This is a genomic window from Zavarzinia marina, from assembly GCF_021568905.1.
Classification (GTDB): domain Bacteria; phylum Pseudomonadota; class Alphaproteobacteria; order Zavarziniales; family Zavarziniaceae; genus Zavarzinia; species Zavarzinia marina.
Window position 1 is genome coordinate 563,720 of record NZ_JAKGSB010000001.1, and the last position, 56,062, is coordinate 619,781.

At 66.2% G+C, this 56,062-nt stretch carries 53 protein-coding genes and 5 tRNA genes (2 of these 58 cut by a window edge); 55 read left to right on the forward strand and 3 right to left on the reverse strand.

Annotated features, from left to right (window positions below; translation table 11 throughout):
- The 14 genes from L2U69_RS02675 to L2U69_RS02740 form a co-directional block, all read left to right on the forward strand.
- Window positions 1-10, forward strand: a tRNA-His gene (locus tag L2U69_RS02675); it begins 67 nt to the left of the window's first position.
- A 111-nt stretch (window positions 11-121) separates the two neighbouring features.
- Complete coding sequence (locus tag L2U69_RS02680) at window positions 122-1,216, forward strand: glycoside hydrolase family 5 protein (protein WP_236104801.1); 1,095 nt, start codon at window positions 122-124, stop codon at window positions 1,214-1,216.
- Between the two features lie 96 nt (window positions 1,217-1,312).
- Window positions 1,313-2,326: a CorA family divalent cation transporter gene (locus L2U69_RS02685; protein WP_236104802.1), complete on the forward strand. Its 1,014-nt coding sequence runs from the start codon at window positions 1,313-1,315 to the stop codon at window positions 2,324-2,326.
- A gap of 11 nt (window positions 2,327-2,337) precedes the next feature.
- Window positions 2,338-2,667 (forward strand): hypothetical protein, encoded by a 330-nt coding sequence (locus L2U69_RS02690; RefSeq protein ID WP_236104803.1) that lies wholly within the window; start codon window positions 2,338-2,340, stop codon window positions 2,665-2,667.
- Window positions 2,664-3,218: a histidine phosphatase family protein gene (locus L2U69_RS02695; RefSeq protein ID WP_236104804.1), complete on the forward strand. Its 555-nt coding sequence runs from the start codon at window positions 2,664-2,666 to the stop codon at window positions 3,216-3,218. Before L2U69_RS02690 ends, L2U69_RS02695 begins: the two co-directional genes overlap by 4 nt.
- Entirely contained in the window at window positions 3,215-4,717 is a 1,503-nt protein-coding gene (locus L2U69_RS02700; protein WP_236104805.1) for an NAD(P)H-hydrate dehydratase, read from the forward strand. The genes L2U69_RS02695 and L2U69_RS02700 overlap by 4 nt, the downstream gene beginning before the upstream one ends.
- A 54-nt stretch (window positions 4,718-4,771) precedes the next feature.
- Window positions 4,772-4,856, forward strand: a tRNA-Leu gene (locus L2U69_RS02705).
- Window positions 4,857-4,879: 23 nt separating this feature from the next.
- Entirely contained in the window at window positions 4,880-6,208 is a 1,329-nt protein-coding gene (gene tig, locus L2U69_RS02710) for a trigger factor (RefSeq protein WP_236104806.1), read from the forward strand.
- Window positions 6,209-6,443: 235 nt separating this feature from the next.
- Complete coding sequence (clpP, locus tag L2U69_RS02715; protein ID WP_236104807.1) at window positions 6,444-7,082, forward strand: ATP-dependent Clp endopeptidase proteolytic subunit ClpP; 639 nt, start codon at window positions 6,444-6,446, stop codon at window positions 7,080-7,082.
- Window positions 7,083-7,450: 368 nt separating this feature from the next.
- Complete coding sequence (gene clpX, locus L2U69_RS02720; RefSeq protein ID WP_236104808.1) at window positions 7,451-8,716, forward strand: ATP-dependent Clp protease ATP-binding subunit ClpX; 1,266 nt, start codon at window positions 7,451-7,453, stop codon at window positions 8,714-8,716.
- Between the two features lie 206 nt (window positions 8,717-8,922).
- Window positions 8,923-11,334: an endopeptidase La gene (gene lon, locus L2U69_RS02725; protein ID WP_236104809.1), complete on the forward strand. Its 2,412-nt coding sequence runs from the start codon at window positions 8,923-8,925 to the stop codon at window positions 11,332-11,334.
- A gap of 182 nt (window positions 11,335-11,516) precedes the next feature.
- Complete coding sequence (locus tag L2U69_RS02730; RefSeq protein WP_236104810.1) at window positions 11,517-11,792, forward strand: HU family DNA-binding protein; 276 nt, start codon at window positions 11,517-11,519, stop codon at window positions 11,790-11,792.
- Between the two features lie 121 nt (window positions 11,793-11,913).
- Window positions 11,914-11,988 (forward strand) — tRNA-Val (locus L2U69_RS02735).
- A gap of 96 nt (window positions 11,989-12,084) precedes the next feature.
- Window positions 12,085-12,161: transfer RNA gene (locus L2U69_RS02740), tRNA-Asp, on the forward strand.
- A 64-nt stretch (window positions 12,162-12,225) separates the two neighbouring features.
- Here the strand turns inward: L2U69_RS02740 and L2U69_RS02745 are convergent.
- On the reverse strand, window positions 12,226-12,717 hold the full coding sequence (locus tag L2U69_RS02745) for a GyrI-like domain-containing protein (protein WP_236104811.1): 492 nt from the start codon (window positions 12,715-12,717) through the stop codon (window positions 12,226-12,228).
- Window positions 12,718-12,851: 134 nt separating this feature from the next.
- Between L2U69_RS02745 and L2U69_RS02750 the strand changes: the two genes are divergently transcribed.
- The 27 genes from L2U69_RS02750 (at window position 12,852) to L2U69_RS02880 (ending at window position 40,770) form a co-directional block, all read left to right on the forward strand.
- Window positions 12,852-12,928: transfer RNA gene (locus L2U69_RS02750), tRNA-Asp, on the forward strand.
- A gap of 162 nt (window positions 12,929-13,090) precedes the next feature.
- Complete coding sequence (locus L2U69_RS02755; protein ID WP_236104812.1) at window positions 13,091-13,888, forward strand: emopamil-binding family protein; 798 nt, start codon at window positions 13,091-13,093, stop codon at window positions 13,886-13,888.
- Window positions 13,889-13,898: 10 nt separating this feature from the next.
- Window positions 13,899-14,474, forward strand: a complete 576-nt coding sequence (locus L2U69_RS02760) for a TetR/AcrR family transcriptional regulator (RefSeq protein WP_236104813.1) — start codon at window positions 13,899-13,901, stop codon at window positions 14,472-14,474.
- 381 nt (window positions 14,475-14,855) lie between these two features.
- Window positions 14,856-15,221 carry an NADH-quinone oxidoreductase subunit A gene (locus tag L2U69_RS02765; RefSeq protein ID WP_236104814.1) on the forward strand — a complete coding sequence of 122 codons (366 nt, stop codon included), beginning with the start codon at window positions 14,856-14,858 and terminating at the stop codon, window positions 15,219-15,221.
- On the forward strand, window positions 15,212-15,745 hold the full coding sequence (locus tag L2U69_RS02770; RefSeq protein WP_236104815.1) for a NuoB/complex I 20 kDa subunit family protein: 534 nt from the start codon (window positions 15,212-15,214) through the stop codon (window positions 15,743-15,745). The genes L2U69_RS02765 and L2U69_RS02770 overlap by 10 nt, the downstream gene beginning before the upstream one ends.
- Window positions 15,746-15,779: 34 nt before the next feature.
- Window positions 15,780-16,406 (forward strand): NADH-quinone oxidoreductase subunit C, encoded by a 627-nt coding sequence (locus L2U69_RS02775; RefSeq protein WP_236105768.1) that lies wholly within the window; start codon window positions 15,780-15,782, stop codon window positions 16,404-16,406.
- Window positions 16,407-16,419: 13 nt separating this feature from the next.
- Window positions 16,420-17,598: an NADH-quinone oxidoreductase subunit D gene (locus L2U69_RS02780; RefSeq protein ID WP_236104816.1), complete on the forward strand. Its 1,179-nt coding sequence runs from the start codon at window positions 16,420-16,422 to the stop codon at window positions 17,596-17,598.
- Entirely contained in the window at window positions 17,595-18,215 is a 621-nt protein-coding gene (nuoE, locus tag L2U69_RS02785; RefSeq protein WP_236104817.1) for an NADH-quinone oxidoreductase subunit NuoE, read from the forward strand. Before L2U69_RS02780 ends, nuoE begins: the two co-directional genes overlap by 4 nt.
- A gap of 4 nt (window positions 18,216-18,219) precedes the next feature.
- Window positions 18,220-19,518: an NADH-quinone oxidoreductase subunit NuoF gene (nuoF, locus tag L2U69_RS02790; RefSeq protein ID WP_236104818.1), complete on the forward strand. Its 1,299-nt coding sequence runs from the start codon at window positions 18,220-18,222 to the stop codon at window positions 19,516-19,518.
- 8 nt (window positions 19,519-19,526) lie between these two features.
- On the forward strand, window positions 19,527-21,584 hold the full coding sequence (gene nuoG / locus L2U69_RS02795; RefSeq protein ID WP_236104819.1) for an NADH-quinone oxidoreductase subunit NuoG: 2,058 nt from the start codon (window positions 19,527-19,529) through the stop codon (window positions 21,582-21,584).
- Window positions 21,577-21,732: a hypothetical protein gene (locus L2U69_RS02800; protein WP_236104820.1), complete on the forward strand. Its 156-nt coding sequence runs from the start codon at window positions 21,577-21,579 to the stop codon at window positions 21,730-21,732. Before nuoG ends, L2U69_RS02800 begins: the two co-directional genes overlap by 8 nt.
- 23 nt (window positions 21,733-21,755) lie before the next feature.
- Window positions 21,756-22,751, forward strand: coding sequence for an NADH-quinone oxidoreductase subunit NuoH (gene nuoH / locus L2U69_RS02805; RefSeq protein ID WP_236104821.1), 996 nt, complete (start codon window positions 21,756-21,758; stop codon window positions 22,749-22,751).
- Window positions 22,752-22,762: 11 nt separating this feature from the next.
- The gene (gene nuoI / locus L2U69_RS02810) at window positions 22,763-23,251 is read left to right on the forward strand and encodes an NADH-quinone oxidoreductase subunit NuoI (RefSeq protein ID WP_236104822.1); all 489 of its coding nucleotides are present in this window, start codon (window positions 22,763-22,765) and stop codon (window positions 23,249-23,251) included.
- Window positions 23,252-23,261: 10 nt separating this feature from the next.
- Window positions 23,262-23,876: an NADH-quinone oxidoreductase subunit J gene (locus L2U69_RS02815; protein WP_236104823.1), complete on the forward strand. Its 615-nt coding sequence runs from the start codon at window positions 23,262-23,264 to the stop codon at window positions 23,874-23,876.
- Window positions 23,877-23,878: 2 nt separating this feature from the next.
- Window positions 23,879-24,187 (forward strand): NADH-quinone oxidoreductase subunit NuoK, encoded by a 309-nt coding sequence (gene nuoK, locus L2U69_RS02820; protein ID WP_268967205.1) that lies wholly within the window; start codon window positions 23,879-23,881, stop codon window positions 24,185-24,187.
- A 4-nt stretch (window positions 24,188-24,191) separates the two neighbouring features.
- The gene (gene nuoL / locus L2U69_RS02825; RefSeq protein WP_236104824.1) at window positions 24,192-26,186 is read left to right on the forward strand and encodes an NADH-quinone oxidoreductase subunit L; all 1,995 of its coding nucleotides are present in this window, start codon (window positions 24,192-24,194) and stop codon (window positions 26,184-26,186) included.
- A complete protein-coding gene (locus tag L2U69_RS02830; RefSeq protein ID WP_236104825.1) occupies window positions 26,183-27,739 on the forward strand; it encodes an NADH-quinone oxidoreductase subunit M in 1,557 nt (518 codons plus the stop codon). Before nuoL ends, L2U69_RS02830 begins: the two co-directional genes overlap by 4 nt.
- Window positions 27,739-29,199, forward strand: a complete 1,461-nt coding sequence (gene nuoN / locus L2U69_RS02835; RefSeq protein ID WP_236104826.1) for an NADH-quinone oxidoreductase subunit NuoN — start codon at window positions 27,739-27,741, stop codon at window positions 29,197-29,199. The genes L2U69_RS02830 and nuoN overlap by 1 nt, the downstream gene beginning before the upstream one ends.
- A gap of 22 nt (window positions 29,200-29,221) precedes the next feature.
- Window positions 29,222-30,016 (forward strand): biotin--[acetyl-CoA-carboxylase] ligase, encoded by a 795-nt coding sequence (locus L2U69_RS02840; protein WP_236104827.1) that lies wholly within the window; start codon window positions 29,222-29,224, stop codon window positions 30,014-30,016.
- Window positions 30,017-30,117: 101 nt separating this feature from the next.
- Entirely contained in the window at window positions 30,118-31,707 is a 1,590-nt protein-coding gene (locus tag L2U69_RS02845; protein WP_236104828.1) for a ribonuclease J, read from the forward strand.
- 76 nt (window positions 31,708-31,783) lie between these two features.
- Window positions 31,784-32,044: a DUF1467 family protein gene (locus L2U69_RS02850; RefSeq protein WP_236104829.1), complete on the forward strand. Its 261-nt coding sequence runs from the start codon at window positions 31,784-31,786 to the stop codon at window positions 32,042-32,044.
- Between the two features lie 607 nt (window positions 32,045-32,651).
- On the forward strand, window positions 32,652-33,974 hold the full coding sequence (gene proS / locus L2U69_RS02855; protein ID WP_236104830.1) for a proline--tRNA ligase: 1,323 nt from the start codon (window positions 32,652-32,654) through the stop codon (window positions 33,972-33,974).
- Between the two features lie 28 nt (window positions 33,975-34,002).
- Window positions 34,003-35,250: a lipoprotein-releasing ABC transporter permease subunit gene (locus L2U69_RS02860; RefSeq protein WP_236104831.1), complete on the forward strand. Its 1,248-nt coding sequence runs from the start codon at window positions 34,003-34,005 to the stop codon at window positions 35,248-35,250.
- A complete protein-coding gene (locus L2U69_RS02865) occupies window positions 35,243-35,923 on the forward strand; it encodes an ABC transporter ATP-binding protein (RefSeq protein WP_236104832.1) in 681 nt (226 codons plus the stop codon). The genes L2U69_RS02860 and L2U69_RS02865 overlap by 8 nt, the downstream gene beginning before the upstream one ends.
- A gap of 200 nt (window positions 35,924-36,123) precedes the next feature.
- Window positions 36,124-39,597 carry a DNA polymerase III subunit alpha gene (gene dnaE / locus L2U69_RS02870; protein ID WP_236104833.1) on the forward strand — a complete coding sequence of 1,158 codons (3,474 nt, stop codon included), beginning with the start codon at window positions 36,124-36,126 and terminating at the stop codon, window positions 39,595-39,597.
- Window positions 39,598-39,606: 9 nt separating this feature from the next.
- Window positions 39,607-40,077, forward strand: coding sequence for a hypothetical protein (locus L2U69_RS02875; protein WP_236104834.1), 471 nt, complete (start codon window positions 39,607-39,609; stop codon window positions 40,075-40,077).
- 69 nt (window positions 40,078-40,146) lie between these two features.
- On the forward strand, window positions 40,147-40,770 hold the full coding sequence (locus tag L2U69_RS02880) for a LysE family translocator (protein WP_236104835.1): 624 nt from the start codon (window positions 40,147-40,149) through the stop codon (window positions 40,768-40,770).
- 4 nt (window positions 40,771-40,774) lie between these two features.
- On the opposite strand, the gene L2U69_RS02885 is transcribed toward L2U69_RS02880, so the two are convergent.
- On the reverse strand, window positions 40,775-41,833 hold the full coding sequence (locus L2U69_RS02885; protein ID WP_236104836.1) for a carbon-nitrogen hydrolase family protein: 1,059 nt from the start codon (window positions 41,831-41,833) through the stop codon (window positions 40,775-40,777).
- A 109-nt stretch (window positions 41,834-41,942) separates the two neighbouring features.
- Here L2U69_RS02885 and L2U69_RS02890 point away from each other — a divergent pair, with 109 nt between their 5' ends.
- Window positions 41,943-42,905 (forward strand): AraC-like ligand-binding domain-containing protein, encoded by a 963-nt coding sequence (locus tag L2U69_RS02890; RefSeq protein ID WP_236104837.1) that lies wholly within the window; start codon window positions 41,943-41,945, stop codon window positions 42,903-42,905.
- Here the strand turns inward: L2U69_RS02890 and L2U69_RS02895 are convergent.
- Window positions 42,895-43,941 (reverse strand): 2-dehydropantoate 2-reductase, encoded by a 1,047-nt coding sequence (locus L2U69_RS02895; RefSeq protein ID WP_236104838.1) that lies wholly within the window; start codon window positions 43,939-43,941, stop codon window positions 42,895-42,897. The genes L2U69_RS02890 and L2U69_RS02895 overlap by 11 nt on opposite strands.
- Before the next feature lie 257 nt (window positions 43,942-44,198).
- Between L2U69_RS02895 and rpsB the strand changes: the two genes are divergently transcribed.
- The 13 genes from rpsB to lpxA form a co-directional block, all read left to right on the forward strand.
- On the forward strand, window positions 44,199-45,032 hold the full coding sequence (gene rpsB, locus L2U69_RS02900; RefSeq protein WP_236104839.1) for a 30S ribosomal protein S2: 834 nt from the start codon (window positions 44,199-44,201) through the stop codon (window positions 45,030-45,032).
- Window positions 45,033-45,074: 42 nt separating this feature from the next.
- On the forward strand, window positions 45,075-46,001 hold the full coding sequence (gene tsf / locus L2U69_RS02905) for a translation elongation factor Ts (protein ID WP_236104840.1): 927 nt from the start codon (window positions 45,075-45,077) through the stop codon (window positions 45,999-46,001).
- Between the two features lie 217 nt (window positions 46,002-46,218).
- Window positions 46,219-46,938 carry a UMP kinase gene (gene pyrH, locus L2U69_RS02910; protein WP_236104841.1) on the forward strand — a complete coding sequence of 240 codons (720 nt, stop codon included), beginning with the start codon at window positions 46,219-46,221 and terminating at the stop codon, window positions 46,936-46,938.
- A 43-nt stretch (window positions 46,939-46,981) separates the two neighbouring features.
- Entirely contained in the window at window positions 46,982-47,503 is a 522-nt protein-coding gene (frr, locus tag L2U69_RS02915; RefSeq protein WP_329605367.1) for a ribosome recycling factor, read from the forward strand.
- A 36-nt stretch (window positions 47,504-47,539) separates the two neighbouring features.
- Window positions 47,540-48,283, forward strand: a complete 744-nt coding sequence (locus tag L2U69_RS02920) for an isoprenyl transferase (protein ID WP_236104843.1) — start codon at window positions 47,540-47,542, stop codon at window positions 48,281-48,283.
- A gap of 7 nt (window positions 48,284-48,290) precedes the next feature.
- Entirely contained in the window at window positions 48,291-49,109 is an 819-nt protein-coding gene (locus L2U69_RS02925) for a phosphatidate cytidylyltransferase (RefSeq protein WP_236104844.1), read from the forward strand.
- Window positions 49,106-50,272: a 1-deoxy-D-xylulose-5-phosphate reductoisomerase gene (locus L2U69_RS02930; protein WP_236104845.1), complete on the forward strand. Its 1,167-nt coding sequence runs from the start codon at window positions 49,106-49,108 to the stop codon at window positions 50,270-50,272. Before L2U69_RS02925 ends, L2U69_RS02930 begins: the two co-directional genes overlap by 4 nt.
- Window positions 50,273-50,335: 63 nt before the next feature.
- Window positions 50,336-51,487, forward strand: coding sequence for an RIP metalloprotease RseP (gene rseP / locus L2U69_RS02935; RefSeq protein ID WP_236104846.1), 1,152 nt, complete (start codon window positions 50,336-50,338; stop codon window positions 51,485-51,487).
- A gap of 35 nt (window positions 51,488-51,522) precedes the next feature.
- Complete coding sequence (gene bamA, locus L2U69_RS02940; protein WP_236104847.1) at window positions 51,523-53,826, forward strand: outer membrane protein assembly factor BamA; 2,304 nt, start codon at window positions 51,523-51,525, stop codon at window positions 53,824-53,826.
- Window positions 53,826-54,404 (forward strand): OmpH family outer membrane protein, encoded by a 579-nt coding sequence (locus L2U69_RS02945; protein ID WP_236104848.1) that lies wholly within the window; start codon window positions 53,826-53,828, stop codon window positions 54,402-54,404. The genes bamA and L2U69_RS02945 overlap by 1 nt, the downstream gene beginning before the upstream one ends.
- Before the next feature lie 2 nt (window positions 54,405-54,406).
- Window positions 54,407-55,435 (forward strand): UDP-3-O-(3-hydroxymyristoyl)glucosamine N-acyltransferase, encoded by a 1,029-nt coding sequence (lpxD, locus tag L2U69_RS02950; RefSeq protein WP_236104849.1) that lies wholly within the window; start codon window positions 54,407-54,409, stop codon window positions 55,433-55,435.
- Entirely contained in the window at window positions 55,435-55,908 is a 474-nt protein-coding gene (gene fabZ / locus L2U69_RS02955) for a 3-hydroxyacyl-ACP dehydratase FabZ (RefSeq protein ID WP_236104850.1), read from the forward strand. The genes lpxD and fabZ overlap by 1 nt, the downstream gene beginning before the upstream one ends.
- 10 nt (window positions 55,909-55,918) lie before the next feature.
- Window positions 55,919-56,062 carry the 5' portion of an acyl-ACP--UDP-N-acetylglucosamine O-acyltransferase gene (gene lpxA, locus L2U69_RS02960; protein WP_236104851.1) on the forward strand. The gene runs 660 nt beyond the window's last position, so only the first 144 of its 804 coding nucleotides appear in the window; it begins with the start codon at window positions 55,919-55,921; the stop codon falls past the right edge of the window.

The window sequence follows — 56,062 nt, forward strand, 5'->3', positions numbered from 1 at the left end:
ACTCGCCCCATTCCCTTCGACATCCTGCTGTCCGATCCTCTCGCGCGGTCACCGACAAGCGGCTTGGCGCCCGTCGGTGGGGCTTGTAGCCTGCCCCTGGAACAGCGGGCCTGCCTTTCGGATGTATCTCACCACCAGCGGCAATCGGATTCTGGACGCGGACGGGCGTGATTTTCGTCTGGTCTCGGTGTCCTGGTACGGCGCCAACGAGGAAACCTTCGTGCCCCATGGCCTTTGGGCCATGAACTGGAAGGACATTCTCGACTCGATCCGGTCCATGGGCTTCAACAGCCTGCGCCTGCCGCTGTCGGGCATATTGGCCGAGAGCATGCTGCGCTGGCCGAAGCGGGGCGCCGTCGATTTCGGCAAGAATCCGGATCTCGTCGGGCGCAATGCCCATCAGATCCTGCGCAAGATCCTGGACCGCTGCGCCGAGATCGGCCTTCGGGTGATTCTGGACATGCATCAGCGAACCGAATCGTCCGGGATCGACGGCGATCCCCTGGGTGGTGGGCCGATCGGGCGCTGGATCGACCGCTGGCGCCGGCTCGCTTCCGTCTATGGCGGCCATCCGGCCGTGATCGGCGCCGATCTCTATAACGAACCGCATACGCTGGATTGGGAGACCTGGGCCTCCTATGCCGAGACCTGCGGCGACCGGCTGCACGAGGTCGCCCCCCATTGGCTGATCTTCGTTCAGGGCGTCGCGCGCTATCGCGACACCGTCCATTGGTGGGGCGGCAACCTGCGCGGTGTGGAGCGCCGGCCGGTAAAGCTGGCGCGGCCCGGCCGGCTGGTCTATGCGCCCCATGAATACGGCCAGACCTCGGGCTATCAGCCCTGGCTGCGCAGCGTCGTCAATCGGGTGGACGACTATCCGGATAATCTGCCGGCGGTGTTCCGGGCCGCCTGGGGTTTCATCCACGAGGCGGAAATCGCCCCTGTCTGGGTCGGCGAATTCGGCGGCGCCTTCGGTTTCGATGATGCCGACGGCCGCCTCTCGCCGCCGGGCTGGCCCGACTATCTGAACGAGCGGCGCTGGCTGACCGCATTTCTCGACTATTGCGCGCCGGCGGGCGGCCATGCGGGGATTTCCATGGCGCTCTGGTGCTGGAACGGGGGCGGGGGCCAGCCCTATGCCCTGATGGATGCGCAATGGCGGCCGATCGAGGGCAAGCTGGCGCTGCTCCGCCCGCTGCTGGCGCCGGGTCCTTGACATGCGTCGGTTGACCGGCGTCGTGGTTTGTGAGACTGGGGGCGGACGGAGCGGCCGACGGCAAGAGGGGGCCGCTTCCCCGAGGGATCCTGCGCGATGATCGAGCTTGCCCGGAATCCGCTGGTCGAATTGCCGGAGCGGCGCGACGGCATCGTCTTTGCGTTTCACATGATCGACGGCCAGGGCCGGCGCCTGGTCGGCTGGGACGCCGTCATCGATGCCATGGCGAGTCCGGAGGGATTCGTCTGGCTGCATCTCGACCTTTCGGTCCGGCGGACCCGCGAATGGATTGCCCAGGCCGAACGGATCCCCGAGGATCTGCGCCATGAATTGGGCGCCAGCGATGTGCGCACCCGGCTCGAACAGCACAACGGCTTCCTGTTCGGCGTCTTCACCGACATGCTCTACGACATCGATCCGGACCTGACGGAAATCTCCACGGTGCGGATTCTGGGCTCGGACAGGCTGGTGATCAGCGCCCGGCGCCACCCGTCCCGCACCATGGACCGGATGCGCCGCGCGCTCTATGACGGGCTGAAGGTGCGCGGGCCGGCCGATCTGGTCGTCACCATGCTGCACAATCTGGCGGAGACGGTCGAAATGGCCGTGGTCGAACTGATCGTCGGCCTCGACGACATCGAGGATCGTCTGCTCGAAGGCCGGAAATCCAGCGCGCGCGAGGATCTGGGCGCGGTGCGCCGTTTCGCCGTCCGCCTGCATCGCCATCTCGCCCTGAAGCGCCGCGCCGTGTTCCAGGTCTGCGCCCGCCCGCCCGCCTTCTTCGACGACGAGGATGCGGCCGACCTCCGCGATGCGATCGAGCAATTGGGCGCCGTGGTCGACGATCTGGTCTCGGCCCAGGAACGGGCCAAGCTGCTCTATGAGGAAATGGCGGCGCAGCAGGCGGAACAGGCCAACCGCAACCTGCTGATCCTCTCGGTGCTGACGGCGGTGTTCCTGCCCATGACCCTGGTCACCGGCATCTTCGGCATGAATGTCGCCGGACTGCCGGGGCTGGTCAGCCCCCATGCCTTCTGGTGGACCATGCTGGGCATGGGCGCGGTCGGCGTGCTGGCCTTTTTCGGCCTGCGCCGGCTGAACCTGTTCTGAACCGCCCCGCCATGACCGAAATGCTTTCTCACCCCCTGGTCTTCTATTCGCCGCCGCTGCGGGTGGTCGCGGCGGCAGGACCGAAATGGACCTATGAGACCCTGGTGGTCGGGCGAGACGGCAAGGCCCGGCGCCTGCCGAGCCATATGGATTTCCCCGATGCCGAGGGGCGCAAGGCCTGCGCCGCCCATGTCGTCGCGCAGATGCGCGTCGACCGCGAGGCGGCGCGAAAGCGCGGCGCCGCGGCGGTCGGCCTGGTCGCCGTCTTCGACCTCGCGTCCTGGGAGGATCTGTTGCTCGCCCATGGCCTGAGCGAGGCGAAGGAGCCGGCGAGATTATGAGTGCGATCGATTTCATCCTGATCCGTCACGGCCGCCAGAGCGCGGGTTTCCACGTCGATCCCGATCCGGGCCTGGACGAGACCGGCGAAGCCCAGGCCCGCGCCATGGCCGAGCGCCTGACGCCCGACGAGGCCCGCAATCTGGTGACCAGCCCGCTGCGCCGCGCCCGCGCCACCGCCGCCGCCGTCGAGGTGCGCCACGGCGTCATCGCGCGCGTCGAACCGCGCATCGCCGAAGTGCCGACGGCGGGCCTGACCCTCGAACAGCGCGGCGCCTGGCTGCCCGGCTTCCTGCATGGCGCATGGTCGGACCAGCCCGATCATCTGATCGCCTGGCGCCGGTCGATCGGGGATTTCTTCGCGGGGATCGAGACGCCCGGGGTCTTCGTCACCCATTTCGTCGTCGTCAATGCCCTGATCGGCCTTGCCACCGGGGACGACCGGGTCAGCCCGAGCCTGCCCGACCATTGCTCCATCAACCGCTTCCGCCTCGAAGCCGGGCGGGTCCGCCTGATCGAGACGGGCGCCCAGCGCGAGACCATGGTGGGATGAGCGGCATCGGCGATCTCGCCCTGCTGACCGTCGCCCAGATGGGCCGGGCGGACGGCGCGGCAATCGCCGCCGGCACACCGGGCATTACATTGATGGAGAATGCCGGGCGGGCCGTCTTCCTCGCCATCGCCGCGCGCCACCCGGCCCGGCGCTGCGCCGTTCTGTGCGGGCCCGGCAACAATGGCGGCGACGGCTGGGTGGTGGCGCGCCTGCTGCGCGATGCCGGTTTCGACGTCCGCCTGGCCAGCCTGGTGCCGCGCGACGCCCTGAAGGGCGATGCCGCCCTGGCGGCGGCGGCCTGGACCGGGCCGGTCGCCGCTTTCGAGCCCTCGGTGCTCGACGGCTGCGGCCTGATCGTCGACGCGGTCTTCGGCGCCGGGCTGGCGCGGGCGGTCGACGGCGTGGTCGCGGCGATGATCGCGGCCGTACCCGCCGGTGCCAAGGTCGTCGCCGTCGACCTGCCCAGCGGGGTGAACGGCGATACCGGTGCCATTCTGGGCACGGCGTTCGATGCCGCCCTGACCGTGACCTTCTTTCGGGGCAAGCCCGGCCACCACCTGTTTCCCGGCCGGGCGCGCATGGGCGAACTGGTGGTGGCCGACATCGGCATTCCGGCCTCCTGCCTCGACGCGATCGGGCCGGAGCATGCCGTGAACGCGCCGGGCCTCTGGGCGGCATCCTTTCCGCGCCTCGGCATGGACGGTCACAAATACGACCGGGGCCATACAGTGGTGCTGGCGGGCGGGGCGCTGCAGACCGGGGCGGCGCGGCTGGCGGCACGGGCGGCGCTGCGGGCCGGCAGCGGCCTGGTGACCACGGTCGCCCGGCCGGATGCGGCCCTGGTCGTCGCCCACCACCAGACCGCGGCCATGGTCGCGGCGATCGACGGGCCGGCGGATTTCGCCCGTTTTCTCGAAGACGGGCGGCGCAATGCCGTCGTCGTCGGCCCCGGTGCCGGGATCGGACCCGAGACCCTGGAATACGCGAGGATCGCCGCCGCCTCGGGGGCCGGCGTCGTGCTGGACGCGGATGCCCTGACGGTGCTGCGCGGGACCCGCGACACGGTCTTCTCGGCCCGACGGGGGGCTCTGGTGCTGACGCCCCACGACGGCGAATTCGCCCGGGTCTTTCCGGAACTGGCCGGCCTCGAATCACGGGCGGCGCGGGCACGGGCGGCGGCCGGGGCGAGTGGCGCGATCGTCCTCCTGAAGGGGGCGGATACCTGCATCGCGGCGCCGGACGGACGAGTGGCGATCAATGTGAATGCGCCGCCGACCCTGGCGACCGCCGGGTCCGGCGATGTGCTGTCGGGGGTGATCGCGGGCCTGCTGGCCCAGGGCATGCCGGCTTTCGAGGCGGCGGCGGCGGCGGCCTGGCTGCATGGCGCGGCGGCGGCGGGCTTCGGCCGGGGCCTGATCGCCGAGGATATCGTCGAACGATTGCCGATTGCCCTCGAAAAAGCCGAAAACCACTTGCGGGGCATGGGGCAGGCGGGCTAAATCCCGCATCCACCGAGGGTCGCGACGGCAGTTCCGGCGCGACGGAGAAGACATGCGGGCGTGGTGGAATTGGTAGACACGCCAGATTTAGGTTCTGGTGGCGCAAGTCGTGGGGGTTCAAGTCCCTCCGCCCGCACCAGAGAGATCCCGGAAGAAAGAGCGATGAACGTTACCGAGACCGCCGCCGACGGCCTTAAGCGCGAATTTCTGATCACGATCGGTGCCGCCGACATCGACGCCGAGGTGCAGGTCAAGCTGAAGGACCTCTCGACCAAGATCAAGATGCCGGGCTTCCGCCCCGGCAAGGTCCCGGCCAGCCTGATCGCCAAGACCCATGGCGAGGCCGTCCTGGGCGAGGTGCTGCAGCAGAAGGTCAACGAGTCGATCCAGTCGACCCTGACCGAGAAGAACCTGCGCCCCGCGACCGAGCCCAAGGTGGACGTCACCAAGGCCGGCAAGGGCGAGGACCTGGAATTCAAGCTGTCCTTCGAGATCCTGCCGGAATTCGAGCCGGCCGACGTGAAGGAGATCACCCTCGAGAAGCTGGTCGCCCCCGTCTCGGACGAGGAAGTCGACACCATGCTGAAGGGCTTCGCCGACCAGCGTAAGAATTTCGTCGCCGAGGAAGGCCGCACCGCCAAGGAAGGCGACGCCCTGACCATCGACTTCGTCGGCCGCCTGGACGGTGAAGTGTTCGAGGGCGGTTCCGCCGACGGCGTCGACCTGGAGATCGGCTCCGGCCGCTTCATCCCGGGCTTCGAGGAACAGCTCATGGGTGCCAAGGCCGGCGACATCGTGAAGGTGAACGTGACCTTCCCGGCCGACTACGGCGCGAAGGAACTGGCCGGCAAGGATGCCGTGTTCGACGTCGAGGTGAAGGAAGTGAAGGTCGCCGCCGAGGTGGTGATCGACGACGAATTCGCCAAGGGCTTCGGTCTCGACGATCTCGAGGCGCTGAAGAAGGCCATGCGCGAGCAGATCGAGCGCCAGCACGACGCCCTGTCGCGCCAGCGCCTGAAGCGCGACCTCCTCGATGCGCTGGCCGCGCGCCACGATTTCGAAGTGCCGGAGAGCCTGGTCACCGTCGAGGTCCAGCAGATCACCCGCCAGCTCGGCGAGGGTGAAGGCGAGGGCGAGGAGAACGAGGCCGTCAGCGAGGAGAAGCAGGCGGAACTGCGCGACATCGCAGTCCGCCGCGTCCGTCTCGGCCTGCTGCTGGCCGAGGTCGGGCGCCGCGCCAACGTCCAGGTGAAGCCCGAGGAAGTGAACCGGGCGATCATGGAAGAGGCCCGCCGCTGGCCCGGCCAGGAGCGCGAGGTGATCGAATTCTTCTCGAAGAACGAACAGGCCCGCGCCCAGCTCCGCGCCCCGATCTACGAGGAGAAGGTGGTCGACCTGATGCTCGGCGAAGCCAATACGACGGAGCGCGAGGTCAGCCTCGAGGAACTCCAGAAGGATCCGGACGAGGACGCCGAATCCGCCGCCGCCTGAGGGCGGTCGCAGGCATGATGAACGGGCCCCGGCCGCAAGCCGGGGCCCGCTTCTTTTCCATGCGTCGCCTGCGCCGGGACGGCGGGAACGTGGGCGCGACGGTGATCGGAAGAGCCGGCCCTCGGGCCGGTTCTTGAAATTGCCATGAAGCGTCGTCAGATGCTAACGGTTGGGCATGGCCCTGCCGGCCGGATTCGGTATCCGGTCGAGGGCAGGGGTAGGAGACGAGGCGACGATGCAGGATCCGTATGAATTCACCATGAACACCCTGGTGCCCATGGTGGTTGAGCAGACTTCGCGGGGTGAGCGGGCCTTCGACATCTATTCCCGGCTCCTCAAGGAACGGATCATCTTTCTGGTCGGTCCGGTCAATGACGCGGTGTCTTCGCTGATCACCGCGCAGTTGCTGTTCCTCGAAGCCGAGAACCCGAAGAAGGACATCGCCCTCTACATCAATTCGCCGGGCGGCGTCGTCACTTCGGGCCTCGGCATCTACGACACGATGCAGTACATCCGGCCGAAGGTGTCGACGGTGTGCTTCGGTCAGGCCTGTTCGATGGGTTCGCTGCTGCTGGCAGCGGGCGCGCCGGGCATGCGCATCTCGCTGCCGAACTCGCGGATCATGGTCCACCAGCCGTCCGGCGGGGCCCAGGGTCAGGCGACCGACATCGAGATCCAGGCCAAGGAGATCCTGGCGCTCAGGAAACGGCTGAACGAGATCTACGTCCAGCACACCGGCCAGAGCGTCGACAAGATCGAGCAGGCGCTGGAACGCGATAATTTCATGAGCCCGGATCAGGCCAAGGACTTCGGCCTGATCGACCAGGTCTATACCGGCCGGCCGGATCCCGAGGCGGACAAGGCGGCCGCCTGATCGGCCGCCGGGGGCGGGGCGAAGGCTCTGCGCTCCCGAAAATCACGTTGCGGGATTTTCTCCCGCGAAAGGGAAATTCCCGTCGCGGGATTTCCTCCCGCAACGGTTTAAACGTTTACCTCGAAGCAATGTCTTCGAGGTTAAACATGACTTGATAGTCAGCCATGGGCCGTGCTCGTATCGGAGCATGGTTGGCACCGGAGCGGTGCCTGACTCGCGCCCCGATGGGCCGGGCCGTCGCCGCGCCACCAACAGGCGCTTCTCGGCGCTCGTCGTCCGGTCGGACGAAAGTCGGTCTCGTAAAGGTCTTGTGCAATGCACAAAAAGACTTCTACGATCGAGGCGGCGGGGAATGGGACGGAGTGAAGATGACCAAGCTCAGCGGCAGCGACTCCAAAAACACCCTGTACTGCTCTTTCTGCGGGAAGAGCCAGCACGAGGTGCGCAAGCTCATCGCCGGCCCGACGGTATTCATCTGCGATGAATGCGTCGAGCTGTGCATGGACATCATCCGCGAGGAGCACAAGTCGACCCTCGTGAAGGGACGCGAAGGCGTTCCCACCCCGCAGGATATCTGCCGGGTGCTGGATGATTACGTGATCGGCCAGAACCACGCCAAGCGCGTGCTTTCGGTCGCCGTTCACAACCACTACAAGCGTCTCAGCCACGCGACCAAGAACAACGACGTCGAACTGGCCAAGTCGAACATCCTGCTGATCGGCCCGACCGGCTGCGGCAAGACCCTGCTGGCCCAGACCCTGGCGCGGATCCTCGACGTGCCGTTCACCATGGCCGACGCGACGACCCTGACCGAAGCGGGCTATGTGGGCGAGGATGTGGAGAACATCATCCTCAAGCTGCTCCAGGCCGCCGACTACAACGTCGAGCGGGCGCAGCGCGGCATCGTCTACATCGACGAGGTCGACAAGATCTCGCGGAAGTCGGACAACCCCTCGATCACCCGCGACGTCTCGGGCGAGGGGGTGCAGCAGGCCCTTCTGAAGATCATGGAAGGCACGGTCGCCAGCGTGCCGCCCCAGGGCGGGCGCAAGCATCCGCAGCAGGAATTCCTGCAGGTGGACACGACCAACATCCTGTTCATCTGCGGCGGTGCCTTCGCCGGCCTCGAGAAGATCATCGCCGGGCGCCGCCAGGGCAAGTCGATCGGCTTCGGTGCCGAGGTGAAGGGCCCGGACGATCGCGGCACGGGCGAAATCCTGCGCGACGTCGAGCCGGAGGATCTGCTGAAATTCGGCCTGATCCCCGAATTCGTCGGCCGTCTGCCGGTGCTCGCCACCCTGAACGACCTGTCGGAAGACGCCCTCGTGGAAATCCTGTCCGAGCCGAAGAACGCGCTGCTCAAGCAGTATCAGCGTCTCTTCGACATGGAGAGCGCGAAGCTCAGCTTCACCGAGGACGCGTTGCGCGCCGTCGCCCGCAGGGCGATCGCCCGCAAGACCGGCGCTCGTGGCTTGCGCTCCATCATGGAGAGCATCCTGCTCGACACGATGTACGACCTGCCCGCCCTCGACGGCGTCGAGGAAGTGGTGGTCAACGCCGAGGTGGTGGAGGGCAGGGCGCATCCGCTCTATTCCTACGCCGAGCGGCGTGAAGACAAGGCGAGCGGTGCCTGACGGGGCGACATACGGCCCCTCTGACGGCGCCCCCTTGAAGCGGGGCGCCGCCAACCACATCTCGTTAACGATTCAGGTGGCGTTCCTGTCCTCCCCAAGGCCCCGCTTTTCGGGGGAACGCGCCGGAAGCCTGTCCCCACGAGGGCGACGGGAGCGGTGCCGTCTTCGAGGGCCGTTCCGGATCGGCCCATGACGAAAGACAGCCCATGAGCACGAGTATCGAAAAAGGTCAGGCCCAGACCTATGCGGTGTTGCCCCTCCGGGACATCGTGGTCTTCCCCCATATGATCGTCCCCCTCTTCGTCGGCCGCGAGAAATCGGTCCGCGCGCTCGAGGATGTGATGAAGGACGACAAGCAGATCCTGCTGGTCGCCCAGCGCAATGCCGCCCAGGACAATCCGACCGAGAAGGACGTCTATGACGTCGGTACCATCGCCTCGGTCCTGCAGCTCCTGAAACTGCCGGACGGCACCGTGAAGGTGCTGGTCGAGGGCGGCGCGCGCGCGCGCATCACCGACTTCGTCGAGAACGAGGCCTTCTTCCAGGCCCGCGCCGTCACCGTCGACGACGAGGACAGCGACAAGCGCGAGGTCGACGCGCTGGCCCGCTCGGTCGTGTCGCAGTTCGAGCAATACGTGAAGCTGAACAAGAAGGTCCCGCCGGAGGTCCTGGTCTCGGTCAACCAGATCGACGATCCTTCCAAGCTGGCGGATACCGTCGCTTCCCATCTCGCCACCAAGGTCGCCGACAAGCAGGACGTCCTGGAGATCGTCAAGGTTTCCGAGCGCCTGGAGAAGGTCTACGGCCTGATGGAGGGCGAGATCGGCGTGCTGCAGGTCGAGAAGAAGATCCGCAGCCGCGTGAAGCGCCAGATGGAGAAGACCCAGCGCGAGTACTACCTCAACGAACAGCTCAAGGCCATCCAGAAGGAATTGGGCGAGGGCGAGGAGGGCCGCGACGAGGTCGCCGAGATCGAGGAGCGCATCCGCAAGACCAAGCTCTCGAAGGAAGCCCACGAAAAGGCCATGGCGGAGGTGAAGAAGCTCCGCTCCATGAGCCCGATGTCGGCCGAGGCGACGGTGGTGCGCAATTATCTCGACTGGCTGCTGTCCATTCCGTGGGGCAAGAAGTCGAGGATCAAGAAGGACATCCGCGAGGCCCAGAAGGTTCTCGACACCGATCACTACGGCCTGGAGAAGGTCAAGGAACGGATCCTCGAATATCTGGCCGTGCAGCAGCGCGCGACCAAGGTGAAGGGCCCGATCCTGTGCCTCGTCGGCCCGCCCGGCGTCGGCAAGACCTCGCTCGGCAAGTCGATCGCCAAGTCGACGGGACGGCAGTTCATCCGCATGTCGCTCGGCGGCGTGCGCGACGAGGCCGAGATCCGCGGCCACCGGCGCACCTATATCGGCTCCATGCCCGGCAAGATCATCCAGGCGATGAAGAAGGCCAAGGCGAGCAACCCGCTGTTCCTCCTGGACGAGATCGACAAGCTCGGCCAGGATTTCCGCGGCGACCCGTCGTCGGCCCTGCTCGAGGTGCTGGATCCCGAACAGAACGCGACCTTCGCGGACCATTATCTCGAAGTCGACTACGATCTGTCGGACGTGATGTTCGTCACGACGGCCAACAGCCTGCGCATGCCGCAGCCGCTGCTGGACCGCATGGAGATCATCCGCATCGCCGGCTATACGGAAGACGAGAAGATCGAGATCGCCCGCCGTCACCTGATCGACAAGCAGGTGAAGGAACACGGCCTCAAGAAGGGCGAATGGTCGATCACGGACGAGGCTCTTCGTGACCTTGTGCGTTACTATACCCGCGAGGCGGGCGTGCGCAGCCTGGAACGCGAGGTCGCCAACCTGACCCGCAAGGCCATCCGCGAAATCCTGCAGGACGGTGTCGCCTCGATCACGGTGACCCCGGAGAACCTGGAGAAATACGCGGGCGTGCGGCGCTTCCGCTTCGGCGAGATCGACGAGGAGGATCAGGTCGGCGTCGTCACCGGTCTCGCCTGGACCGAGGTCGGCGGCGAGCTGCTGCAGATCGAGGCGGTGGTGATCCCCGGCAAGGGCAAGGTCACCACGACCGGCAAGCTCGGCGACGTGATGCAGGAATCGATCTCGGCCGCGACCTCCTACGTGCGCAGCCGGGCCGTCTCCTTCGGCATCAAGCCGACGGCCTTCGACAAGAGCGACATCCACGTTCACGTGCCCGAGGGGGCGACCCCGAAGGACGGCCCCTCGGCAGGTGTGGGCATGGTAACCTCGATCGTCTCGGTGCTGACGCAGATCCCGGTTCGGCGCGACATCGCCATGACCGGCGAGATCACGCTGCGCGGCCGGGTGTTCCCGATCGGTGGCCTGAAGGAGAAGCTGCTGGCGGCCCTGCGGGGCGGCATCAAGACGGTGCTCATTCCGAAGGACAACGAGAAGGACCTGGCCGAAATCCCGGACAATGTGAAGTCCGGCCTGGAGATCGTGCCGGTCTCGACCGTCGACGAGGTGCTGGCCCGGGCCCTGACCCGGCCGGTGGAGCCGATCGAATGGTCGCCGGAGGCCGAGGCCAAGCCCGCGACCAACGGCCGTCCGGACGTGGATTCGGTGGTCGCCCACTGATCGGCTGAACGGATGGGGCGCCGCCTTCCGGGGCAGACCGGAAGGCGGCGCCTGTTTTTTTGGCGCTGTGAATGGCGGATTTCCTCGGTTTTTGCTTTGACGGGGTTGGGGCCGGCTCTTAAGATCTCGGCGAATCCGGCGGACTTTTTCGCGGGATCAACAACCTCATCAAGGGGGCAATAGTGGCTAACAAGAACGACCTCATCGCGGCCGTCGCCGACTCCGCGGGCCTTTCGAAGGCGGATGCGGGACGCGCCGTCGATGCCGTGTTCGACGCGATCATCAGTGCACTGAAGTCTGGCGACGACGTGCGGCTGGTGGGCTTCGGCACCTTTGACGCGGTCAAGCGCGCCGCTTCCGAGGGCCGCAATCCGCGGACGGGCGAAAAGATCGAAATCCCCGCTTCGGTGCAGCCGAAGTTCCGTCCGGGCAAGGGCCTGAAGGACGCGCTGAACTGATGTCGCCGGGCGGCCGCTCGCGGCCGCCACGGATCGAGCCGGCCGCGCTTCCGGGCGCGGCCGGTCCTGTTTTCAGCCGCCGGGCGGGCCGGGCGGGGCCCGATGACGGCGGCATGCGTTCGGGCGATTAGCTCAGCGGTAGAGCATCTCGTTTACACCGAGAGGGTCGGCGGTTCGAAACCGTCATCGCCCACCATCCCTTCCACCTTCGGGATTTCCGTACCGCAAATGACGGGGACGGGGGCTTGACAGGGCCGGGGGTGGTCAGTAAATAGACGGCCTTCGCGGCTCAGCGGGTGTAGCTCAGTTGGTTAGAGCGCCGGCCTGTCACGCCGGAGGTCACGGGTTCGAGCCCCGCCACTCGCGCCACCGCGAAGACGAAGAAAAGCCGCCGCCCCCCGGGGTCGGCGGCTTTTTCCGTCTCTAGGACCCTTCAGGGCGCCGGCACCCAGATTTCGAGGCCGCCGAGGCCCGTTGCCGCATCGAAGGCCGGGCCGTAGACCTCGACCATTTCCACCCCCTCGGGCGTCGGGCCGCCGGCCTGACAGCACCAGGCCATCGCCGCGCCGCAGGTCGCCGCGATGCCGGAGATATGGCCGGTATGGGGAAAGACGGCCCAGTCGCGGGCCGGGACATGAATGCCGGCGAATGGGGCGGGCAATCCGTCCAGGGTCGCGACCTCGACGGCGCAGAGATAGTCGAAGCCCTCGGCGGCTTCGGCCGGGCGGAGCGAAAGACCGAAGCTGCGGCCCGGAAGTTCGCCGGGCATATGGCCGACATGGGGGCCGAAGCGCTGCCAGAGCGCGGGGATCTGCGCCACGGTCTCGATCGTGAAATGGCCCCGCAGGCCAGCCACCGTGAAGGCATCGACCGCGCGAATTTCCGCGGGCTGCGGGGCAGGGGGACGGGGTTCGGTCGTCTGCATGGCTTCGGTCCGGGGCGGTACGCGGTGGGCGCAGCCTACCATGCGAGACGCGCCATGCTGAATCGTCGCTTCCCGGCAAATAGGCTTTTGACAAGAATCGAACAGGCCGATACAAGGGCCGCCTTCGCGGTTCAGCGGGTGTAGCTCAGTTGGTTAGAGCGCCGGCCTGTCACGCCGGAGGTCACGGGTTCGAGCCCCGCCACTCGCGCCACCGCGAAGACGAAGAAAAGCCGCCGCCCTCCGGGGTCGGCGGCTTTTTCGCGTTTCGGAAGCGGCGCCCTCGTTCCTCCGGGCCTCTGCTATACAATTTGACGAAATATGTTCGATTGTATAGGCCTGATCCGGGTAGCGCGGATAAGGGGGAGGAACCACCATGCGCGAACTGCATCCGAATCTGGGACGGGGCGCCACGGGCCTGCGCCTTCGGGTCTATCAATTGTCGCTGTTCCTGACACTGGTCTTCGCCGGCGGCGCCTTCGCCCTGGTGGCGCTGGGGGTCATTCCCGGCACGCCCATCGACATCTATTCGTCCTGGGTGATCCTGGCGGTGCTGTTCGTGCCCTTCATCGCGCTGATGGACGGGGCGGGGGAGAAGCGCACGACGCTCGAGAAATGGTCGGAGTTCGGCTTCGTCTGGCTTCTCGTCTCCGGCATCGCCCAGACGTTCTGGGAGCTGCCGTGGTTCTTCCTCGATCTCACCGGCGTCGTGCACGGCATCGGGCCGGAGGACGGCCATCTCTGGGCCTGGTGGGTCTATGGCGGCGCGGACACGCGCTACATCACCTCGAATCCGACCATCGCGGGGCTCGAATTCATGGCCGGCTTCTCCGGTCCGTTCGAACTCTACGCCTGGTATCTCTACAAGCGCGGCGCCAACCTCGGGGACAAGATCGGGGCGTGCTGGATGGCGTTGATCATCGGCGTCGGCCTGACCTATATGACCGGCGTCTTCTTCGTCGCCGAATGGCATGTGGGCTGGGCCAATATCCAGCAGGGCGCGCTCGGCTTCTGGCTGAAGTTCGTCGGCCTCAACGTGCCCTGGATCGTCGCCCCGGTGATCGCCCTGCCGGCCGCGATCATGGAGCTGGCGCATCTCTACCGCGTCGACGGCTACGAGACGGCGCGGCGCGAGATGGCGGCGACGCCGGCACGCCGCCGGGCCGTCGGCTGAGAGCGCTGCAATGGCGATCGCGGCCCTGGGGGCGGGCACGGACGAGCGCGGCACGCGACAGGCGATCGTCGAGGCCACGCTGCGCTGCATCCGCAAATTCAGTCAGGAAAAGACCGGCATCAGTGCCGTCGCCCGGGAAGCCCGCGTCACGCGGGCGACGGTCTACAGCTATTTCCCGACGCGGGAGGACATGCTCCACGCCGCCCTGCTGCAGGTGGTGGTCGGTTTCGTCGCGCGCCTGACCGGGCACCTCGCCGGCATCGCCGATCCGGAGAGCCGGCTGGTCGAAGCCATGGCCTTCATCTGCCGCGAAATCCCCCGGGACCGCTACCTGAGCGTCATCGCCGAACCCTCCATGGCGGAGCAGGTCTACGACAAGACCCTGACCGCGCGGGAAGGGGAGGCGATCCGCCTCGACGTCTTCCGCGCCATCATGGGCGGCGGCGCCAAGGACGGCGTCTCCCTCGAGGACCGCTGCGAGATCTATACCCGCCTGGTGGTCTCGATGCTGACCTTGAAGACGCGGGATCCGCGCGACGAAGACGATCTCCGGGGCTTTTTCCGATCGCTGGTCTCTATCGCCTGATACCCACCGATAACCGGAGACGATCACCGGCGGCGGCTTTCCGCCGGAGGCTTTTCCGGTGGCACGCGAGGGGATCTTTCCGGGGCCGACTCCATAGCTGCGAATGCGTCGCAACCGCAGCATTCAAGGCCTCATCCGAGTCGAATTCGACTTTTGTCTCAATGCGATGACAGGTTTCGCTGCGTCGCGATAGGAAGACGCGCTTTGCGCTGGACCGATCACTTTCTTTGAGATAATCCGGCGCCTATACTCCTTCGACAGAAAGGGGACGGCTTCGGGGTCGAGCGACGGGCGCAGGCACGGCTGGTGCCGATGCGGTTCGTTGTCCGGACACGATAAGTCAGACTTTCTGACCCTTCTCTCGCGTTTGACGGATCCATCATGGACGAGCTGCTCAGGGAATACCTACCGATCCTGATTTTTCTCGGGGTCGCCCTCGGACTGTCGATCGTGATGATCGTCGCTTCCCTCATCACCGGCGAGCAGAAGCCGGACGCGGAGAAGCTATCCGCCTATGAATGCGGCTTCGATGCCTTCTCCGATGCGCGCGGCCGCTTCGACGTCAGGTTCTACCTGGTCTCCATCCTCTTCATCATCTTCGACCTCGAGGTCGCCTTCCTGTTCCCCTGGGCGGTATCGCTCGGCGACATCGGCACCTTCGGCTTCTGGTCGATGATGGTGTTCCTCGGCGTACTCACCGTGGGCTTCGCCTACGAATGGAAGAAGGGGGCACTCGAATGGGAGTGATCACCAAGGCTGACGGGGCTCCCCCCGTCAAGGACCCGTTCTTCACGGATATTTCGGACGAGCTGGCGGACAAGGGCTTCCTCGTCACCAATCTCGACGCGCTGGTCAATTGGGCGCGCACCGGCTCGCTGTGGTGGATGACCTTCGGTCTCGCCTGCTGCGCGGTCGAGATGATGCATTCCTCCATGCCGCGCTACGACATGGAGCGCTTCGGCGTCGCCCCGCGCGCCTCGCCGCGCCAGTCGGACGTGATGATCGTCGCCGGCACCCTGACCAACAAGATGGCGCCGGCCATGCGCAAGGTCTACGACCAGATGTCGGAGCCGCGCTGGGTCATCTCCATGGGCAGCTGCGCCAATGGCGGCGGCTACTACCATTATTCCTATTCGGTGGTGCGTGGCTGCGACCGCATCGTGCCGGTCGACGTCTATGTGCCGGGCTGTCCGCCCACGGCCGAGGCGTTGCTCTACGGCATTCTGCAGTTGCAGAAGAAGATCCGGCGTACCCAGACCATCGCCAGGTAAGAGGCGCGACATGGCGTTCTATCCCAATGCCGAGATGACGGCGGCTTTCGTCGCGCGTCTCGAAGCCCTGATGACCGAAGGGGCGCTGGGCCTGACCGGCGTTTCCGTCGCCCATGGCGAGATCACGGCGACGGTCGAACCGGGCAGGATCGCGGACCTGCTGGTGGCCCTGAAGGACGATCCGGCCCTGCTGCTCGACCAATTGGTCGACGTCTGCGGCGTCGACTATCCCGAGCGTGAAAGCCGCTTCGACGTCGTCTATCACCTGCTGTCCATGCGCAAGAACGAGCGCCTTCGCGTGAAGCTCGCCATCGGCGAGGACGTGGCGGTGCCCAGCGTGGTCGATGTCTTCCCGACCGCCGGCTGGTTCGAGCGCGAGGTCTGGGACATGTTCGGCGTCTTCTTCGACGGCAATCCGGATCTGCGCCGCATCCTCACCGACTATGGCTTCGAGGGGCATCCGCTGCGCAAGGACTTCCCGCTGACCGGCTATGTCGAGCTTCGCTACGACGAGGAGCAGAAGCGCGTCGTCTACGAGCCCGTGAAGCTGACCCAGGAATTCCGCCGCTTCGACTTCCTGAGCCCCTGGGAAGGCGCCAAATACATCCTGCCGGGCGACGAGAAGGCGGGCGCCCCCGCCGCGCCGCCGGCGAAGAACTGACGGGACGCCGCCCATGTCCGAAGTCGACATCAAATCCTACAGCCTGAACTTCGGGCCGCAGCATCCGGCGGCCCACGGCGTGCTGCGCCTCGTCATCGAACTCGACGGCGAGATGATCGAGCGCTGCGATCCCCATATCGGCCTCCTTCACCGGGGCACGGAAAAGCTGATCGAGCACAAGACCTATATGCAGGCGGTGCCCTATTTCGATCGCCTGGATTACGTCTGCCCGATGAATCAGGAGCACGCCTTCGTGCTCGCGGCGGAAAAGCTGATCGGCTGCAAGATCCCGGAGCGGGCGCAATACATGCGCGTGCTCTGGTGCGAGATCGGGCGCATCGCCAATCACCTGATGAACACCATGGCCCATGGCATGGACGTCGGCGCGCTCACCCCCATCCTCTGGGGCTTCGAGGAGCGCGAGAAGCTGATGTGCTTCTACGAGCGGGTCTGCGGGGCGCGCCTGCATGCGGCCTATTTCCGCGTCGGCGGCGTCCATCAGGACATGCCGGCGGGCCTTGCCGAAGACATCATGGAATGGACCGAGACCTTCCCCAAGGTGCTCGACGACCTCGAGACCCTGATCGTCGGCAACCGCATCTTCAAGCAGCGCAACGTCGACATCGGCATCGTCTCGGCGGAGGAGGCGATCGCCTGGGGCTTCACCGGCCCCATGCTGCGCGGCTCCGGCGTCGCCTGGGACCTGCGCAAGTCGCAGCCCTATGACGCCTACGACAAGATGGATTTCGACATTCCGGTGGGCAAGAACGGCGATTGCTACGACCGTTTCGTGCTCCGCTTCTACGAGATGCGCGAGTCCCTGAAGATCATCCGCCAGGCGATCCAGCAGATGCCGGAAGGCCCGGTGATGACCGAGGACGGCAAGGTGGCGCCGCCGAAGCGCGGCGACATGAAGCGTTCGATGGAAGCCCTGATCCATCACTTCAAGCTCTATACCGAGGGGTTCCACGTGCCGGCCGGCGAAGTCTATGCGGCGGTCGAGGCGCCCAAGGGCGAATTCGCCGTCTATCTGATCGGCGACGGCACCAACAAGCCCTATCGCTGCAAGATCCGCGCGCCGGCCTTCGTGCATCTCCAGGCCATGGACTTCATGGCCACGGGGCACATGCTGGCGGACGTGCCGGCGCTCATCGGCAGTCAGGATATCGTGTTCGGGGAGGTCGACCGTTGAGCCATGGCGTAGCACCCGCGGGCCCGTTCGAGCAGCCCGCCACCTTCGAATTCAATGCCGAGAACAAGGCGCTGGCCGATGTGATCATCGCGCGCTATCCGGCCGGCCGCCAGCAGAGCGCCATCGTGCCGCTGCTCGACATCGCCCAGCGCCAATGCGGCGGCTGGCTGCCGCGCGCGGCCATGGAATATCTCTCGGCCCTGCTGGGGATGGCGCCGATCCGCGTCTATGAAGTGGCGTCGTTCTACACGATGTTCAACATGGCCCCGATCGGAAAGCATCTGGTCCAGGTCTGCACCACGACGCCGTGCTGGCTGCGCGGCTCCGACGAGGTGCTGGCGGCCTGCAAGTCGAAGCTCGGCATCGGCATCAACCAGACCACCAAGGACGAGATGTTCAGCCTGATGGAAGTCGAATGTCTGGGGGCCTGCGTGAACGCGCCGATGGTCCAGATCAACGACGACTATTACGAGGATCTGACGGCCGAGAAGACCGATGCCATCCTCGACGCGCTGGCCCGGGGCGAGACGCCCGCGGCGGGCCCGCAGAACGGCCGGCAGATGTCCTGCCCCGAGGGCGGGCCGACCACGCTGACCACCCTCAAGGCAGGGGAGTGACGCGATGCTTCAGGACAAGGATCGCATCTTCACCAATCTCTACGGCTTCGAGGATTCGGGGCTGGCCGGCGCCCAGGCGCGCGGCGATTGGGACGGTACCGCCGCCATCATGGCGAAGGGCCAGGACTGGATCATCGACGAGATGAAGGCGTCGGGCCTGCGTGGCCGTGGCGGCGCGGGCTTTCCGACCGGCATGAAGTGGTCCTTCATGCCGAAGAAGTCGGACGGAAGGCCGTCCTATCTGGTGGTCAATGCCGACGAGTCGGAGCCGGGCACCTGCAAGGACCGCGAGATCCTGCGCAACGACCCGCAGAAGCTGATCGAGGGCTGCCTGCTGGCGGGCTTCGCCATGCGCGCCATCGCGGCCTATATCTACATTCGCGGCGAATTCATCCAGGAACGCCGCCGCCTGCAAGCGGCCGTCGACGAAGCCTATGCCGCCGGCCTCATCGGCAAGAACGCCTGCGGTTCGGGCTATGACTTCGACGTCTATGTCCATCACGGCGCCGGCGCCTATATCTGCGGCGAGGAAACCGCGCTGATCCAGAGCCTGGAAGGCAAGAAGGGCCAGCCGCGCCTGAAGCCGCCGTTCCCGGCCGGCGTCGGCGTCTGGGGCTGCCCGACCACGGTGAACAACGTCGAATCGATCGCCGTCGCGCCGACCATCCTGCGCCGGGGCGCGTCGTGGTTCGCCGGCCTCGGCAAGCCGAACAACACGGGCACCAAGCTCTTCTGCATCTCGGGCCATGTGAACCGGCCCTGCAATGTCGAAGAGGAAATGGGTATCCCGCTGAAGGAACTGATCGAGAAGCATTGCGGCGGCGTGCGCGGCGGCTGGGACAATCTGCTGGCCGTGATCCCCGGCGGCTCCTCGGTGCCCATGCTGCCCAAGGCGATCTGCGACGACCTGCCGATGGATTTCGACACCCTGCGCGGCCATCGCTCCGGCCTCGGCACGGCGGCGGTGATCGTGATGGACAAGTCGACCGACCTGATCAAGGCGATCGCCCGCCTGTCCAAATTCTACAAGCACGAAAGCTGCGGCCAGTGCACGCCGTGCCGCGAGGGCACGGGCTGGATGTGGCGCGTGATGGAACGCATGGTGGTCGGCAAGGCGGAACCGGAGGAGATCGACACCCTCCTCGAAGTGACGACCCAGATCGAGGGCCACACCATCTGCGCCCTGGGCGACGCGGCGGCCTGGCCGATCCAGGGCCTGTTCCGCCATTTCCGCCCCGTCGTCGAACAGCGTATCGCAGACTACAAGGCCCGGAACGCATCCCGGCCCGTGGCTGCGGAGTGAGGTGATCCATGCCCACCTTGACCGTTGACGGCAAGACCGTCGAAGTGCCCCCCGGCGCCACGGTGCTCCAGGCCTGCGAGGCGGCCGGCGTCGAAATTCCGCGCTTCTGCTATCACGAGCGCCTGTCCATCGCCGGCAATTGCCGCATGTGCCTCGTCGAGATGGAGAAGGCGCCGAAGCCAGTCGCCTCCTGCGCCATGCCGGCGGGCGACAACATGGTGATCAAGACCAACACCCCGCTGGTGCGCAAGGCGCGACGGGGCGTGATGGAATTCCTGCTGATCAACCATCCGCTGGATTGCCCGATCTGCGATCAGGGCGGCGAATGCGACCTGCAGGACCAGGCCATGGCCTATGGCTTCGACCACAGCCGCTACAAGGAAAACAAGCGCGCCGTGTCCGAGAAATACATGGGCCCGCTGATCAAGACGACCATGACCCGCTGCATCCAGTGCACCCGTTGCGTGCGCTTCGCGACGGAAGTGGCCGGGGTCGAGGAGATCGGCGCCATCGGCCGCGGCGAGACCATGGAGATTACGACCTATCTCGATCGCGCGGTGACCTCGAACCTCTCCGGCAACGTCATCGATCTCTGCCCGGTGGGCGCGCTGACCTCGAAACCCTATGCCTTCGCGGCCCGGCCGTGGGAACTGAAGAAGACCGAGAGCATCGACGTCCATGACGCGCTCGGTTCCGCCGTCCGGCTGGATGCGCGCGGTGCCGCCGTGCTCCGCGTGCTGCCGCGCCTCAACGACGACGTGAACGAGGAATGGATCTCGGACAAGACCCGCTTCGCGGTCGACGGCCTGGCCAGGCGCCGGCTGGACCGGCCTTACGTGCGGATCGACGGCAAGCTGCGGCCCGCGACCTGGGAGGAGGCTTTCGCCGCCATCGGCGCAGCCCTGCAGAAGACGGCACCGGAAAAGGTCGGCGCCATCGCCGGTGACCTGGCCGACGCGGAGTCGATCCTGGCCCTGAAGGACCTGATGGAGGCCATCGGCACGAAGAACATCGACTGCCGACAGGACGGTGCCAAGCTCGATGCCAGCGTCCGGGGCGGCTATCTGTTCAATTCCGGCATCACCGGGATCGAGGAGGCGGACGTCATCCTGCTGGTCGGCACCGACCCGGGCAGCGAGGCGGCGGTGCTCAATGCCCGGCTGCGCAAGGCCTGGCTGCGCGGCGGCGTGAAGATCGCCGCCATCGGCCCCGAGGTCGACCTGACCTATGGCGTCGAATGGCTGGGCAATTCGGCCCGCGTGCTGTGGGACATCGCGCGTGGCGAGCATCCCTTCGCCGAGGTCTTCGCCGCCGGCAAGAAGGCGGCGGTGATCCTGGGGCAGGGCGCCCTGCAGGGTCCGAACGGGGCGGCCACCCTGTTCTTCGCCCGCCGTCTGGTCGAGAAGAGCGGCAACGTCCGCGACGGCTGGAACGGCTTCAACGTGCTGCACACCGCGGCATCGCGCGTCGGCGCGCTCGACCTCGGCTTCGTGCCGGGCGAGGGGGGGCTGGACGTCGCCGGCATGATTGGTGGCGGGGTCGATTTCCTGTGGCTGCTCGGCGCCGACGAGATCGACGTCTCGCGCCTCGACGCACCCTTCGTCGTCTATCAGGGGAGCCACGGCGATGCCGGTGCCCATGTCGCCGATGTGATCCTGCCGGGGGCCGCCTATACCGAGAAGAGCGGCACCTATGTGAACACCGAAGGCCGGGTGCAGCGCGGCCGCCGCGCCGTCTTCCCGCCGGGCGATGCCCGCGAGGACTGGGCGATCCTGCGCGCTTTCTCGGAGCGGATCGGCAAGAAGCTGCCCTACGACAGCCTGGCGCAACTGCGCGCCCGCATGGTCGAACTCGCGCCGCATTTCGGCGCGCTCGACACAGTGGGGCCGGCCGGCTGGGGCGAATTCGGCGAACGCAATCCGATGGGCAAGGAGCCTTACGCCCTAGCCGTGGCGGATTTCTATCTCTCCAATCCGATCGCGCGGGCCTCGGCCACCATGGCCGCCTGCGTGGCGGCGAGGGACGGCCAGGACATGGACCACGGGGCGACGGGGACACATGGTTAATCTGTTTGCAGAGGCGGTCATCCCGCTGGTCGCCATTTCCGCCGAGGTGGTGGGCGTGCTGATGCCGCTCGTCCTTGCGGCCATCGTCGCCGTGGCGGCGCTGATCTGGCGCGAGATGGCACCTCATCTGACGCCCGCGGGCGCCTGAACGTAACCGGGGCGGACAGCGACATGTTCCTCGAACTCCTGATCATCCTGGCGAAGATCTTCGCCATCATCCTGCCGCTGCTGCTGGCGGTCGCCTTCACCACGCTGCTGGATCGCAAGGTCTGGGCCATGATGCAGTTGCGGAAGGGCCCCAATGTGGTCGGTCCCTTCGGTCTGCTGCAGCCCTTCGCCGATGGCCTGAAGCTGCTGTTCAAGGAAACCATCATCCCGGCCGGCGCCAACAAGGGCGTGTTCCTGATCGCCCCGGTGCTGACCTTCACCCTGGCGCTGATCGCCTGGGCGGTCATTCCCTTCGGCGACGGCATCGTGCTGGCCGACATCAACGTCGGCATCCTCTATCTCTTCGCCATCTCGTCGCTGGGTGTCTACGGCATCATCATGGGCGGCTGGGCGTCGAACTCGAAATACCCGTTCCTCGGCGGGCTGCGCTCGGCGGCGCAGATGGTGTCCTATGAAGTCTCCATAGGCTTCGTCATGGTCACCGTCCTGCTCTGCGTCGGTTCGCTGAACCTGAACGACATCGTGAAGGCGCAGGAGACGGTCTGGTTCGCCATCCCGCTGTTCCCGATGTTCGTCGTCTTCTTCATCTCGGCGCTGGCCGAGACCAACCGCCCGCCCTTCGATCTGCCGGAAGCGGAATCGGAACTGGTGGCGGGCTTCCAGATCGAATATTCGTCGATCTCCTTCGCCCTCTTCATGCTCGGGGAATATGGCAACATCATTCTGATGTCGGCCATGACCTCGCTGCTGTTCCTGGGGGGCTGGCAGCCGATCTCGCTGTTCGGCCTGCTCGACTGGATCCCCGGTCCGATCTGGTTCTTCGCCAAGACCTTCCTCGTCCTCTTCACCTTCTGCTGGGTGAAGGCGACGGTGCCGCGCTATCGCTACGACCAGCTGATGCGCCTAGGCTGGAAAGTCTTTCTGCCCTTCTCGCTGTTCTGGCTCGTCCTGACCGCCGGTTTCCTGGTCACCTTCGACCTGCTGCCGGTGAAGGGCTGAGGAGAAGCACCATGGCCTTTCTCGACCGTACCGCCCGCGCCTTCCTGCTGACCGAACTGGTCAAGGGCATGGCGCTCACCTTCCGCTATTCCTTCAAGAAGAAGGCGACGATCAACTACCCCTATGAAAAGGGTCGGTTGAGCCCGCGTTTCCGGGGCGAACATGCCCTTCGCCGCTATGCCAACGGCGAGGAACGCTGCATCGCCTGCAAGCTGTGCGAGGCGATCTGCCCCGCACAGGCCATCACCATCGAGGCCGAGCCGCGCGCAGACGGCAGCCGCCGCACCACGCGCTACGACATCGACATGACCAAATGCATCTACTGCGGCTTCTGCCAGGAAGCCTGTCCGGTGGATGCCATCGTCGAAGGCCCGAACTTCGAATTCGCGACCGAGACCCGCGAGGAGCTGATGTACAACAAGGACAAGCTGCTCGCGAACGGCGAGCGGTGGGAGCGCGAGATCGCGGCGAACCTCGCCGCCGACGCGCCCTATCGGTGAGGAGGGGATCGTGACCGTCACCGCGCTCGTCTTCTACCTCTTCGCCGCGATCACCGTCGCGTCGGGCTTCATGGTCATCTCGGCCCGGAACCCGGTACATTCGGTGCTGTTCCTGATCCTCGCCTTCTTCAACGCGGCGGGGCTGTTCCTTCTGCTCGGTGCCGAATTCCTGGCGATGATCCTGGTCATCGTCTATGTCGGCGCGGTTGCCGTGCTTTTCCTCTTCGTCGTCATGATGCTGGACGTCAACTTCGTCGAGCTGCGCCAGGGCTTCCTGCAATATCTGCCGGTGGGCGCCCTGATCGGCCTCATCCTGCTGGTCGAACTGCTGCTCGTTTTCGGCTCGTGGAGCGTGCTGCCCGAGGCGGGCAATCTTGCCGCCGCCAGGGCGCCGGACGCAGCCACCCTGTCGAACACCGATGCGCTCGGCCGCATCCTCTACACGCAATATCTGCTGCCGTTCCAGGCGGCGGGCGCGATCCTGCTGGTCGCCATGATCGGCGCCATCGTGCTGACCCTGCGCAGCCGTCCGGGCGTGAAGCGCCAGAAGATCTCGGATCAGGTCACCCGCACCATGGAGACCGCGGTCGAGGTCAAGAAAGTCCAGCCGGGGCAGGGGATCTGAACATGGAAATCGGACTCGGCCATTATCTGACCGTCGCCGCCATCCTCTTCGTGATCGGCGTCTTCGGCATCTTCCTGAACCGGAAGAACGTCATCATCATCCTGATGTCGGTCGAACTCATCCTGCTTGCGGTGAACATCAATCTGGTCGCCTTCTCCAGCTTCCTGGGGGATCTGGCCGGACAGGTCTTCGCCCTGCTGATCCTGACCGTCGCCGCCGGCGAGGCGGCGATCGGCCTCGCCATCCTCGTCATCTACATCCGCAACCGCGGCACCATCGCGGTTGAGGACATCAACCTCATGAAGGGCTGACGGCATGATCGCGGCCATCGTATTCCTGCCGCTGCTCGGGGCCGTCATCGCCGGCTTCTTCGGGCGGCTTCTCGGCGACCGGGGCGCCCAGATCGTCACCTCCAGCCTGCTGGTGGTGTCGGCCGTGCTGTCCTGGATCACCTTCTTCGGGGTCACCGGCCACGAGGGCGGCGCCTATAAGATCCATCTGATGACCTGGGTGCTCTCCGGCGCGCTCGAGGTCGACTGGGCGCTGCGGGTCGATACGCTGACGGCGGTCATGCTGGTGGTGGTCACCAGCGTCTCCTCGCTCGTCCATATCTATTCCGCCGGCTACATGTCGGAAGATCCGCATATTCCGCGCTTCCAGGCCTATCTGTCGCTGTTCACCTTCGCCATGCTGATGCTGGTGACGGCGGACAACTTCCTCCAGGTCTTCTTCGGCTGGGAGGGCGTGGGTCTCGCCTCCTATCTGCTGATCGGCTTCTGGTACAAGAAGCCCTCGGCCAATGCGGCGGCGATCAAGGCCTTCGTCGTGAACCGGGTCGGCGATTTCGGCTTCGCCCTCGGCATCTTCGCGATCTTCCTGGTGTTCGGCTCGCTCTCCTTCGACAGCGTCTTCGGCGCGGCGGGCGAACAGGCGGGCAAGAGCTTCGAATTCCTCGGCTACGACGTCGACATCCTGACCACCATCTGCCTGCTGCTCTTCGTCGGCTGCATGGGCAAGTCGGCACAGCTCGGCCTGCACACCTGGCTGCCGGACGCGATGGAAGGCCCGACCCCGGTCTCGGCCCTGATCCACGCCGCGACCATGGTGACCGCCGGCGTCTTCCTGGTGGCGCGCTGCTCGCCCTTGTTCGAATATGCCCCCGTCGCCCTCGAAGTGGTGACGGTGATCGGCGCCAGCACGGCCTTCTTCGCCGCGACGGTCGGTCTCGTCCAGAACGACATCAAGCGCGTGATCGCCTATTCGACCTGCTCGCAGCTCGGTTACATGTTCTTCGCGGCGGGTGTCGGCGCCTATGAGGCGGCGATCTTCCACCTCTTCACCCATGCCTTCTTCAAGGCCCTGCTGTTCCTCGGCGCCGGCTCGGTCATCCATGCGATGCACCACGAGCAGGACATGCGCAACATGGGCGGCACCTGGAAGTATATCAAGTTCACCTATGCCATGATGTGGATCGGCAATCTGGCCCTGGCCGGGGTGCCCTTCTTCGCGGGCTTCTATTCGAAGGACATGATCATCGAAGTCGCCTATTCGGCGCATTCGGGGGTGGGCAATTACGCCTTCACCCTGGGCGTGCTGGCGGCGGCGCTGACGGCCTTCTATTCCTGGCGCCTGCTGTTCATGACCTTCCACGGCGAGAAGCGCTGGGCCGGTCACGGTCACGACGATCATCACGCCCATGGCCACGACGATCACGGCCACGATCACGGCCACGGCCATACCCCGCACGAGAGCCCGCTGGTCATGACCATTCCGCTGGCGCTGCTGGCGGTGGGCGCGATCTTCTCCGGCTTCTTCTTCTACGACAGCTTCGTCGGCGAACACCGCGAAGCCTTCTGGGGCGGGGCGATCTTCGTCGGGGCCGCCAACGAGGTGATCGAGCACGCGCATCATGTGCCGGGCTGGGTGAAGCTGGCGCCGCTGGTCGCCACCGTGCTCGGCATCGCCATCGCCTTCTGGTTCTACATCCTGAAGCCGCGCCTGCCGGTCGCGCTCGCCAAGACCCACAAGGAACTCTATGCGTTCCTTCTGAACAAATGGTACTTCGACGAGCTGTACAACCTGATCTTCATCCGCGGTGCCTTCCTGATCGGCCGGCTGTTCTGGAAGGGCGGTGACGGCAGGATCATCGACGGCTTCGGCCCGAACGGGATCTCGGCCCGGGTGCTCGACGTCGCGCGGCGCGCGGTCAAGCTCCAGTCCGGCTATCTCTATCACTATGCCTTCGTCATGCTGATCGGCGTGGCGGCCCTGGTTTCCTGGTACATCTATCGAATGGGCGTGACGCCATGATCGCGGACCTGGCCATGGGGTGGCCCATCCTTTCGGTCACCACCTTCCTGCCGCTCGTCGGTGCTGTCCTGATCCTGCTGACGCGGGGTGAGGGCGAGGCGGTCGAGCAGAACATCCGTCGGATCGCCCTGATCACGACGGTGGTGACCTTCCTCGTCTCGCTTCTGATGTGGGCCGGCTTCGACAATGGAACGGCGGCGTTCCAGTTCGAGGAGAAGACGGCCTGGATCGGCGACACGATCACCTATCACATGGGTGTCGACGGGATCTCGGTCCTCTTCGTCATCCTGACCACCTTCCTGATGCCGCTGGCGATCCTCGCCTCCGAGGTGATCACCAAGCGGGTGAAGGAATACATGGTCGCCTTCCTGGTGCTCGAGACGCTGATGATCGGCGTCTTCTGCGCCCTGGATCTCGTGCTCTTCTACCTCTTCTTCGAGGCGGGCCTCATTCCGATGTTCCTGATCATCGGCATCTGGGGCGGGGCGCGGCGCATCTACGCGACCTTCAAGTTCTTCCTCTACACGCTGCTCGGCTCGCTCTTGATGCTGCTCGCGATCATCGCGATCTATCTGACCGCGGGCACGACCGATGTCGCCGTCCTGTTGAACTACAACTTCCCGGTCGACATGCAGTACTGGCTGTGGCTGGCCTTCTTCGCCTCCTTCGCGGTGAAGGTGCCGATGTGGCCGGTCCATACCTGGCTGCCGGATGCCCACGTGGAGGCGCCGACGGCGGGTTCGGTGATCCTGGCCGGCGTTCTCCTGAAGATGGGCGGCTACGGCTTCATCCGTTTCTCCCTGCCCATGTTCCCCGAGGCGTCGGTCTACTTCACGCCGATGATGTTCGCCCTCTCGGTCGTCGCGATCATCTACACCTCGCTGGTCGCCCTGGTGCAGGAGGACATGAAGAAGCTGATCGCCTATTCGTCGGTCGCGCACATGGGCTTCATCACCCTCGGCACCTTCTCCTTCACCGAGCAGGGCCTGCAGGGCGCGATCATCCAGATGATCAGCCACGGCATCGTCTCGGGCGCGCTGTTCCTCTGCGTCGGCGTCGTCTACGACCGGCTGCACACGCGCGAGATCGCGCGCTACGGCGGGCTCGTCAACCGGATGCCGGTCTATGCCTTCGTCTTCATGCTGTTCACCATGGCGACCGTGGGCCTGCCGGGCACGTCGGGCTTCGTCGGCGAATTCCTGATCATGGTCGGCACCTTCAAGGCCAGCACGCTGGCGACCTTCCTGGCCGCCACCGGCCTGATCCTCGGCGCCGCTTATTCGCTCTACCTCTACCGTCGGGTGGTGTTCGGCGAATTGGTCCATGCCGACCTTCAGGACATGGAAGACCTGAACTGGCGCGAGAAGCTGACCTTCATTCCGCTGATGGTCACGGCGCTCTGGATCGGCATCTATCCGACCTATTTCACGGCTGCGACCGATGCCTCGGTCCAGAATCTGATCACGCAAGCCCAGGCCAAGATGGCGGCGAACGCGGCGGCAGCGGCCGACGCGCCGGCGCCCGAGGGGGCTGAGCAAGGGGCGAGCCACTGATGACATCGTCGCTTTCAACGGATCTCGTGCTGATCCTGCCCGAAATCATCCTGGCCGCCGGGGCCATGGCGCTGCTGGTCCTCGGCGCCTTCCGGGGCGAGGGCAGCGCCGGCCTGGTGCGCTTCGGCGCCTTCGGCTTGCTGATCGCCGTGCTGATCCTGACCGCCTGCGCCGGGACCGGCGAGAAGGTGCTCGGCTTCAACGACATGCTGGTGGTCGACGGTTTCGGCAGCTTCATGAAGGTGCTGGTGCTGATCGGCGCCCTGGTCGCCATTCCGATGTCGGTCGACTTCTTCCGCCGCGCCGCGACCGACCGCTTCGAATATCCGGTGCTGATCCTGCTCGCGACCGTCGGCATGATGCTGATGATTTCGGCCAACGACCTGATCACGCTCTATGTCGGGCTGGAGCTGCAATCCCTGGCGCTCTACGTCCTCGCGGCCTTCCTCCGCGACGACGTGCGCTCGACCGAGGCGGGGCTGAAATACTTCGTTCTCGGCGCGCTGTCGTCGGGCATGCTGCTCTATGGCTGCTCGCTGATCTACGGCTTCTCGGGCACGACCAATTTCACCGACCTCGCGGCGGGCATCGCCTCGCTCGAAGGGCAGGGGGCCGGCATCGGCCTCGTCGTCGGCATCGTCTTCCTGGTGGCCGGCCTCGCCTTCAAGGTCTCGGCCGTGCCCTTCCACATGTGGACTCCGGACGTCTATGAAGGTTCGCCCACGCCGGTCACCGCCTTCTTCGCGGCGGCGCCCAAGGTGGCTGCCATGGCCCTGTTCCTGCGCGCCCTGACCGTGCCCTTCGGCGAGATCGCGGCCCAGTGGCAGCAGATCATCATCTTCGTCTCGATCGCGTCCATGCTCCTCGGCGCCTTCGCGGCGATCGGCCAGACCAACATGAAGCGCCTGCTGGCCTATTCCTCCATCGGCCATGTCGGCTATGCCCTGGTCGGCCTCGCCGCCGGCGGCGAGGAGGGGATCCGCGGCGTTCTCGTCTATATGGCGATCTATCTGGTCATGACGCTCGGCACCTTCGGCGTGCTGCTGGTCATGCGGAAGGACGGCAAGGCGGTCGAGACGATCCAGGATTTCGCCGGCCTCGGCCGGAGCCACCCCTGGCTCGCCTTCGTCATGGCCGCCTTCATGTTCTCGCTGGCGGGCATCCCGCCGCTGGCCGGCTTCTTCGCCAAGTTCTACGTCTTCATCTCGGCGATCGAGCAGGGGCTCTATGTCCTCTCGGTCATCGGCATGCTGGCCAGCGTGGTGTCGGCCTTCTACTACCTCCGCGTCGTCAAGATCATGTATTTCGACGCGCCGGAAGGGGCGCCGCTGGAACTGCCGTTCCCGCTGGCGTCGCGGGTGGTGGTCGGCGTCACCGGCTTCCTGACCGTGCTCTATTTCGTGGTGCCGGCACCCCTGGTCACCGCGGCCGGGGCGGCGGCGAAGACCCTGCTGCCCTGAGCGACGGCGGAGGTCGGGCGCCATGGCGGGAGACGGCGACAGCGGAACCGAACGGCCGGACATCGGCGGCTGGCGCATCCTTCAGTTCGACGAGATCGACTCGACGAACGAGGAAGCGCGGCGCCGGGCGGCGGCGGGCGATGCGGGCGAACTGGTCGTCGTCGCCGAGCGCCAGAACGCGGGCCGGGGCCGGCGCGGAAGGGCCTGGGTTTCCGAGGGCGGCAATCTCTTCTTCAGCGTCCTGCTGCGGCCGGTGGCCGGGCCCGCGCGGGCGGCGGAACTCGCCTTCGCCACCGGGCTCGCGCTTCATGACGCGCTGGCCGAGGCGACGGGGGCGGGCGACCGTTTCCGCCTGAAGTGGCCGAACGACATGCTGCTCGACAACGAGAAGATGTCGGGGATGCTGCTGGAATCGGCGACCGGGCGCGACGGCGCCCTGGAATTCCTGGTGATCGGTGTCGGCGTCAATCTGGCGTCCTATCCGCCCGACATGCCCTATCCCGCGACCTCGGTCACGGCGGCGCTGGGCACGGCGCCCACGCCCATGGATCTGCTCGCCCTGTTTCTGCCGCGCCTGTCCCATTGGATCGGCCTCTGGGAGCGTGACGGTTTCGAGGCGCTCCGCGAATCCTGGCTGGCCCGCGCCGCCGGTCTGGGCGACCGGGTGACGGTCCGCCTCGCCCATGAGACATTGGTCGGCGTCTTCGCCGGCCTTCGGCCCGACGGGGCCCTGGATCTTCTTCTGGATGGCGGGACCTCCCGCGCGATCACGGCCGGGGACATCTTCCTGCCCGGCGTGGATGGAGCTGCTCTTTGAACAGGCGTAACGGCGGCGGCGATCAGCCCCGCCCCTTCGATCGTCGGCCCCGGGCCGACGAACTGCTTTTCGTTCCCCTGGGCGGTTCCGGGGAAATCGGCATGAATCTGAACCTCTATGGTCATGCCGGCAAATGGCTGATGATCGACCTGGGCGTCACCTTCGGCGACGAGCGCCTGCCGGGTATCGATCTGGTCATGCCCGATCCGACCTTCATCGAGGACCGGCGCGAGGATCTGGTCGGCCTCGTCCTGACCCATGCCCATGAAGATCATATCGGCGCCGTGCCCTATCTCTGGGACCGGCTGCAATGCCCGATCTATGCCACCCCCTTCACCGCCGCCCTGGTGCGCCGCAAGCTGAAGGAAGTGGGGCTGGAGCGCGAGGCCAAGCTGCATATCCTGCCGATGAACGGCAAGGTCGAACTCGGCCCCTTCGGCTGCGAACTGGTCACCCTGACCCATTCGATCCCGGAGCCGAATGCGGTCGCGGTCACGACCGCGCTCGGCACCGTGCTTCATACCGGCGACTGGAAACTCGACCCCGAACCCCTGATCGGCGACACGGCCGATGCCAGGCGGCTCGAGGAACTCGGCACCTCCGGCGTGCTGGCGATGATCTGCGATTCGACCAATGTCTTCTCGCCCGGCACCTCGGGGTCCGAGGCGGCGGTGCGCGAAAGCCTGATCGAGATGATCCGCCCGCTGACCGGAAGGGTCTCGGTCACCACCTTCGCCTCCAATGTCGCGCGCATCGCCTCGATCGCGGTCGCGGCGGCGGCGGCCGATCGCCATCTCGTCCTGGTCGGGCGCTCCATGCACCGCGTGGTCGAGGCGGCGAAGGAGACCGGCTATCTGACCGACCTGCCGCCGGTTCTCGACGAGGACGAGGCGGGCTACCTGCCGAAGGACAAGGTGCTATACCTCTGCACCGGCAGCCAGGGGGAGCCGCGCGGCGCCATGGCCCGGATCGCCAGGGGCGAGCACCGGCACATCGCGCTCGGCAAGGGCGACACGGCGATCTTTTCCTCGAAGATCATCCCGGGCAACGAGATCGCGCTGGGCGAGGTGCATAATCTGCTGGCCGTCTCGGGCGTCGAGGTGATCACCGAGAAGGGCAATTTCATCCATGTCTCGGGCCACCCGAACCGCGACGAACTGGCGGAAATGTATGGCTGGGTCCGGCCGAACATCGCCGTTCCGGTTCACGGCGAGGCGCGGCATCTGGTCGAGCACGCGGCCTTCGCCCGCAGCCTTCAGGTCCGCCATGCGCCGGTGATCAAGAACGGCGACGTGCTGCGTCTCGCCCCCGGGGAGCCGGACATCATCGGTGAAGTGGAATCCGGCCGTCTCGCCCTCGACGGCGAGGTTCTGGTACCGGTCGACGATCCCGCGATCACGGCCCGGCGCAAGATCGCCTTCGCCGGCCATCTGGTGGTCACCCTGGTTCTCGACGGGCGCGGGCGCCTGGCGGCCGATCCCGACGTCGTCGTCGCCGGCCTCGCGGAGGACGACGAGACCGATCTCGCCGAGGAAATCGCCGACGCGGTCGCGACGGCCCTGCCGCGCGGCAAGACGGGCGATGCCGATACCCTGGCGGAAGCGGCGCGCATGGCGGCGCGGCGCGCGGCCAACCGCCTGACCGGGCGAAAGCCCGTGACCGACGTCCAGGTGATCCGGCTTCGGGGTTGAGGTGCGAGGACGAGGGGCCTAACGTCCGCCGCAGTGAGAGTGCCGGCATCGTTTCGACCGGCAGAGGAATTTGCCCATGACCTTCATCGGCGGTCTCGTCTTCTTCTCGATCACCTGGTGGCTGGTGTTCTTCGCGGTCCTGCCCTGGGGTGTGCGCAGTCACGAGGAAGAGGGCGTGAAGACCGAGGCGGGGGTGCCCGCCGGCATCCCGCATAACCCGCCCATGCTGCGCAAGGTGCTGATCACCACCGGGATCACGCTGCTGCTGCTCGGCGTCTTCTATCTGGTGGTCGAATATGATCCCTTCGGCTATCGGGACTTCATGAACTCCTATTGATCGGCGCGGCCGGCTGCCCGGCCGTTTCGGTGTCGTCGATCAACGTGGAGGGCGGGTCTTCCGCCTTTGCCGTCCCATTCATGTGACACGGCGCCTCCGCGCCGGCCATGGGCCGACGGAGGGCATTCATCCCAATGGCGATGGTGCCGCAGGACGCGGCGGGGGAGGAAAAGTCCGGAAAAGAAGAGGTCTAGAAATGGCACAAGGCCCACGAGGGGCCTTGCTGAAACGCCGCACTTATGCTCTTTCGGTTGGTCGTTATTCCCGACCTTTGATGCCGAAGGCGCTTCCTCCCTAAACTTGGGTGGACCTACCGGCCCCCTCTTTGGTGTCGGATACGATAATCAGGTTCAGCATGGGAGTCACGCATTTTCGGCATGGATGCTTCGAAAACATGCATCCTGCTCTTAAATGAGGCTTTAACGCTCATCCCTTCCGGGGGGAAGGCGCAGATTTTGGGCACGGCGTCTCATCCAAACGGATGACGAGGCGATTCGTCGCGGGGGGCGCGCCGCGGGTTGGCACGGCGCTGAATCAATGGGCAGGGCGATTGCGTGGCGGCCGGGATTTCCCTACCTTCGCCCCCCAGATCAACGAGATGTCCGACATGCGCCTCAGCCGTTATTTCCTGCCCACCCTCCGCGAAAATCCCGCCGAAGCCCAGATCGTCTCCCACCGCCTGATGCTGCGGGCCGGGCTGATCCGCCAGTCGGCCGCCGGCATCTATTCGTGGCTGCCGCTGGGGCTTCGCGTCCTGAAGAACATCGAGCGCATCGTGCGCGAGGAACAGGACCGTTCCGGCGCCGTCGAACTGCTGATGCCGACCATCCAGTCGGCCGACCTGTGGCGCGAATCCGGGCGTTACGACGCCTACGGGAAGGAGATGCTGCGCATCACGGACCGGCACGAGCGCGAAATGCTGTTCGGCCCGACCAACGAGGAACTGATCACCGCGATCGTGCGCGACAGCATCAAGTCCTATCGCGACCTGCCGCTGAACCTCTATCACATCCAGTGGAAGTTCCGGGACGAGGTGCGTCCCCGCTTCGGCGTCATGCGCGGGCGCGAATTCCTGATGAAGGACGCCTATTCCTTCGACATCGACAAGGAGGCCGCGCGCCGCGCCTACGAGAAGATGTTCGTCGCCTATCTGCGCACCTATGCCCGCCTCGGCCTGAAGGCGATTCCCATGGCCGCCGACACCGGCCCCATCGGCGGCGACATGAGCCATGAATTCATCATCCTGGCCGACACCGGCGAAAGCGCCGTGTTCTGCCATGGCGATCTGGTCGACTACGACATCCTGGGCACCGAGGTGGATTTCGACGGCGACCTGTCGCCCATCATCAAGCGCTGGACCGGGCTCTATGCCGCGACCGACGAGAAGCACGACGAAGCCCGCTTCGAGGCCGAGGTGCCGGCGAACAAGCGCATCGCGGCGCGCGGCATCGAGGTCGGCCACATCTTCTATTTCGGCACGAAGTATTCGAAGCCCATGGGCGCCGTCGTGGCCGGCCCGAACGGGGAGAGCATCGAGCTGGAGATGGGTTCCTACGGCATCGGCGTGTCGCGCCTGATGGGCGCCATCATCGAAGCCAGCCACGACGACAACGGCATCATCTGGCCGGACAGCGTGGCGCCCTTCAAGGTCGCGCTGATCAACCTGAAGTCCGGCGATGCCACGGTCGACGGCGCCTGCGACAAGCTCTATGCCGCGCTCGAGGCCGCCGGCGTCGACGTCCTCTATGACGACACGGGCGAGCGGGCCGGCTCGAAATTCGCCACCGCCGATCTGATCGGCCTGCCGTGGCAGCTTCACGTCGGGCCGCGCGGCCTTGCCAACGGCGTGGTCGAGGTGAAGAGCCGCAAGACCGGGGAACGCCGCGAAATCGCCATAGACGATGTCGTAGATGTGCTGGTGAAGGCCTGAGGCGATAGAGCCCGACCGGGAGTTAGCGATGTTCCGACGTTTCGAATGGGTGCTGGCCGGGCGCTATCTGCGTGCCCGGCGCCAGGAAGGCTTCATCTCGATCATCGCCTGGTTCTCCCTGCTCGGCATCGGTCTCGGGGTCGCGACCCTGATCATCGTCATGGCGGTGATGAACGGTTTCCGCGCCGAGCTCATGGGCCGCATCCTCGGCATCAACGGCCATGTCATCGTCCAGGCCCAGGTCGGCCCCGTGCTCGACTACGACGATCTGGCGAAGCGCTTCGAGGGCCTGCCCGAAGTGGTCTCCGCCATGCCCATGGTCGAGGCCCAGGTCATGGTCTCGGCCCGGGGGCAGGCCGGCGGCGGCCTCGTGCGCGGCCTCTCTCAAGCCGATCTGGCACGCTTGCCGCTGGTCTCCGACAATATCGTCGCCGGCTCGATCGATGCGTTCGAGGGCGACGACGTGGTCATGCTCGGCGATCGCATGGCCGACCGCATGGGGCTTTCCGTCGGCGACCGGGTGACCATCGTCTCGCCCAACGGCACCACCACGGTCGCCGGCACGACGCCGCGCATGAAGGCCTATCGCATCGTCGGCCTGTTCAGCATGGGCATGGCGGAATACGACAACACCTTCATCTTCATGCCGGTCGATCCGGCGCGCGCCTTCTTCCGCACGGGGCCCGGGGTCTCGGCGATCGAGGTGATGCTGACCGATCCCGACGCTTCCGCCGCGGTCGCCGAGAAGCTGAGGGCGATGGGCGGCGGCACACCGCTGCGCGCCATGACCTGGCAGGTGATGAACGCCACCTTCTTCGGCGCGCTGGCGGTCGAGCGCAACGTGATGTTCCTGATCCTGACCCTGATCATCGTCGTCGCCGCCTTCAACATCATCTCGTCCCTGATCATGCTGGTGAAGGACAAGGGCAGGGGCATCGCCATCCTGCGCACCATGGGCGCCTCGCGCGCCTCGATCATGCGGGTGTTCCTGATCTGCGGCGCCTCGATCGGCGTCATCGGCACGCTCGGCGGTTTCGTCCTGGGCGTCGTCTTCTGCGACAATATCGAGGCGATCCGCCAGTTCCTGCAGAGCCTGACCGGTGCCCGCCTGTTCCCGGACGAGATCTATTTCCTGTCGCGCATCCCGGCCAAGATGGAAGTGGACGAGGTGGTGACCGTGGTCCTGATGGGTCTCGCCCTGTCGTTCCTCGCCACGCTCTATCCCTCGTGGCGGGCGGCGAGACTCGATCCGGTGGAGGCACTGCGCAATGAGTGAGGTCTCCCTTCGCCTCGACGGTGTGACCCGGACCTTCGCCCAGGGCGCCGAACGGCTCGACGTGCTGCGCGGCGCCGACCTCGATCTGCACCGGGGCGAGGTGGTCGCCCTGGTCGGCCCGTCCGGCGCCGGCAAGTCGACGCTTCTGCACATCGCCGGCCTTCTCGAAAAGCCGAGCGGCGGCAAGGTCGTGGTCGGCGGCACGGTGGCGGGCGATCTCCCGGACCGGGAACGGACGCGGTTGCGCCTCCAGCATCTCGGCTTCGTCTATCAGTTCCACCACCTGCTGCCCGAATTCTCCGCGCTCGAGAATGTGATGATGCCGCAGCTCATCGCCGGCGCGGCCAAGGCGAAGGCCCGGGACCGTGCCCTGGACCTTCTCGACCGGGTCGGGCTGTCGGCGCGGGCAGGCCACCGGCCGGCCAAGCTCTCCGGTGGCGAGCAGCAGCGCGTTGCCATCGTCCGGGCGTTGGCCAACGGCCCGAAGGTGCTGCTGGCGGACGAGCCGACCGGCAATCTCGACGAGCGGACGGCGGACCACGTCTTCGGCGAACTCCTGCATCTGGTGAAGGAGCAGGGGCTCTCCGCCCTGATCGCCACTCACAACCCCGCGCTCGCCGCCCGCATGACCCGCATCGTCACCCTGCACGACGGCAAGCTGATTTCGGCCTGATAGGCCCTTCCGTCGCTTTGCCCCTCACCCCAACCCTCTCCCCGCAAGCGGGGCGAGGGAGCCCGTCACGCGCGATATCCACTCCCTCGCCCCTTTGGGGAGAGGGTTGGGGTGAGGGGTGAAACACCGCCGTTTCAATGCATGTGCATCGTCGCTGTGAGGACGATTTCGCGTAAGCTGGGGGTTCAGGAGAATCGCCCATGCCCCACGCCGAATTCGTGCATCTGCGCGTCCACACTGCCTATTCGCTGTCCGAGGGCGCGATCCCGGTCAAGAAGCTGGTGGGGCTGGTGGCGAAGGCGCGGATGCCGGCGGTGGCGGTGACCGACAGCAACAATCTGTTTGGTGCCCTGGAATTCTCCGACACCGCCGTGAAAAGCGGCATCCAGCCGATCATGGGCGTGCAGCTTTCGATTGCCCCGCCGGGCGCGGCCGAGCGCGGCAGCGGGCGCCGGCCGGACCCCGATACGATCGTCCTTCTGGCGCAGAACGCGGAAGGCCTCGCCAATCTCCTGCGGCTGTCGTCGGCGGCCTATGTCGAGCCGGAACCGGGCCGCCCGCCGGAAGTGACGCTGGCGCGCCTCGGCGAATGCAGCACGGGCCTGATCTGCCTCACCGGCGGCGCCACGGGGCCCGTCGGCCGGCTTCTCCTGGAAGGCCAGAAGGATGCCGCCCGCGCGTTGATCCGCGATTTCGAGGGGATGTTCCCCGGCCGCCTCTACATCGAGATCCAGCGCCACGGCATGGAGGAGGAAGAGGCGACGGAGGCGGGCCTGATCGAGCTCGCCTATGACCGCGAATTGCCCCTGGTCGCCACCAACGACTGCTATTTCGCCGACGAGGCGACCTATGCCGCCCATGACGCGCTGCTGTGCATCGCCGAGGGCTCGACCGTCGGCAATACGGAGCGCCGGCACCTGACGCCGGGCCATCGCTTCCGCTCGGCGGAGGAGATGCGCGAGCTGTTCATCGATCTGCCGGAGGCTGTGGACAACACCCTGGTGATCGCCAGGCGCTGCGCGATCCGGGCGAAGACGCGCGGCCCCCTGTTGCCGCCTTTTCCCTGTGGGGACGGCCACGACGAGGTCAGCGAATTGCGCCGCATGGCCCGCGAAGGCCTGGACATGCGCCTGGAGCGCCATGTCTTCACGCCCGAAATGGATTCGGCAAAACGTGAGGAAATAGCCGTACCCTATTGGGAACGCTTGGAATTCGAGCTTGGAATCATCATCAAGATGAAATTCCCGGGCTATTTCCTGATCGTGTCCGACTTCATCCAATGGGCGAAGCGCCACGGCATCCCCGTGGGGCCGGGGCGCGGTTCGGGCGCGGGTTCCCTGGTCGCCTGGGCCTTGCAGATCACCGATGTGGATCCCTTGCGCTTCGGCCTGCTGTTCGAACGCTTTCTCAATCCCGAACGCGTATCGATGCCCGACTTCGACATCGACTTCTGCCAGGACAAGCGCGACCGCGTGATCCGCTATGTGGTCGAGAAATACGGGACGGAGAAGGTCGCCCAGATCATCACCTTCGGTAAGCTCCAGGCCCGTGCCGTGATGCGCGACGTCGGCCGCGTCCTCGAAATGCCCCTCGGGCAGGTCGACAAGCTGGCCAAGATGGTGCCGAACAACCCTGCCAATCCAGTCACCCTCGAACAGGCGATCGAGATGGAGCCGCGGCTCCAGCAGGCGCGCGACGAGGATGAGACGGTGAAGCGCCTGATCGACATCGCGCTCAAGCTGGAAGGTCTCTATCGCCACGCCTCGACCCATGCCGCGGGCGTCGTCATCGGCGACCGGCCGCTGGTCGATCTGGTGCCGCTCTATCGCGATCCGCGCTCCGACATGCTGGTCACCCAATACAACATGAAGTGGGTGGAGCCGGCCGGTCTGGTCAAATTCGACTTCCTGGGCCTGAAGACCCTGACCGTGCTCGACCTCGCGGTCTCCCTGATCCGCGACCGGGGCATCGAGATCGATCTGGCGGCACTGCCCCTCGACGACAAGAAGAGTTACGAGATCCTGGCGAAGGGCGACACGGTCGGCGTGTTCCAGCTCGAATCCTCGGGCATGCGCGACGCTCTGAAGAAACTGAAGCCCGACTGTTTCGAGGACATCGTGGCCATGGTGGCGCTCTATCGCCCGGGCCCCATGGACAACATCCCGAAATATATCGCCTGCAAGCATGGCGATGAGCAGCCGGACTATCTGCACGAGAAGCTGGAAGGCGTCCTGAAGGAGACCTACGGCGTCATCATCTATCAGGAACAGGTGATGCAGATCGCCCAGATCCTGGCCGGTTACAGCCTGGGCGAGGCGGATCTGCTGCGCCGGGCCATGGGCAAGAAGATCAAGGAGGAGATGGACAAGCAGCGCGTCCGCTTCAATTCGGGTGCCGCCGAGCGCGGCGTCGATCCCCGGAAATCCGACGAGATTTTCGATCTGGTGAACAAATTCGCCGGCTATGGCTTCAACAAGAGCCACGCCGTCGCCTATGCCCTGGTCGCCTATCACACGGCCTATCTGAAGGCGAACTATCCGGTCGAATTCATGGCGGCGATCATGACCCTCGACATGGCGAACACGGACAAGCTGAACGTCTTCCGCCAGGAATTGTCGCGCATGAAGATCCCGCTGCTCCAGCCCGACATCAACAGGTCGGAGGCGGATTTCGCGGTGGAGCGGCTGGACGACGAGAGCTATGCCATCCGCTATGCGCTCGCCGCGATCAAGATCATCGGCCATGACGCGATCGAGAAGGTGCTGGCTGAGCGAAAACACGCCGGTCCCTTCAAGTCCATGGGCGATTTCGCCAATCGCCTGGATCCCAAATGGCTGAACCGCCGCCAGATCGAGAATCTGGCCAAGGGCGGTGCCTTCGACAGCCTGGAGAAGAGCCGGGCGCGGGTGGTGCAGGGTGCCGAACATATCGTCCGCTTCGCCGACGTCGCGACGCGGGAGCGCGAAGCCCAACAGGAGAATCTGTTCGGTGGCGGCGGCAGCGCGTCGGGCGACGTGCTGAACCTGCCCCAGGTCGCGGCCTGGACCGCCATGGACCAGTCGGCCAATGAATTCGACGCGCTCGGCTTCTATCTCTCGGCCCATCCGATGGACGGCTACGGCCGTTCCCTCGACCGCCTAGGGGTGACGCGCCTCGGCCAGGTGGAACGGCGCATCGCCGGCGGCCAGACCCGCCTTCGCATCGCCGGCATCGTCCTGTCGCGCCAGGAGAAGGTGGCGAAGAGCGGCAATCGTTTCGCCTTCGTCAAGCTGACGGATCAGAGCGGCGTCGTCGAACTGACCGTCTTCTCGGAAGTCCTGGTGATGTCGCGCGAACTGCTGGAGCCGGGCAAGGCGGTGCTGGTGGAGGTCGATGGCCGGATCGACGGCGACATGGTGCGCATGACGACCCAGACCATCCAGTCTCTCGACGCCGTGGTCGCCAACAGCGCCGCCGGCATCCGCCTCTATGTCGCCGATACCGGCGCCTTCGACGGCATGAAGGGCATCCTGGGCAAAGTGCCGAAGGGCAAGGGCCGCATTGCCGTCGTCCTCGGCTTTCCGGAAGAGGATCGGGAGCTCGAATTCGAACTGCCCGAGCGCTTCGCCGTCAGCCCGGCGGTGGTGGAACATTTCCGGAGCGTGCCCGGCGTCGAGCGGGTCGTGGAGCTATAGGCGCGGACGATGGCGCTGACTTCGACACAGATCGGCGCCATCGGCGAAAACCTGCTGGCGAGCACGGTGATGATCGCGAGCGGCGGGCGCCTGTCGCCGTTCAGGTCCGTCGCCGACGACGACGGGATCGATCTCCTCTTCTTCGACAAGGAGACGGGCGGCGCCGTCGCGATCCAATTGAAGTGCCGGAGTGGGGCAGCACAGGGCAACACGGTCTATTTCGAGGTGCGCAAGGCGACGTTCCAGGCGGTTCGCCCGGCCTATCTCGTCGCCGGGCTGCTGAAGGCGGACTTGACGGGCTTCGAGGCGACCTGGCTGTTACCCATGGCACGCTTGCCCGAGCTTGCCACCGGCAATACGCGCAAATGGGTGATGCAGCCGAGCAAGGCGGCAGACACGAGGGATCGCTTTCTGCCGTTTCGCAGCATGACCGACGAGGCGTTGGCGGCGCGCATCGCGGCGGCCTGCCATCGATCCTGACGGCGCAGCCGTCTTGCATGGGCCGATGCCTTGTGCGTTCCATTTCCGGGACATGGAAAGGACCCCGGCATGGATTTCGACCATTGGATCGCCTTCGTCGCGGCCTCGACCGTTCTGCTCTTCATTCCGGGGCCGACGGTGCTCCTGGTGCTCGGCTATGCCCTTGCCCAGGGGCGGCGGGTCGCGGTGGCGACGGTTGCGGGCGTGGCTCTCGGCGATCTCGTCGCCATGTCCGCCTCTCTCGCCGGACTCGGCACCCTTGTGCTGGCCTCGGCCGAACTCTTCACCCTGCTGAAGTGGCTAGGCGCCGCCTATCTGGTCTGGCTCGGCATCAAACTGTTCCGCAGCCCATTGCCGGACGTGGAGGCGGCCGGTGAGGGCGAGGTGACGGCGCGGGGCGTCTTCGGCCATGCCGCCGTGGTGACCGCGCTCAATCCGAAGTCGATCGTCTTCTTCATCGCCTTCGTGCCCCAATTCGTCGACCCGGCGGCCGCGCTGGGGCCGCAGTTCGTGATCATGACGGCGACCTTCGTCGGCCTCGCCGCTGGCAATGCACTCGTCTACGCCCTGCTGGCCGACCAGATGCGCCACCGCTTGCTGAACCCCGCAGCCAGGCGCTGGATGCCGCGCCTCGGCGGCGGCGCCCTGATCGCCATGGGCGTCGCGACGGCGGCCTTCCGGCGTGGCGATTGAGCGGCTAGTCGCTACCGGCGCCTTCGCCGATCAGCGCCGGTTCGGCGATGGCATGGCCGGCCGCGGCGTCGACCGCCTGAACCGGCCGGGGGATGGCGGTGCCGAAGTCCGGCGGGGAGGTGACGACGCGTTCCGCCGGGTTGCGGTCGAGGAGGAGGCGCATGACGTCGGGGCGGGAATAATGCCCGACCGGATCCGCCATCGACTTGGCGAGTGCGATCGAGCCGAGGTCGATGTCGGCGTAGATCAGGCCTTCCTGGTCGTGGGGCAGGGGATCGGCCAGCGGCCGGCCGTCGGGCCCGTAGATCTGGGCATAGCCGCCGCCTTCACCCAGCATCGCGCGCTTGTCTGGCGTGTCGCACAGGATGTCGAGCATTTCGGGCGAGACGATGCCATAGGCGGCAAGGGTGTAGCATTGACCCTCGGCGGAATACATCTTGGAGGCGGCCGAATTGAACTCCGGCCCGAAGGCATGGACCATGCCGCCGTAGACGTTGAAGCTGGGCCAGGCGGCGATGTGTATCTGCTCGTGCATCGCGTACATGGCGTATTTTGTCAGGGGCTGAAGGTGCTCCCAGCAGCACAGCATGCCGACACGGCCGAGATCGGTGTCGCTGACCACCAGGTCCGAACCATCGCCGTCGCCGAAGACGGCGCGCTCCACATGGGTCGGTTTCAGCTTGCGGCGCCGGGCCAGCATGTGGCCGCGGTCGTCGATATGCCATTGCGCCATATAGAGGCTGCCGCCGTCCCGCTCGGCATGGCCCATGATCACATGGATGCGGTTGCGCCGCGCCGCTTCGCACAGGCGCCGTTCCTCGGCCCCGTCGCGGGAAAGCGCATTCTCGAAATAGCGCTGGACGAATTGCAGCCAATAGGCGGGCGCGCCCAGCCAGATATGGAATGGATAGCCGGGGATCCAGGTCTCGGGAAAGGCGATCAGGGAGGCACCGGCCGCCGCCGCGTCCTCGATCAGGGTGATCGCCTTGCGGAGGCCCGCCTCGCGGTCGAGGAAGGCGGGGGCGGCCTGAACCACCGCCACCTTGTAGGTCGTCGCGCTCATCGTTCCCTCCCCATGAATTGTCCGAATGCCGTGGCGTGATACTATTGGCCTGGCGGCGATGCCGTCTTGACCGCATGGGACCAAACTCTTGACCGATTGGGCGGGGACCATGGCAACGACTTTGAGCACGGAAGATGTCGTGCCGCAGGCCAGGCTGGGCTTCTGGGCCGATCTGGTCTGCGACAGCTATGTCGGGCTCGATTGCCGGGCGGCCGATCCTCGTGACTTTTCAGGTTCCATAGATCTGTTCGATCTGCATCGGGCGCGGATTTCCGAGGCCCAGGCGGATGCCCACACGCTGGTTCGCTCGCGCCGGCAGATCGCGCGCTCGGGCGCCGATGATTTCCTGCTCAGCATTCAATTGGACGGCCGCATGGTATTCGGCATGAACGGGCAGGAAGCGCCGGTGCCGCCGGGCAGCTTCGTCCTCTATGACGCCAGCCGCGAATACAGCCTGCATTTCCCGGTGCGCACGTCGCAGGTCGTCCTGCAGGTGCCGCGCCATGAATTGGCGCGCCGGATCGGCCATGCCGAAGCCGCCTGCGGGCGGGTCATTTCTGGCGGTGGCGGCATTCATCGCGGCGTCTTCGCGTTGCTGACCGCGCTGCCGCTTGCGTGCCGCACGGCATCAGCCGAACAGATCGCTGCCTTGGAACAGCACGCCCTGGATCTCCTGGCGTGCAGCTTGCGGGCCGATCTTCCGACAGGCCGTTTCGAATTATCCGACCCGCGTTTCGCGGCCCTGATGCTGGCCAAGACCTATATCGACCGGAACCTGCGGGATCCCGCGCTGAATCGGGCCCGTATCGCCGCCGCCGTCGGGCGCAGCGTGCGTGACCTCAATCGTCTCTTCGCGGCGGAGGGGCAATCGGTCACCAGCTATGTTCGCAACCAGCGTCTGTCGCGCTGCCGGGATGATCTCGGCAATCCGGCGCTTTCCCATAAAGGCGTGTCGCAGATCGCTTTCGACTGGGGATTCGGCGACGCCGCCCATTTCGCGCGCTGCTTTCGCGCGCGCTTCGGGCAATCCGCGCTCGACTATCGCCGCGCGGCGCCGGCGCTCAGGTCCTGAGCGCCTTCAACTCCCGCCACAGTCTGTCCGCCGGCCAGGGCGGGGCGCCCGCTTCGGCGGCATGGATCAATTCGATCACGCGGGCATTGACCGGTGCCGCCCGGCCGAGTTTCCGGGCCAGGGCCAATATCTCGCCGTTGATATGGTCGACCTCGGTCTTGCGGCCGGCGGCCAGATCCTCCGCCATCGACGAGCGGGCGTGGCGGTCGATCCGGGGCGTGCCGCCGCGCTTGCTGATCCGCTTGAACAGCCAGTCGGGCAGGGACAGGACGAAGGGCATGCGCTGGGCGGGCAGGGCGCCCAATTGGGCCGGTGCGATCCCCGCCGCCTTCAGGAGGCGCAGCCCCTCCGCCTGGCACAGCGCGAAGCAGCGGCGATAATCGCGGATGGCGAGCTGTGCCGCCAGCGGCTTGCCCGACAATGCGTTGATCGCATTGTTCAGATTGATCAGCAGCTTGGCCCAGAGGATGGCGCGCATGTCGCCGTGACGGTCCAGGGCGAGGCCGGCGGCCTTGAACAGGGGCGCGAGGGCGGCGGCCGTGGGGCCGTCCTCCAGGGCGATGGCGCCGCTGGTGCCCTGGTGGAAATGGCCGGGCCCGGGCGAGGCGACGTTATAGGGCACCATGCCGGCGACCACGGTGCGTCCGGGCAGAAGCGCCCGCAGCCGCTCCGGATTGGAGACGCCGTTCTGCAGGCTGACCACGGCGGCATCGGGCCTGGCGTGGGCGGCTATGTCGGCGGCGGCGCTTTCCGTCGCCTGGCTCTTCACCGCGAGCAGGACGACATCGGCCGCGGCGAGCCCTGCGGGATCGCTGGCGAGGGAGAGAGCGCCGGCCGGAATTTCGGCCCTGAAACCTTCGAGATCGGTCAGGGTCATGCCGCCTTCGGCGAGCACCGCCATCTGGGCCGGACGGCCGACGAACGCGACATTCGCCCCGCCGTGCGCCAGGCGGCCACCGACATAGCCGCCGATCAGGCCGGCCCCGAGAACCACCAGCCGCAAACCGCCTTGCCGGGGGCCATCTTGCCTGTCCATTTCACTCTCCCCATGTTTTCAGGCATGATGACAAAGCGCGCGCGCACTGAGTGTCGTCTTGTTTACATTTCGGTACACGGGTCGGCATTCGGCAGATGCACCTTGCTTTTCCCTGGTATCGGGGGTATTAGGCGCGCCATTCCACACGTGGGTTCGCGGCTGCGGAGAGGTTCCGCCGTCGCTCCGGTGTCCGGATTTCCGAGTTTCGGAGGTTCGGGCGACAGCCCACGGAGGCTCAACCGGAAAAGGTACATATCATGTCCGTTCCTTCGTTCTCGATGCGCCAGCTCCTCGAAGCCGGCGTCCACTTCGGCCACCAGACCCACCGCTGGAACCCGCGCATGGCGCCGTTCCTGTTCGGTGTGCGCAACAACATCCACATCATCGACCTGGGCCAGACGGTGCCGATGCTGCATCGCGCCCTGCAGGCGATCCGCGATGTCGTCGCCGGCGGCGGCCGCGTGCTCTTCGTCGGCACCAAGCGCACCGCCCAGCAGCCGATCGCCGAAGCGGCGGCCCGTTGCGGCCAGTACTACGTCAACCACCGTTGGCTCGGCGGCATGCTGACCAACTGGAAGACCATCTCCCAGTCGATCAAGCGCCTGAAGACCCTCGAGGAGCAGCTGTCGGGCGAGGCCCTCGGCCTCACCAAGAAGGAGCAGCTGAACCTCCAGCGCGAGCAGGAGAAGCTCGAGCGCGCGCTCGGCGGCATCAAGGAGATGGGCGGCCTTCCCGACATCATCTTCATGATCGACACCAACAAGGAAGACATCGCCGTCCAGGAAGCCAACAAGCTGGGCATCCCGGTGGTCGCCATCGTCGATTCGAATTCCAATCCCGCCGGCATCACCTATCCGGTGCCGGGCAATGATGACGCGCTGCGCGCCATCTCCACCTATTGCGATCTGGTCGCCCGCGCGGTCCTCGACGGCATTCAGGCCGAGCTGACCGCGGCCGGCGTCGATATCGGCGAGGTCTCCGAGCTCGTCGACGTCGAGGCGGAAGAAGCCGCCCTGGAGGCTGCTGAGGCCACCGAGGCCGTCGAGGCGACCGACGTCGCCGGCGAGGAAGCTCCGGCCGCCCAGGCCTGAGCTTTCGTCCCCGATCGCAAGCATCTCGAAAGGTAGACCCAAATGGCTGAGGTTACCGCGGCCCTGGTGAAGGATCTGCGCACCAAGACCGGTGCCGGCATGATGGACTGCAAGAAGGCGCTGGCCGAGAACGGCGGCGATATCGAGCAGGCCGTCGACTGGCTGCGCAAGAAGGGCCTCGCGGCCGCCGCCAAGAAGGCCGACCGCGTCGCCGCCGAAGGTCTCGTCGGCGTCGCCTCGGAAGGCACCAAGGCCGCCGTGGTCGAGGTGAACTCCGAGACCGACTTCGTCGCCCGCAACCCGGCGTTCCAGTCCTTCGTCGCCAATGTGGCGAAGGTGGCGACCGAAGCCGGCGAGGATATCGCCGCCATCGCGGAAGCGGCCTATCCGGGCGCCGACAAGTCGGTGAAGGACGAGCTGACCAATCTGATCGCCACCATCGGCGAGAACATGAACCTGCGCCGGGCCGCCGTGCTCGAAGTGCCGCAGGGCGTGGTCGCGTCCTACGTCCATTCGGCCGCCGCGCCGGGCCTCGGCCGTATCGGCGTGCTCGTCGCCCTCGAATCGGCCGCCCCGGCCGAAACGCTGGAGACGCTGGGCAAGCAGATCGCCATGCATATCGCGGCGACCAACCCGGCCTCGCTCGACGTTTCGTCGCTCGACCAGTCGCTGATCGCGCGCGAGCGCGACGTGCTGACCGAGCAGGCCCGCGCCTCGGGCAAGCCCGACAACATCATCGAGAAGATGATCGAAGGCCGCATTCGCAAGTTCTACGAGGAAGTCGTGCTCCTGGAGCAGGTCTTCATCATCGACGGCGAAACCAAGGTCGGCAAGGCGGTGGAAGCCGCCGCCAAGGACGCCGGCAGCCCGATCAAGGTCACCGGCTTCGTCCGCTTCGGCCTCGGCGACGGCATCGAGAAGGAACAGAGCGACTTCGCCGCCGAAGTCGCCGCCCAGGCCGGTCGCTGATCCAGCCTGTTCCCGACTCGCCGGCCGTGAGGCCGGCCCACGGAATGGCCCGGCGCGTTTCCGACGCGCCGGGCTTTCCGCATTCGCGCAGTGGCGATGTGTGCTTTTTGTGGTAGAAGCGCCGTCCCCGTTGGCCCATTGCCGGTCAGATGCTATACCCCGTGACCAGCCCGGCCAGCCGGTTCGGGACTGAGACGCTTCGCGCCTGGATAATCCCATGACCACCGTGCCGAAATTCCGCCGCATCCTTCTCAAAGTGTCGGGGGAAGCCCTGATGGGCGGACAGCAGTTCGGCATCGACAATGTGACGGTCGATCGCATCGCCGGCGACATCAAGGGCGTCTACGACCTCGGCACCGAGATCTGCATCGTCATCGGCGGCGGTAACATTTTCCGCGGCCTGTCGGGTGCCGCGCGCGGCATGGAGCGCGCCACGGCGGACTACATGGGCATGCTGGCGACGGTGATGAATGCGCTGGCGCTGCAGAACTCGCTCGAGAAGCTGGGCCTGCAGACGCGCGTGATCTCGGCCATTCCCATGACCTCGGTGGCCGAGCCCTATATCCGCCGCCGCGCCATCCGCCACATGGAGAAGGGAAGGGTGGTGATCTTCGCCGCCGGCACCGGCAATCCCTTCTTCACCACCGACACGGCGGCGACGCTGCGCGCCGCCGAGATGGGTTGCGACGCCATGCTGAAGGGCACCCAGGTGGACGGCGTCTATTCCGCCGATCCGAAGCGCGATCCCAATGCCGTGCGCTTCGACGAATTGACCTATCATGACGTATTGAGCCAGGACCTCAGGGTCATGGATGCCTCGGCGATCGCCCTGGCGCGCGAGAACCGCATCCCGATCCTGGTCTTCAGCCTGTCCGAACCCGTGGTTTCGGTGCTCAAGGGCGAAGCCAGGTCCACCATCATCAGGGAAGGGGAGTGACACCTTGACCGACGAGCCAGACCTCGAATCGATCGACCGGCGCATGAACGGCGCGGTCGAGAACCTGCGCCACGAATATGCCGGCCTGCGCACCGGTCGGGCCTCGCCCACGCTGCTCGACCCGATCACGGTGGAAGTCTACGGCGCCCAGATGCAGATCAACCAGGTCGCCTCGGTCTCGGTGCCGGAGCCGCGCATGCTGTCGGTCTCGGTCTGGGACAAGGGCTCGGTCAGCGCCGTCGAGAAGGCGATCCGCAATTCGGGTCTGGGCGTCAATCCGGTGACCGACGGCACGCTGATCCGCATTCCGATCCCGGAACTGAACCAGGAACGGCGTCAGGAAATGGTGAAACTCGCCTCCAAATATGCCGAGCAGGCCCGTGTGGCCGTGCGCAACGTGCGCCGCGACGGCATGGACCAGCTCAAGAAGCTGGAAAAGGACGGCAAGATTTCCGAGGACGATCACAAGATCTATGCCGACGAAGTGCAGGACATGACCGACAAGGCGATCGGCCTGATCGACGGCCTGCTGTCGACCAAGGAAAAGGAAATCCTGCAGGTCTGAGGCGGCTGAGAGACGGCGGGCGGCCGGGAGCGGGTGATGAAGCCGGCGATCGAGACGAAGGATGCGACCAGGGACGCGGCGGTGCCGCGCCATGTCGCCGTCATCATGGACGGCAACAGGCGCTGGGCCAAGGCGCGCCTGCTGCCGCGCCTGATCGGTCACCAGCGCGGCTCCGACGCCGTGCGCCGCGTCGTCGAGGCGGCGGCCGACTTCGGCATCGAATATCTGACGCTCTACGCCTTCTCGTCGGAAAACTGGAAACGGCCGGAGGACGAGATCGGCGACCTGATGGGCCTTATGCGGCTCTATCTGCGGCGCGATCTGAACGAACTCCATGCCAATGGTGTTCGCCTCCGGGTGATCGGTGATCGCGGCCGGCTGGCCGGCGACATCATTGACCTGATCGACGAGGCGGAATCCCGCACGCGGGACAATCGCCGGATGACCGTGGTCCTGGCGATTTCCTATGGCGGGCAGGGCGAGATCGTGCAGGCGGCGCGCGCCCTCGCGGCCGAGGTGGCGGCGGGGCGCCTGCGCCCGGAGGAGATCGACGAGAGCCTGTTCGCCAGCCGGCTCGAAACCGCCGGCATGCCGGATCCGGACCTGGTGATCCGCACCTCGGGCGAGAAGCGCCTGTCGAATTTCCTGCTGTGGCAGGCGGCCTATGCCGAATTCGTCTTCGTCGACACGCTGTGGCCCGATTTCGGCCGGGACGAGCTCGAACTGGCGCTGCGCGAGTTTCGCAGCCGCGACCGCCGCTTCGGCGCGCGCAAGGACTGACCGCCGCATGGCCCCGTCGCCGCCGCTGGACAGCAAGAGACCCGGCGATCTCGGCAGGCGTATCCTGTCGGGCGTCGTTCTGGGCGCCGTCGGCCTGGCGGGCGTCCATTTCGGCGACGGCTATTTCGTCGCGCTCATCGGTCTGGTCGCGCTCGCGCTCGTCTTCGAATGGGACAGGATCACCGATCGGGACGGCATCGGCCCCGCCGCCGTCGTCCATATCGGCTTCGTCGCTGCGGCGCTGGCGGCCGGCGCCCTCGGCGTCTTTCCGGCCGCGATGGGCCTGATCGTCGCCGGCGTCCTCGCCTCCATCCTGCTGGCCCGGGCACGGGGACGGGTGGCCGTCTGGTCGGGCATCGCCGTGCCCTATGTCGCGCTGCCCTGCCTTGCCATGCTTTGGCTCCGCTTCGACGCGGCCGCCGGGGCGGCCCTGGTCTATTGGCTGCTGGCCTCCATCTGGGCGACCGATACCGGCGCCTACGTCGCCGGGCGGACCATCGGCGGGCCGCGCCTCGCCCCGCGCATCAGCCCCAAGAAGACCTGGGCCGGCCTGATCGGTGGCGTGGTCGCGGCCGTCGCCGTCGGCGCCCTGGTGGCCCTGGCGGTCGGCCTGTCGCGACCGCTGCTGTTCGGTCTGGTCAGCGGGTTGATCGGCGCCTGGAGCCAGATCGGCGATCTCTGCGAGAGTGCGATGAAACGGCATTTCGGCGTCAAGGATTCGAGCAATCTGATCCCGGGCCACGGCGGTTTCCTGGACCGGCTGGACGGATTGCTGTTCGCGGCGCCGGCGGCCGCGCTCGCGGTCATGGCGGGGCTGCCGGCATGAGCGGGGGGCCACGCAGCGTCACCGTACTGGGGTCCACCGGCTCGGTCGGCACCAGCACCCTCGACCTGATCGGGCGCAACCCCGACCAGTTCCGGGTCGTCGCCCTGGTGGCGCATCGGCGATTGGATCTTCTGATCGAGCAGGCGCGGAGCTTCCGCCCGGCATTCGTCGCCAGCGCGGACGAGGCGGCCCTTCCGGTCCTGCGCGAGGCGCTTTCGGGCCTCGGCATCGCGGTCGGCGCGGGGCCGGCGGCGGTGGCGGAAGCGGCGGCCCGGCCGAGCGACCTCGTGATGGCGGCGATCGTCGGCGCGGCCGGCCTCGCGCCGACCCTGGCGGCGGTCCGGCGCGGCGCCGTCGTCGCGCTCGCCAACAAGGAGGCGCTGGTCTGCGCCGGCGACATCGTGACGGCGGCGGTCGCCGAACACGGCGCCACCCTGCTGCCCGTCGATTCCGAACACAACGCCATCTTCCAGGTCTTCGATGAAGCCCGGCGCGAGCGGGTCAGCCGGCTGATCCTGACCGCCTCCGGCGGGCCCTTCCGCTCGGCCGACCGCGACGCCATGGCCCGCGCCACCCCGGCCGAGGCGGTGTCCCACCCCAATTGGTCCATGGGCGCCAAGATTTCCGTCGATTCGGCGACCATGATGAACAAGGGCCTGGAACTGATCGAGGCCCACCACCTGTTCGCCATGCCGGAAGAGCGGATCGACATCCTGGTCCATCCCCAGTCGGTGATCCACAGCCTGGTCGAATATGTCGACGGCTCGGTTCTGGCCCAGCTCGGCGCGCCGGACATGCGCGTGCCGATCGCCCATGCGCTCGCCTGGCCCGATCGGATGGCGACGCCGGTCGCGCGTCTCGACCTCGCGGCGATCGCCCGCCTGACCTTCGAACCGCCGGATTCCCAACGGTTTCCGGCGCTTTCGCTGGCGCGCCACGCCTTGAAATCGGGGGGGGCGGCCCCTACAATCCTGAACGCGGCGAATGAAGTCGCGGTCGCGGCATTCCTGGCCGAACGGATCGGCTTCCTCGAAATCGCCGCAGTCGTCGATCAGGTTCTGGACCAATGCGCAGGTCGTTTCGGCGCGTCCTGCCTCGACGAGGTGGTGGCTGCTGACAAGGCGGCCAGACACGGCGCCGAAGCCGTGCTGGGCCGGACATAACAACGGGTTGAAACGTGGCACGTCGCAGGACGTGCCGGGAAAGGCGGTCCTCCGGTGGGCGATATGTCCTTTTTGAGCGATATTCTGGGCGGCATCGGCTCGTCACTGCATACGGTCTTCTTCTTCATCGTCGCGATCTCGGCGCTGGTTTCCGTTCACGAGTTCGGCCATTTCTGGGTGGCGCGGCGCTGCGGCGTGAAGGTGGAGACCTTTTCGATCGGTTTCGGCCGCGAACTCTTCGGCTGGACCGACAAGACCGGCACGCGCTGGCGCGTCTCCGCCCTGCCGCTCGGCGGCTATGTGCGCTTCTTCGGCGACGCCGACGCGACCTCGGCCCGGGGCGACGATTCGCCGATGACCGCGGAAGAGCGGCGCGTCAGCTACCAGGGCCAATCTGTCGGCAAGCGCGCGGCGATCGCGGCGGCCGGGCCGGTGGCCAATTTCATCCTGGCGATCTTCCTGTTCTTCGCCCTGTTCTTCATGGTCGGCCAGCCGTTCACGGCGCCGGTCGTCGACAAGGTTTCGCCCGGCAGCGCCGCCGAGGCGGCGGGCATTCTGCCCGGCGACCGCTTCATCGAGGCGGACGGCCGCTCGATCGAGAGTTTCGAGGACCTGCGCCTCGTCATCCGCCTCAATCAGGGCACGCCCATCGACATCGCGCTCGACCGGGGCGGCGCGCGCATGGACCTGACCGTCACCCCCGGCATCACCGAGGTCGACGACGGGCAGGGCGGCAAGCAGAAGATCGGCCTTCTCGGGGTGGCGCCGTCGGGCCTCGAATTCCGCGAGCGCGGCTTCTTCGAGGCGCTCTGGTACGGCACCCGGGAGGTCGGCTCCGTCATCGACGTGACGACGACGGCGGTCGGGCAGATGATCCGGGGCGATCGCGGTACCGAGGAACTGGGCGGACCGCTTCGAATCGCCGACATGTCGGGCAAGGTGGCGGCCACCGGAATCGCCAATTTCATCTGGCTGATCGGCGCGCTGTCGGTAAACCTCGCCTTGTTCAACCTTTTGCCGGTGCCGATGCTGGACGGCGGACACTTGTTGTTCTATGCGTTTGAGGCCATGCGCGGCAGGCCGCTCGGGGAACGGGTTCAGGAATTCGGTTTCCGGATTGGCCTCGCCATGGTGCTGACGCTGATGGTGTTCGCGACCTGGAACGATCTGGTTCAGCTTAGGGTCTTCGATTTCATCAGCCGGCTCTTCACCTGAACGGCGGCGGCAGAGGGAGTTCTGGGGTGTCCTCAATGGTGCGCGTTGCACGTCGGCTGGTCGGGCCGGCTTCGCTGGCTGTCGGTCTCGTCTTCACGCCGGTCGCCTTTGCACAGGTGTCCGGCGGCGGTTCGCAAGCCGTTGCCCCCATCGTCTCGGGCATCCGCGTCGAGGGGAATCAGCGCGTCGAATCCGAGACCGTCATCTCCTACATGGCGATCAAGGCCGGCGATCCCTTCGATCCCCTGAAGGTCGACATGTCGCTGAAGGCGCTCTATGCCACCGGGCTCTTCGGTGACGTGCAGATCCGCGCCGAGGGCAACGACCTCGTCGTCACGGTGGTCGAGAATCCGATCATCAACCGCGTCGTGCTCGAGGGGAACAGCAAGCTCTCCGAGGACAATCTGACCAAGGAACTGCAGGTCAAGCCGCGCGTGATCTTCACTCGCTCCAAGGTGCAGTCCGACGTCCAGCGCATGCTCGAACTCTATCGCCGCGCGGGCCGTTTCGCCGCGACGATCGAGCCGAAGATCGTGCAGCTGCCGCAGAACCGCGTCGACCTGATCTTCGAGATCAAGGAAGGGCCGAGCACCGGGGTGGAGCGCATCAGCTTCATCGGCAACAAGGCCTTTTCCGACGGTGACCTGCGCGACGAGATCGCCACCCGCGAATCCCGCTGGTACCGCTTCTTCTCGTCCGAGGACAATTACGATCCCGATCGCATGACCTACGATCGGGAATTGCTGCGCAAATTCTACCTGACCAACGGCTATGCCGATTTCCGCGTGCTGTCGTCGGTCGCCGATCTGACGCCGGAGCGCGACGCCTTCTTCATCACCTTCACGGTCGACGAGGGCGAGCTCTACAACTTCGGCACCATGGAGGTGGACAGCCGCATTCGCGACCTGCCGTCCGAGGATCTGATCAGCACGCTCCAGACCATCGAGGGCGAGACCTACAACGCCGAACTGATCGAAAAGACGATCGACAGCCTGACGGATGCCGCCGGCAACCTCGGCTATGCCTTCGTCGACATCCGGCCGGTGCTGAAGCGCAACCGCGAAAGTCAGACCGTCGACATCATCTATCAGATCAACGAGGCGCCCCGCGTCTATGTCGAGCGGATCAACATCACCGGCAACGTCCGCACCCTCGACTCGGTCATCCGGCGCGAATTCCGCCTCGCGGAAGGCGACGCCTTCAACACCGCGAAGAAGGAACGGTCGCGCCAGCGTCTGCAGGCGCTCGGCTTCTTCGAGAAGGTCGACATCACCCAGGTCCAGGGCACGGCGCCGGACCGGACGGTGATGAACGTCGACGTGCAGGAACGTTCCACCGGCGAGCTGCAGCTCGGCGCGGGCTATTCCTCGTCGGAAGGCGCGGTCGGCGAAGTCTCCATCCGAGAGCGCAATCTGCTCGGCCGGGGCCAGGACATCCGTATCTCGGCCAGCCTGTCGCAGAAGCGCACCCAGTTCGATTTCGGCTTCACCGAACCCTATTTCCTCGGCCGCAACGTCGCCGCCGGTGTCGACATCTTCAACATCGACCGCGACTATCAGGACGAGGCGCAATACGATCTGCGCCGCCTGGGCTTCGCGCTTCGCGCCTCCTTCGACCTGTCCGAATACACGCGCATGTCGACGCGCTACACCCTGCGGCAGGACGAGATCACCAATGTCGGCTCGCTGGCGTCCCGCGCGGTCAAGGAAGCCGAGGGCGAGGCGCTGACCTCCATGGTCGGCTATGTCCTCGCCTATGACCGGCGCGACCGGCCGCAACGCCCGACCGACGGCTACTACCTGTTCTTCGGTCAGGATTTCGCCGGTCTCGGCGGCGACGTGACCTATGTCCGGACCACGCTGGGCGCCAATTACTACTACCCGATCACGAGTTCCGTGATCGCCTCCGCGACGGCGGAAGCGGGTTACATCCACGGCCTCGGCCAGGACATTCGCCTGAACGATCGCTTCGACGTCGGCGGCCAGAACCTGCGCGGTTTCGCCGATGCTGGTATCGGCCCGCGCGACGGCGACACCGACGACGCGCTGGGCGGCAATGCCTATGCCATCGGCTCGCTCGAGGTCAGCTTCCCGGTCGGCCTGCCCGAGGAATACGGCATCCGCGCCAGCGTCTTCACCGACTTCGGCACGCTCTACGAAGTCGATGCCCCGACCGTCACCAACCTTCTGGACGACGGTTCGTTGCGCATGTCGGCGGGCTTCGGCATTTCCTGGGATTCGCCTTTCGGGCCCATCCGTGTCGACTTCGCGCAGGCCCTCCTCAAGGAAGACTACGACGACACGCAGGTCTTCCGCTTCAGCTTCGGGACGAAGTTCTGATGATCGGACAACGCATCAAGGCCGCGGCGGCCGGACTCCTGCTCTCGGTCGCCCCCATTTCCCTCGTCGCCGCCACGAGCCCGGCCCTGGCCGAGGATCTGCCCCAGGCGAAACCCCTGATCGTGGACTACAAGCGTATCCAGACCGCGTCCAAGGCGTCCCTCGACGTCAATCGCCAGATCCAGGCGGTCCGGGCGAAGTATCAGGCGGTCGTCGACAAGGACCTCGAGGCGCTCAAGAAGGAAGAGCAGAAGCTGCGTGAAGCGGCACCCAAGCTCTCGGATGCCGAACGCTCGAAGCGCCAGAAGGCGTTCGAGGAGAAAGTGGCGGCCGCCCAGAGGCGCGCCCAGGCCAGCAACAAGGCGATCAGCGAGGCGGTCGATACCGCCGGCGCCAAGGTTCGCGAGGCGCTGGTGCCGATCTTCAGCGAGATCATGAGCGCACGCGGGGCCAATGTCCTGCTCGGCACCGAGGAAGTCGTCTATTTCGATCCCAGCCTGGAGATCACCGACGAGGTGCTGGCCGCGCTGGATGCCAAGCTGCCTTCGATAAAGGTCGAAGTCGCACCCGTGAAATGATCATGGCCGAACCCCGGTTTTTCGAGGGCAGGGGGCCGTTCAGCCTGGGGACATTGGCCGAGATCGCCGGCGCCACCCTGGCGGAGGGGGCCGATCCCCATCAGACCATCGCCGGCGCCGCACCCCTCGAGTGGGCGGGCGCCGATCACATCACCTATGTCGGTCACGGCAAATTCCTTGCTCTCCTCGCGTCCTCGGGCGCGGGGGCCTGCCTGCTGCGCGAGGAGTGGGCCCAGCGTGCGCCCCCGGGCATGGCCCTGATGCTCACGCGCCAGCCCGCCATCGCCTACGCCCGGATCGCCCAGGCCTTCCATCCGCGGCGCGTGGCGGCGCCGGGCATCGCGCCGACCGCCGCCGTCGCTTCGGATGCCGTGCTGGGCCATGGCTGCGAAATCGGGCCGGGCGCGGTGATCGGCGCCGGGGCCGTGCTCGGCGCCGGTACGATCGTCGATGCCAATGCGGTGATCGGCGCGGCCGTCGTCCTTGGCGACCAGGTGATCGTCGGCGCCGGGGCCAGCGTCCAATGCGCGCTGGTCGGCGCGCGCACCACGATTCTGGCCGGAGCGCGCATCGGCGAGGCCGGCTTCGGCTTCGTGCCCAATCCGCCCGCGGGCCATCTGCGCATCCCGCAGGTCGGCCGGGTGGTGATCGGCGCCGACGTCGAGATCGGCGCCAATACCTGCATCGATCGCGGCGTCTATGGCGACACGGTATTGGGTGACGGCTGCATCATCGACAATCTCGTGCAGATCGGCCACAACGTGAAACTCGGGCGCGGTTGCGTGATCGCCGCCCATGTCGGCATTTCGGGATCCTGCACCGTCGGCGATTTCGTCGCCTTCGGTGGCGCGGCCGGTATCGCCGACCATGTGAACATCGGCACAGGCGCGCAGATCGCCGCCAAGGCGGGCGTGATGCGCGACGTGCCACCCGGGGGCACCGTCGGGGGAATTCCGGCGGTACCGGTCAAACAATGGTTTCGCGAGACGGCGACATTGTCGCGCCTCGCCCAGCACAAGGGGGAAGACTAATGGCCGAGTCCGGCGAGACCACCGTCGAGACGCTCGAATCCGTCGACATCATGCAGATCCTGCGCATGATCCCGCATCGCTACCCCATGCTCCTCGTCGACCGGGTGATCGGCCTCAAGCCGGGCGAGGCGGCGACCGGGGTCAAGAACGTCTCGATCAACGAACCCTTCTTTCAGGGGCACTTCCCGTCCTATCCGGTCATGCCGGGCGTGCTGATCGTCGAAGCCATGGCGCAGACCGCCGGCGTCGTCGTCATCTCCATGCTGGGCACCGAGGCCGAGGGGCGGCTGGTCTATTTCATGTCGATCGAGAACTGCCGGTTCCGCAAGCCGGTGATTCCGGGCGATCAGATGCACATCCACGTCCAGAAGGAACGCGGGCGCGCCAACGTCTGGAAATTCCATTGCGTGGCGAAGGTCGAGGGGGCATTGGCGGCGGAAGCGACCGTCACCGCCATGATCCTCGACCGCTGAGGAGACAATCTTGTCGAACATCCATCCAAGTAGCGTGGTCGATCCGGCCGCGAAACTGGGCGCGGGGGTCGAGATCGGACCCTTCTGCATCGTCGGACCCCAGGTGGAACTGGGCGACGGCGCCAAGCTCAACGGGCATGTCGTCGTCACCGGC

What these genes read in the sequence shown, in the direction of transcription:
- L2U69_RS02680 (WP_236104801.1), top strand. Translation starts at nt 122, where the DNA reads ATGTATCTCACCACCAGCGGCAATCGGATTCTGGACGCGGACGGGCGT.
- L2U69_RS02685 (WP_236104802.1), top strand. Translation starts at nt 1,313, where the DNA reads ATGATCGAGCTTGCCCGGAATCCGCTGGTCGAATTGCCGGAGCGGCGC.
- L2U69_RS02690 (WP_236104803.1), top strand. Translation starts at nt 2,338, where the DNA reads ATGACCGAAATGCTTTCTCACCCCCTGGTCTTCTATTCGCCGCCGCTG.
- L2U69_RS02695 (WP_236104804.1), top strand. Translation starts at nt 2,664, where the DNA reads ATGAGTGCGATCGATTTCATCCTGATCCGTCACGGCCGCCAGAGCGCG.
- L2U69_RS02700 (WP_236104805.1), top strand. Translation starts at nt 3,215, where the DNA reads ATGAGCGGCATCGGCGATCTCGCCCTGCTGACCGTCGCCCAGATGGGC.
- tig (WP_236104806.1), top strand. Translation starts at nt 4,880, where the DNA reads ATGAACGTTACCGAGACCGCCGCCGACGGCCTTAAGCGCGAATTTCTG.
- clpP (WP_236104807.1), top strand. Translation starts at nt 6,444, where the DNA reads ATGCAGGATCCGTATGAATTCACCATGAACACCCTGGTGCCCATGGTG.
- clpX (WP_236104808.1), top strand. Translation starts at nt 7,451, where the DNA reads ATGACCAAGCTCAGCGGCAGCGACTCCAAAAACACCCTGTACTGCTCT.
- lon (WP_236104809.1), top strand. Translation starts at nt 8,923, where the DNA reads ATGAGCACGAGTATCGAAAAAGGTCAGGCCCAGACCTATGCGGTGTTG.
- L2U69_RS02745 (WP_236104811.1), bottom strand. Translation starts at nt 12,717, where the DNA reads ATGCAGACGACCGAACCCCGTCCCCCTGCCCCGCAGCCCGCGGAAATT.
- L2U69_RS02755 (WP_236104812.1), top strand. Translation starts at nt 13,091, where the DNA reads ATGCGCGAACTGCATCCGAATCTGGGACGGGGCGCCACGGGCCTGCGC.
- L2U69_RS02760 (WP_236104813.1), top strand. Translation starts at nt 13,899, where the DNA reads ATGGCGATCGCGGCCCTGGGGGCGGGCACGGACGAGCGCGGCACGCGA.
- L2U69_RS02765 (WP_236104814.1), top strand. Translation starts at nt 14,856, where the DNA reads ATGGACGAGCTGCTCAGGGAATACCTACCGATCCTGATTTTTCTCGGG.
- L2U69_RS02770 (WP_236104815.1), top strand. Translation starts at nt 15,212, where the DNA reads ATGGGAGTGATCACCAAGGCTGACGGGGCTCCCCCCGTCAAGGACCCG.
- L2U69_RS02775 (WP_236105768.1), top strand. Translation starts at nt 15,780, where the DNA reads ATGACGGCGGCTTTCGTCGCGCGTCTCGAAGCCCTGATGACCGAAGGG.
- L2U69_RS02780 (WP_236104816.1), top strand. Translation starts at nt 16,420, where the DNA reads ATGTCCGAAGTCGACATCAAATCCTACAGCCTGAACTTCGGGCCGCAG.
- nuoF (WP_236104818.1), top strand. Translation starts at nt 18,220, where the DNA reads ATGCTTCAGGACAAGGATCGCATCTTCACCAATCTCTACGGCTTCGAG.
- nuoG (WP_236104819.1), top strand. Translation starts at nt 19,527, where the DNA reads ATGCCCACCTTGACCGTTGACGGCAAGACCGTCGAAGTGCCCCCCGGC.
- L2U69_RS02800 (WP_236104820.1), top strand. Translation starts at nt 21,577, where the DNA reads ATGGTTAATCTGTTTGCAGAGGCGGTCATCCCGCTGGTCGCCATTTCC.
- nuoH (WP_236104821.1), top strand. Translation starts at nt 21,756, where the DNA reads ATGTTCCTCGAACTCCTGATCATCCTGGCGAAGATCTTCGCCATCATC.
- nuoI (WP_236104822.1), top strand. Translation starts at nt 22,763, where the DNA reads ATGGCCTTTCTCGACCGTACCGCCCGCGCCTTCCTGCTGACCGAACTG.
- nuoK (WP_268967205.1), top strand. Translation starts at nt 23,879, where the DNA reads ATGGAAATCGGACTCGGCCATTATCTGACCGTCGCCGCCATCCTCTTC.
- nuoL (WP_236104824.1), top strand. Translation starts at nt 24,192, where the DNA reads ATGATCGCGGCCATCGTATTCCTGCCGCTGCTCGGGGCCGTCATCGCC.
- L2U69_RS02830 (WP_236104825.1), top strand. Translation starts at nt 26,183, where the DNA reads ATGATCGCGGACCTGGCCATGGGGTGGCCCATCCTTTCGGTCACCACC.
- nuoN (WP_236104826.1), top strand. Translation starts at nt 27,739, where the DNA reads ATGACATCGTCGCTTTCAACGGATCTCGTGCTGATCCTGCCCGAAATC.
- L2U69_RS02840 (WP_236104827.1), top strand. Translation starts at nt 29,222, where the DNA reads ATGGCGGGAGACGGCGACAGCGGAACCGAACGGCCGGACATCGGCGGC.
- L2U69_RS02845 (WP_236104828.1), top strand. Translation starts at nt 30,118, where the DNA reads ATGAATCTGAACCTCTATGGTCATGCCGGCAAATGGCTGATGATCGAC.
- L2U69_RS02850 (WP_236104829.1), top strand. Translation starts at nt 31,784, where the DNA reads ATGACCTTCATCGGCGGTCTCGTCTTCTTCTCGATCACCTGGTGGCTG.
- proS (WP_236104830.1), top strand. Translation starts at nt 32,652, where the DNA reads ATGCGCCTCAGCCGTTATTTCCTGCCCACCCTCCGCGAAAATCCCGCC.
- L2U69_RS02860 (WP_236104831.1), top strand. Translation starts at nt 34,003, where the DNA reads ATGTTCCGACGTTTCGAATGGGTGCTGGCCGGGCGCTATCTGCGTGCC.
- L2U69_RS02865 (WP_236104832.1), top strand. Translation starts at nt 35,243, where the DNA reads ATGAGTGAGGTCTCCCTTCGCCTCGACGGTGTGACCCGGACCTTCGCC.
- dnaE (WP_236104833.1), top strand. Translation starts at nt 36,124, where the DNA reads ATGCCCCACGCCGAATTCGTGCATCTGCGCGTCCACACTGCCTATTCG.
- L2U69_RS02875 (WP_236104834.1), top strand. Translation starts at nt 39,607, where the DNA reads ATGGCGCTGACTTCGACACAGATCGGCGCCATCGGCGAAAACCTGCTG.
- L2U69_RS02880 (WP_236104835.1), top strand. Translation starts at nt 40,147, where the DNA reads ATGGATTTCGACCATTGGATCGCCTTCGTCGCGGCCTCGACCGTTCTG.
- L2U69_RS02885 (WP_236104836.1), bottom strand. Translation starts at nt 41,833, where the DNA reads ATGAGCGCGACGACCTACAAGGTGGCGGTGGTTCAGGCCGCCCCCGCC.
- L2U69_RS02890 (WP_236104837.1), top strand. Translation starts at nt 41,943, where the DNA reads ATGGCAACGACTTTGAGCACGGAAGATGTCGTGCCGCAGGCCAGGCTG.
- L2U69_RS02895 (WP_236104838.1), bottom strand. Translation starts at nt 43,941, where the DNA reads ATGGACAGGCAAGATGGCCCCCGGCAAGGCGGTTTGCGGCTGGTGGTT.
- rpsB (WP_236104839.1), top strand. Translation starts at nt 44,199, where the DNA reads ATGTCCGTTCCTTCGTTCTCGATGCGCCAGCTCCTCGAAGCCGGCGTC.
- tsf (WP_236104840.1), top strand. Translation starts at nt 45,075, where the DNA reads ATGGCTGAGGTTACCGCGGCCCTGGTGAAGGATCTGCGCACCAAGACC.
- pyrH (WP_236104841.1), top strand. Translation starts at nt 46,219, where the DNA reads ATGACCACCGTGCCGAAATTCCGCCGCATCCTTCTCAAAGTGTCGGGG.
- frr (WP_329605367.1), top strand. Translation starts at nt 46,982, where the DNA reads ATGAACGGCGCGGTCGAGAACCTGCGCCACGAATATGCCGGCCTGCGC.
- L2U69_RS02920 (WP_236104843.1), top strand. Translation starts at nt 47,540, where the DNA reads ATGAAGCCGGCGATCGAGACGAAGGATGCGACCAGGGACGCGGCGGTG.
- L2U69_RS02925 (WP_236104844.1), top strand. Translation starts at nt 48,291, where the DNA reads ATGGCCCCGTCGCCGCCGCTGGACAGCAAGAGACCCGGCGATCTCGGC.
- L2U69_RS02930 (WP_236104845.1), top strand. Translation starts at nt 49,106, where the DNA reads ATGAGCGGGGGGCCACGCAGCGTCACCGTACTGGGGTCCACCGGCTCG.
- rseP (WP_236104846.1), top strand. Translation starts at nt 50,336, where the DNA reads ATGTCCTTTTTGAGCGATATTCTGGGCGGCATCGGCTCGTCACTGCAT.
- bamA (WP_236104847.1), top strand. Translation starts at nt 51,523, where the DNA reads ATGGTGCGCGTTGCACGTCGGCTGGTCGGGCCGGCTTCGCTGGCTGTC.
- L2U69_RS02945 (WP_236104848.1), top strand. Translation starts at nt 53,826, where the DNA reads ATGATCGGACAACGCATCAAGGCCGCGGCGGCCGGACTCCTGCTCTCG.
- lpxD (WP_236104849.1), top strand. Translation starts at nt 54,407, where the DNA reads ATGGCCGAACCCCGGTTTTTCGAGGGCAGGGGGCCGTTCAGCCTGGGG.
- fabZ (WP_236104850.1), top strand. Translation starts at nt 55,435, where the DNA reads ATGGCCGAGTCCGGCGAGACCACCGTCGAGACGCTCGAATCCGTCGAC.